This is a genomic window from Streptosporangium sp. NPDC050855 (genome assembly GCF_044456585.1).
In the GTDB taxonomy this organism is placed as follows: domain Bacteria; phylum Actinomycetota; class Actinomycetes; order Streptosporangiales; family Streptosporangiaceae; genus Streptosporangium; species Streptosporangium longisporum.
The window spans coordinates 170,811-228,006 of record NZ_JBITFY010000015.1; the positions used below are offsets into that span (position 1 = coordinate 170,811).

Genomic DNA, 57,196 nt, shown 5'->3' on the forward strand with positions numbered 1-57,196 from the left:
GTCGAGCTGCGCTCGGGCATGGACGGCGTCACCGGCGACATCAGGCACCTGGTGTACGGCCTGCGTCCCCCGGCCCTGGACGAGCTCGGCCTGGGCGGGGCGGTGGCGGAGATGGCCGGTCCCGGCGTGGTGCTGGAGACCAGGGGCGAGCTGTCGGGTCTGCCCGCGGCCACCGAGGTGGCCGCGTACCGCATCGCCCAGGAGGCGCTGGCCAACGCCCGCAGGCATTCCGGTGCCCGGACCGTGCGGGTCCTGCTGGAGCGGGGCGAGGGCGGGCTGAGCGTCCGGGTGCGCGACGACGGGATCGGCGTCCCGGCCGGGCGGCGCTCGGGGGCGGGGCTGGCGTCGATGCGCGAGCGCGCCGCCGAGCTGGGCGGCAGCTGCGTGATCACGACCCCGCCGGGCGGCGGGACCGTGGTCGAAGCGGTACTGCCGGTGAACTTGAATGTGGAGATCTGACCATCCATGATTTCCTACGGCCTGCGAACGATGGTGAGTATTGCCCTATGACACCGGCCCGGCTCCTCCTACCCTTACGCCTGCAATGCTGACTTTTCGCGCTCTCGGACCGTTCCAGGCCCGTCACGGTGACACGGTGATCGACCTCGGCGGCCAGCGCCAGATGGCGGTGCTGGCCCGGCTCCTCGTGGCCGGTGGCCGCGCCGTCCCCGTGTCCGTACTGATCGACGAGCTCTGGCCGGGCGAGCCGCCCGCGCAGGCCCTTTCGACCATCCAGGGGTACGTGTCGCGGCTGCGGCGCGCCCTGGAGCCCGGCCGGGCGCCGCGGGAGGAGGCGGAGGTGCTGGTCTCCGCCCCGCCCGGGTACGCGCTGCGCGCCTCCTTCGACCAGGTGGACGCCTGGCGCTTCGAGCGCGCGGTCAAGACCGGCGGCGAGCCCGCGGTGGTCTGGGAGCGGCTGGACGCCGCGCTCGCGCTCTGGCGCGGCCCGGCCCTGGCCGAGTTCTCCGACCTGTCGTGGGCGGTGACCGAGGCGGGACGGCTGGAGGAGCTGCGCCTGATCGCGGTGGAGCGCCGCGCCGACGCGGGGCTGCTGCTGGGGCACTCCGGCGCGCTGGTGCCCGACCTGGAGGCGCACGCCTCGGCCCACCCGCTGCGGGAGGAGGCCTGGCGGCTGCTCGCGCTGGCCCTGTACCGCAACGGCAGGCAGGGGGACGCGCTGGGCGCGCTGCGGCGGGCCAGGACGCTGCTGCGCGAGGAGCTCGGCCTCGACCTGGGCGCCACCCTGCAGCGCCTGGAGTCGGACATGCTGGCGCAGGCCGTCCACCTCGACCCTCCGTCCGGGACGACCGGCCGCGCCGCGGGCCCGGGGAGCGCGGGCCCGGGTCCCGCGGGCACCGGGAACGCCGGGAACGCCGGGAACGCCGGGAACACGGCCGCGCGGGCGGCGCGGCCCCCGTCGTCCCCCGGGACGTCCTCCGGGGCGTCCCCGGACGCGTCCTCGCGGGAGCCCGCCACGGCCCCGCCGGAGCTGCGCGTCGTGGTCGTCGACGACCAGGCCCTGGTCCGCACCGGCCTGCGCGTGGTGCTGGACAGCGAGCCCGGTTTCCGGATCGTCGGGGAGGCCGAGAACGGCGAGCAGGCGATCGCGGTCGTCCGGGAGACCCGCCCCGACCTGGTGCTGATGGACATCCAGATGCCCAGGCTGGACGGGCTGACCGCGGCGCGGCGGATCCTGGCCGACGAGGCGCCGCCGAAGGTGGTCATGATGACCACCTTCGGCACGGACGACAACCTCTACGCGGCGCTGCGCGCGGGGGTGAGCGGCTTCGTGCTCAAGACCTCGGCCCCCGAGCAGCTCATCACCGCGATGCGGGCCGCGCAGGCCGGGGACGCGCTGATCGACCCCGCCGTGACCACCCGCCTGATCGCGGCCTTCGCCGGGCGCACCGACCCGTCCGCGCCACCCGGCCTGGCCGGTCTGGGCGACACCGAGCTGGACCTGCTGAAGCTGGTGGCCCGCGGGCTGACCAACCGGCAGATCGCGGTGACGCTGGCGGTGCCCGAGGCGACGGTCTCGGCGTCGGTGGTCAAGCTCCTGGACCACCTGGGCCTGTTCGACCGGGCCCAGCTCGTCGTCACGGCCTACGAGTCCGGGCTGGTCAACCCCGGTGACGTGGTCAGATAGCGATGGGCACGCGGATCCACGAGCGCGGCCGCCTGCTCGCCGGCGTCGGCGGCGTGCCCAGGAGGACGGTCGACGACGCCGTCGTGGCCGGGCCGTACCCGGCCGGGTCCGCCGTGCCGCTCTCGCGCGGGCTGTCCGGCTCGTGGCTGCGGATCGCGGTGTTCGCGATGGCCGCGCTGTCGGTGGCGTTCTCGGTGACCTCGCTCGTGCTGTACGCGTCCCTGCCGCCCCTGTGGCAGCCGGAGGTGCCCGTCCGGGCCGACCTGGCGGCGGGGCTGACGTTCCCGGTGGTGGGCGCCTTCCTGCTGGCGCACCGGTCGCGCCCGGCCACGGCCTGGCTGATGTGCGTGGGCGGGCTGATGTGCTCGGTCACGGTGATCTGCGAGTCGGCGATGTTCACCGTCGCGGCCGCGGGCGACATGGACGTCGCCGGTTACCTGCGCTGGGGGATGAACGTGGGAAGGGGCGTCGGCGGGGTCACGCTGGGGGTCCTGCTCCCGCTCTACTCCCCCGACGGCCGGCTGCCCTCGCCGCGCTGGCGGCCGATGGTGGTGGCCGCGGTGACGGTGACGGTGGCCGACATCGCGGCCAACATCGTCCGCGCCGCGCCCGACCCGGCGACCTACCCCTGGCCGCGGGTCGTCCCGAACGCGCTCGCGCTGGAGGCGCTGGCCCCCTACGACGCGACGATCCGCCGGATCACCGGCACGCTGACCATCGTCTTCGTGGTCCTGGCGCTGGTGCCCCTGCTGGTGCGTTTCCGGCGGGCCGACCCGACGCTGCGCCGCCAGATCGCCTGGCCGCTGTTCGCGTTCACCGTCTACATCGTCTTCCTGGTCGGCGGGGCGGACTGGTGGCCGGCCACCGCGATCTGGACCGGCCTGATCCCGGTCGCCATCGCCTTCTCCGTGCTCAAGTACCGGCTGTACGGGATCGACACCGTGGTCAGCCGCGCCTTCGTGGCGGCCGGGCTGATCGCCGTGATCAGCGTCATCTACGGGGCGGGCACCATCGCGGGACTGGCACTGTCGGGCTACGACCGGGCCGGTGGCCTGGTCGCGGCCCTGTTCGCCGGGGTGATCTTCCATCCGCTCCGGCACCGGCTGCGGCGCCTGATCGACAGGCTCATGTACGGCACGCACGGCGACCCCCGGGCGCTCGCCGCCCGGCTGGCCAGGGAGGTCCGCGACAGCGAGCCCGCCAACGCCCTCGCCTCCGTCGCCTCGGTGGTCAAGGACGGGCTGAGCGTCACCGGCGTCGCCGTCGAGGTCTACGAGCCCGGTGCCCGGAAGGTGCAGATCGGCCTGCTGGGCCCCGCGCCGCGCAGGGTGCCGCTGATCTGGCACGGCGAGCCGGTAGGGCGGCTGCTGCTGGGGGCGCCGGGACCGCGCAGGTTCGCCGCGGCGTACAACGGGCGCCTGGTGGCGGCGGCCACCCCGTACGTCGCCGACGTGGTGCACGCCGTGCGGATGACCGCCGACCTGCAGCGCTCCCGCGAGCGCATCCTCACCGCCCGCGAGGAGGAGCGCCGCAGGCTGCGCAGGGACCTGCACGACGGGCTCGGTCACGCGCTGACCGACATGGCGATGTCGATCAACATGGCCAGGATCAGCCTGCGGACCGCCCCGGCCTCGGCCGACCGGCTCCTGCTGGAGCTGCGCGGCGGCATGGACGCCGTCAGCCAGGAGATCAGGGACCTGGTGTACGGCCTGCGCCCGCCCACCCTGGACGAGCTGGGCCTGGCCGGGGCGGTGCGGGCCCTGGCGCAGGAGGGGGGCCCGCGGATCACCGTGGAGGCCGAGGGCGACCTGTCGGACCTGCCGGCCGCGGCCGAGGTGGCCGCCTACCGCATCGCTCAGGAGGCGCTCACCAACGTCCGCAAGCACGCCGGGGCCGGTCACGCGGTCGTCTCCCTGCGGCGCGCGGAGTCGCTGACGGTACGCGTCCGGGACGACGGGGCGGGCCTGCCCGAGGGGCCGCGTTCGGGGATCGGGCTGCTGTCCATGCGCGAGCGCGCGGCCGAGCTCGGCGGGACCTGCGTGATCGAGACCGCCCCCGGCGGCGGCACGCTGGTCGAGGCCGTCCTGCCCCTGTCGGCCGTACCGGCCGTGACCGGCCACCGCCTGACCTCACGGTCATAGGCGCTCCTTAGGATGGGCGGGTGGCTCAACTCCGCATCGCCCTGGCCCAGACCAATCCCGTCGTCGGTGACCTGGCCGCCAACACGGACCGGCTCGTCGAGTGGACCCGGCGCGCCGCCGACCGCGGCGCCCACCTGGTGGTCTTCCCCGAGATGTTCCTGACCGGCTACCCCGTCGAGGACCTGGTGCTGCGCACCTCGTTCGTGGAGGCGTCCGTCGCCGCGGTCGAGGAGGCGGCGCGACGGCTGCAGGAGGCCGGGCTCGGTGAGATCCCGGTGGTCGCCGGGTACGTCGACCGCGCGCGGCTCGCCCCCCGCGTCGGCCAGCCCAAGGGATCCCCGCTGGACGCCGCCGCGCTGCTGTACCGGGGCCGGGTGGTGACCAGGACCGCCAAGCACCACCTGCCCAACTACGGCGTCTTCGACGAGTACCGCTACTTCGTCCGCGGCGACCGGCTGCCGATCTTCCGGCTGCACGGCGTGGACGTGGCGATCGCGGTCTGCGAGGACCTCTGGCAGGAGGGCGGCCCGGTCGCGGTGGTCGCCAGGGCCGGAGCCGGGCTGCTGGTGGTGCCGAACGCCTCCCCGTACGAGAAGGAGAAGGACGACGTCCGGCTGGCGCTGGTGGCCAGGCGCGCCCGCGAGGCGGGCTGCGCGCTGGCCTACGTCAACCAGGTCGGCGGCCAGGACGAGCTGGTCTTCGACGGCGACTCGCTGGTCGTCTCCGCCTCCGGCGAGCCGATCGCGCGCGCGACGCGTTTCCGCGAGGAGCTGCTGGTGACGGACCTGGAGCTGCCCGAGGGCGAGGGCGGTCCCGGCACGTTCCCGGTGGACGCCGCCGACGGCACCGAGATCACGGTGGAACGGCTGGAGCTGTCGGGGCGCCCCCTGGAGGCGTACGAGCCGGAGCCGCCCCCGGTCGCCGAGCCGCTCGACGACACCGCCGAGGTCTACTCGGCGCTGGTCCTCGCGGTCCGCGACTACGTCGCCAAGAACGGCTTCCGCTCGGTCGTCCTCGGCCTGTCCGGCGGGATCGACTCGGCGCTGACCGCCACGATCGCCTCCGACGCCATCGGGCCCGACCGGGTGCACGCGGTGCTGATGCCCTCGCGCTACTCCTCGGACCACTCGCTGAGCGACGCGCTGGAACTGGTCGCCCGGCAGGGGATCAACGCCCGTACGGTGCCGATCGCCGACATCGTCAGCGGCTTCGAGAAGGAGGTCGAGCTGTCCGGGATCGCGGCGGAGAACCTCCAGGCCCGGGTCCGCGGCATGATCCTGATGGGACTGTCCAACGAGCACGGCCACCTCGTCCTGACCACCGGCAACAAGAGCGAGCTGGCCACCGGGTACTCCACCCTCTACGGCGACTCCGCGGGCGGCTTCGCGCCCATCAAGGACGTGCTCAAGACCCTCGTGTGGGACCTGTCGCGCTGGCGCAACGCCCAGGCGGGCCGCTCCGGCGAGCTCCTGCACGGGTTCGCGGTGCCGCCGATCCCGGAGAACTCGATCGAGAAGGAGCCCAGCGCGGAGCTGCGGCCCGACCAGCGCGACACCGACTCGCTGCCCGACTACGCGATCCTGGACCGGCTGCTCGGCGACTACGTCGAGAAGGACATGGGCTCCGCCGAACTGATCGCGGCCGGGCACGACCCCGAGCTGGTCACCCGGGTGATCCGCCTGGTCGACCTGGCCGAGTACAAGCGCCGGCAGTACCCCCCGGGCCCGAAGATCACCCCCAAGAACTTCGGCCGCGACCGGCGCCTGCCCATCACCAACCGCTGGCGCGAGACCACCACCTGACACGCGGCCGTTCCCGGGCCGGTACGGTCATCGGCCCGCCCGGCCCCGCGGGCGTCCGCCGGGCGCCGGATCTCCCCCGGACGCCCCCGTCCGGGGAGGGTCAGGTGCCGATGCCCGCGAGGAGGTGGTCGACGACGCGTTCGGCCAGGTCCGGTGCGGAGGCGGCCTCGCCCTGGGAGCGGGTGTACCACATGACGGTTCCCACCAGGCTCGACATCGCGAGCCCCACGTCGAGGTCGGGCCGCAGCTCCCCGGTGGCCATGCCGCGCCGCAGCAGGGCGGTGACGACCGCCTTGCGCGGCTCGATGGCCGCCTGGCTGACGCGCTCGACCAGGCGCGGGTGTCGTTCCGCCTCGTTCATCGCGATGCTCATCACGCACCGGCTGCGCGCGTCGTTCGCGTCGCGCTGGAAGACCCGCATGCAGGCGACCAGATCGTCGCGGACCGAACCCCCCGTGGGCGGCGGGAACGGCGACTTGAGGGTGGCCACCGCGTCGACGAACAGGTCCTCCTTGCTGGACCAGCGACGGTAGATGGTGGTCTTGCCGACCCCCGCCCGGGCCGCGATCGCCTCGATCGACAGCTCGAAGAGGCCGATGCCCTCCCCGATCATGTCGAGGGTGGCGTCGATGATGGCCTTCTCCGCCTTGGCGCTGCGAGGGCGGCCCGCGGAGCGGGCGGTGCCGGCTCCGTCCGCCTGGGTCTCGTCGGTGGTCGTCATCGCGGTCCCTACACTACTGCCGGTTCCTTGTCGTGGTCGATGGTCTGCGGGGCGGGGGTCTCGGAGGACCTGCCGGGCAGCCACTTGAGCACCACCAGCGCTCCGGCCAGCGCGATCGCGGCGGAGACCAGGGCGGTGACGTGCATGCCCTCGATGAAGGCGAGCTTCGCCGGTTCGATCAGCGCCGAGCCACGGGCGCCGAGTCCCTGGGCCACGCCGAGCGTGGCGGTCAGCGACTCGCCCGCGGCGTGCCTGGCCTGGTCGGGCAGCCCGCTCAGCGCCGGGGCGATCTGGTCGCGGTAGGTGGCCGAGAGCAGCGAGCCGAGCAGGGCCACGCCGAGGGCTCCGGCCACCTGGCGGACGGTGTTGCTCATCGCCGAGCCGACACCGGCCTTCTCCCGGGGGAGCGCCTCCATGATCGTGGTGGTCGCCGGGGGCATGATGTTGGCCATCGCCGCGCCCTGGACGAAGAACACGATCACCAGCGCGACGACCGGGGTGTTCTGGTCCATCAGCGCGTAGGAGGCCAGCGCGCAGGCCACGATGACCATGCTGACGGTGGCGGTCAGCCTGCCGCCGAAGCGCCTGGCCATCTGCTGGCTGAGCGGGGCGAAGATCAGCTGCGCGGCGGCGAAGGGCATCATCAGGGCGCCAGCCTGGAGCGCGCTGAAGCCCAGCACGATCTGCAGGTAGAAGACCAGGAAGAACATCGCGCCCATCATCGCGAAGAACACGATGCCGATCATGCCGACCGCGGTGGCGAAGCGGGGGTCGCGGAAGTAGCGGACGTCGAAGGCCGGGTGGTCGATGCGGCGCTCGTACCAGACGAAGGCGGCCAGCACGACGATACCCAGGACGATCGGGACCAGCACCTCGGCGCTGGCGATCGTGGCCAGCTCGCCTCCCCGGATGATGCCGTAGGTGACGGCGACCAGGCCGATGATCGACAGGATCACCCCGATCGGGTCGAGCTTCGAGGGCCGGGGGTCACGCGACTCGGGCACGACCAGGCCGATGAGCACCATGCTGACCGCGACGATCGGCAGGTTGACCAGGAAGACCGAGCCCCACCAGAAGTGCTCGATGAGCAGGCCGCCGGTGATCGGCCCGATCGCCACGGCCAGGCCCACCCCCGCGGCCCAGATGCCGATCGCCTTGCCGCGTTCCTCCGGGGGGAAGACGTTGGAGATGATGGCCAGCGTGGCCGGCATGATGGCGGCGCCGCCGATGCCCATGAACGCGCGGGCGACGATCAGCTGCATGGGGTCCTGGGCGTACGCGCTGGCCAGTGACGCCAGGCCGAAGAGCACCATGCCGATCAGGAGCATGCGCTTGCGCCCGGTCCGGTCGCCGATCACCCCGAAGGTGAACAGCAGGCCGGCGAAGACGAGCGTGTAGGAGTTGATCGCCCATTCCAGCTGGCTCTGGGTGGCGCCCAGGCCCTCCACGGGGTCGGCGATCGTCTTGAGCGCCACGTTGAGGATGGTGTTGTCGAGCACGACGGCCAGGAGGCTGAAGACCATCACCCCGAGGATCTGCCACCGTCTGGGATGACCGAGCTTGTGTTCCACTGTTGCCCCGTTTTTCGATACGCTTAAGTTTCGAAACACAACCGTATCGCTCGTCGTTTCGATACGCAACCGTACCGTTTCAATATTATCGGTCGGGACGTCAAGGAACGGCACCGTCGGACGAGGCGGGGGCCGGAACGAGGCGTGCCGCGCACGCCGGCGGACACGCGGGGTCGGTCAGGCCGAGGCCGACACCGATGGCTCCGGCGCGGCCGTGGCGGCGCGCCGCCAGAACGGCAGGGCGACGAGCACCATGATCACGCTCACCAGCCCGGCCGTGGCGAAGGCCCACCCCGGGCCGGGACCGTCGATGATCGCGCCCGCGACCGGCGACGCGCAGCCCACGCCGACGAGCAGGGCCGTGCCGTGCAGGCCCATCGCCTCGCCCCGGGCCCCGGCCGGGACCCAGCGGCTCACCGTCTCGATCGTGGAGGACAGCGCCGGGGCGCACAGCACACCGGCGGGCAGCAGGGCCAGGAGCAGCCAGTGCCAGTTCCCGCCGACCAGGCCGACCGGGATGGTGAGCACCCCCATGGCGCCGATCAGGATCAGGGGTGACAGCCCGCGGGGCAGCATGCCGTACACGAAGCCGCCCGCCAGCGAGTAGGCGCACCACACGGTGATCGCCAGGCCGATCCACGCGGTGTCGCCGCCCCGCTGCATCGTCGCCACCAGCGAGAGCTCGGTGGCGGTCAGCACGAACGTCGCCGCCATGACCGTGCCGAACAGCCCGAGCAGCGCCGGGGTGAGCCACTGGCGCCGGGGGACGCGGCCGGCGGGCTCCCTGAGCTCCTCGGCCGAGCGGACGGGCGGGTTCAGCACCAGCAGCGTCGTTCCCGAGACGGCCAGGCCGGCCCCGACGACGGCCATGGTGGGAACGCTGCCCAGCAGGCTGACCCCCGCGATGGCCAGGGCCGGGCCCGCCATGTAGGAGAGCTCCACGAGCATGGAGTCGAGGGAGAAGCCCATCCTGCGCTGCTCGACCGGGACCAGCGCGGTCAGGCACTGCCTGATCACGCTGAACACGGGGAGGGTGAACAGGCCCGCCGGGATGGCGGCGGCCAGCAGCAGCGGGAACGGCATCAGCCAGGCGGTGGACCAGAAGACGACCTGGGCGAGGGTGGTCACCGCCAGCACCGGGCGCAGGCCGTGGCTGTCGACGAACCTCCCGGCCAGCGGCGAGCCGACGGCCATCCCCACCGTGCTGGCCGCGGTCACCAGACCGGCCTGGACGTAGTTCAGGCCCAGCCCGCTGGGATCGACGACGTGCATGGTCAGCGTGATGGAGACCGCGGTCGTGGGGATCCGGGCGAGCATGCCCACCAGCAGCAACGATCGCACGCCCGGCAGTGCCAGCAGGCGGCGGTAAGGTTCGACGGCCATGATGATTACTTACCTCCTCCGGCATTGTGCCGTACGTCCCCGGTGTCCCCGCCACCGGATGACCCCCTGAGCCCGTCCCCGGCGATCTCCGCCCGCGCGGGAATCCCCAGCGTGGGCGCCCTCTGTCCGGCCCGCCGACCGGGATCGGATTACCTGGCGGATCGGGTCTGTTGAACCTGCCGGGCGCGTGCAATCATCGAACCGTCCGGGGACGCCACTGGGGCGCCTCGAGACTTCACTGGAGGTCCCACATGTCCTCTTCCGTCACCAGCCGGCCGACCTCTCTCTACGGCGGCCAGGCTGGACGCAGGGTCACCGTACGTGACATCGCCGCCGCCAAGGAGCGCGGCGAGCGCTGGCCGATGGTCACCGCGTACGACGCGATGACCGCCAGGATCTTCGACGAGGCCGGCATCCCCGTGCTGCTCGTCGGCGACTCGGCCGCCATGGTCGTGTACGGGTACGACTCGACGCTCCCCGTGTCGGTGGACGATCTCATGCCGCTGACGGCGGCCGTGGTCCGCGGTTCCTCGCGCGCGCTGGTCGTGGCCGACCTGCCGTTCGGCTCCTACCAGGCCTCCCCCCAGCAGGCCCTGGAGACGGCCACCCGGTTCATGAAGGAGGCCGGGGCGCACGCGGTCAAGCTGGAGGGCGGCCGCCGGGTGCTCCCCCAGGTCGAGGCGCTGGTCTCTGCGGGCATCCCGGTGATGGCCCACCTGGGCCTGACCCCCCAGTCGGTCAACGCTCTCGGCGGCTACCGGGTGCAGGGCCGCGGCCAGTCCGGGGACGAGCTGATGGCCGACGCCAAGGACCTGGAGTACGCCGGGGCGTTCTCGGTGGTGCTGGAGTGCGTCCCCGCGGACCTGGCCGAGCGGGTCACCTCCTCCCTGTCGATCCCGACGATCGGCATCGGCGCCGGTCCCGGCACGGACGCGCAGGTGCTCGTCTGGCAGGACCTGATGGGCCTGACCGCCACCCCGGCGAAGTTCGTCAAGAAGTACTCCGACCTGGCCGGGGAGATGGACAGGGCGGTACGCGCCTTCGCCGACGAGGTGACGGCCGGCGCCTTCCCCACCGCCGAGCACAGCTACCGCTGACGACCCGGCCGCTCCCCGGCCCCCCGCGAAAGCCGTGGAAGCCCCCGCGGGGACGCGGGGACGCTGTGGAGACGCGACGAGCCCCCCGGCCGCCCTCAGACGAGGGTGGCCGGGTCGGTGTTGGCGCCGCACACCACGACGGCCACCCGCTCCCCGGGCGCCGGGCGGTAGGCGCCGGACAGCAGTGCCGCGTAGGCCGTGGCCCCGGCGTGCTCGACGGCGAGCCGGTGGTCGCGCCACATCGCGCGCCGCGCCTCGACGATGGCCTCGTCACCGACCAGGAGGCTCTCCACCCCGGCCGTGGCGGTGATCTCGTAGGCGAGCGCGCCCGTCCTGCTCGCGCCGAGCGCGTCGGAGCCGACCCCCGAGACCCCGACGGGTACGGGCCCGCCCGCCTCCAGGGCCCGGTGCAGGGTGGGGATGAGCTCGGGCTCGACCGCGACCACCCGGGCCCGGCCGGCGAGGGCCACGGTGATCCCCGCGACGAGCCCGCCGCCGCCGACCGCGACCAGGACCGTGTCGACCCCTCCGGTCTGCTCCAGCACCTCCAGGCCGACCGTGCCCTGCCCCGCGACCACCTCGGCCTGGTCGTAGGCGTGCACGTCCAGGGCCCCGGTCTCGGCCGCGCGCTTGACCGACGCCTCGTACGCCTCCGCGTAGAAGGCTCCGACCTGCGTCACCTCGGCGCCCAGCGCGCGCAGCCCGGCCACCTTCACCGGGCTGGACACCGTCGGGACGAAGATCTCCGCCCGGACCCCGAGGCTCCGGGCCACGTACGCCACGGCCAGGCCGTGGTTGCCGCCGCTCGCCGCGATCAGGCCCGCCTCCGGGAGCGTCCCGGCAGACAGCGCCCTGTTGAAGCCTCCTCGGGCCTTGAACGACCCCGAGTGCTGGAGCGCCTCCAGCTTCATGAACAACCCGGGCGACACCTCGATCACCGGTGTACGGAGGACATGCCCGGCGATGCGCCCGGCCGCCCGTTCCACGTCCCCGATCGACACGCTCACGCGCGCTCCCCTTCCCGGCGAACGACTCCGAAGGTTCCAGGCGAACGACTTCGAAGGGCCGCCGGGTGATCGGCGGCCTCCGTGCCGCAGTCTAGGAGAAGCCCCGGCGCCGCACGCCGGTCAGGAGAGCGCCTGCTCGATGTCGGCCCAGAGGTCCTCGATGTGCTCGATGCCCACGGCCACCCGTACGGTGCCCTCGCCGATCCCGTGCCGGGCCAGCTCCTCGGCGGTCAGGGTGCGGTGGGAGGTGGTCGCGGGGTGCAGGACGAGCGTCTCGACACCGCCCAGGGACGGGGCCAGCAGGGCCAGCCGCACCGAGCTCATGAACCGCTCCCCGGCCTCGCGCCCGCCGACCAGGTCGAAGGAGAAGACCCCTCCGAAGTCGGGCAGGAGCTTGGCCGCCAGCTCGTACGAGCGGTGCGAGGGCAGGCCCGGCCAGTACACGGCCGAGACGGCGGGGTGGTCGTTCAGGCGGGTGGCCAGCTCGCGGGTGTTGGAGCAGTGGCGCTCCATCCGCAGCGACAGCGTCTGCATGCCGCGCAGGGTGAGCCAGGCGGCGAACGGGTCCGGGGTGGCGCCCAGCTTGCTCGCGAAGGCCCACACCTTGCGGTACAGCTCGTCGGAGGCGAACACGGCGATCCCGCCGAGCACGTCGGTGTGGCCGCTGAGGTACTTCGTGGTGGAGTGCACGACGATGTCGGCGCCGTGCTCGATCGGCCGGCACAGGATCGGGGAGGCGAAGGTGTTGTCGACCACGGAGATCAGGCCGGCCTCGCGGGCCGCGGCGCACATGCCGGGCAGGTCGGCGACCTGGGTCACCGGGTTGGCGATGGTCTCCAGGTAGACGAGCCTGGTCTCGGGCCGTACGGCCTCGCGCAGCGCCGCCGGGTCGTCCTCGGCGACGTAGGTGACCGTGATCCCGAACCGGCCCACCATGTCGTTGATCATCGCGGCGGTGCCGCCGTAGAGCGGCTTCTGCGCGATCAGGTGGTCGCCGGGCGCCAGCAGCCCGAACAGCACGGCGTTGATGGCGCCCATGCCGGAGCCGGTGGCCACGGCGCCGACGCCGCCCTCCAGGCCGGAGACGGCCTCCTCCAGGGAACGGACCGTCGGGTTGGACATGCGCCCGTAGACGAACGCCCCGTCCGGACGGCCCATCCCGTCGGCGAAGACGGCCGGGTCGTCGAAGATGAAGCCGGAGGTCTGGTAGAGCGGCACCGTGATGGGACGGCTGCCGTTCAGCGGCGGCTGGGGAAGGTGGACGGTGCGCGTCTCCGGACGGAAATCAGTCATGCCCCAAGGATGTACGCAAAATAGGCCCTTTGTCAGATCCAATCCGGCAAGATTGGTCCATCATGGGAGCCAATAACGACGAACTGATCGCCAGGCTCGGCCGCTGGTCGTCGGGCAGGGGCCCGCTCTACCTGCTGCTCGCGGTGCGGTTGCGCGCCCTCATCGACGACGGGGAGCTGCGTCCGGGCACCCTGCTGCCCCCCGACCGGGAGCTCGCGCGGTCGCTGGCGGTCGGCCGGGGCACCGTGGTCGCCGCGTACGACCTGCTCCAGCAGGAGGGCCGGGTGGTACGGCGCCAGGGCAGCGGCACCCGGGTCTGCGCCGCCCAGCGGCCGCTGTCCGGTCCCGGCGGCACGGCCGGCACCGCCGGCACCGCCGACACCACGGCCAACCCGCTGCTGCTGCACCTGCTGGACCCGCCCGAGAACGTCACCCTGCTCAGCTGCGCCGCCCCGGACGGCCCGCCCCCGGTGCTGGTGGAGGCGTACCTGGAGGCGGCGGCCCGGCTGGGCCGGATCCGGCACGACATCGGGTACCACCCGGCCGGGTACCCCGAGCTGCGCGAGCGGATCGCCTCCTACCACCGGGAGCGCGGCGTGCCCACCACGGCCGGGCAGATCATGGTCACCAACGGCGGCCAGCAGGCCCTGACCCTGCTGGCGAACCTGCTGCTGTCCCCGGGCGACACCGTGCTGACCGAGGCCCCGACCTACCCCGGCGCGCTGGAGTCGTTCCGGGAGGCCGCCGCCCTGTTCCGCACGGCCGCCGACGCCGAGGCGTTCGGCGCCGCGCTGGCGGACCGCCCCGCCCTGGGGTACCTCGTCCCGACCTGCCACAACCCGACCGGCGCGATCATGCCCCCGCTGGTCCGGCGCCGCCTGGCCGCCCTGGCCGCCGAGCACGACGTGCCGCTCGTCGAGGACGAGGTCCCGGCCGAGCTGTGCTTCTCCGGCGAGACCCCGCCCCCGCTGGCGTACTTCGGGGACGGGCGGCGGATCATCACGGTCGGCTCGCTCAGCAAGCTCGTCTGGGGCGGGCTGCGGATCGGCTGGATCCGCGCGGCGGCACCGGTGATCTCCCGGCTGGTGCGGCTGCGCGCCGTCCACGACCTGGGCGGCGAGATCCTCGGCCAGCTCGCGGCGGCGTCGCTGATCTCGCAGATGGACCGGCTCCGCCGGGACCGGATCGACGTCCTGCGGCGCCGCCACGACCACCTCCTCGGCGAGCTCGCCGCGAAGCTGCCCTCGTGGAGCGCGGAACCCGCCCTCGGCGGGCAGACGATCTGGGTACGGCTCCCCGGCGACGCCGGGGCCTTCGCCCAGGTCGCGCTCAGGCACGGGGTGGCGGTCCCCCAGGGACGCTCGTTCGACCCCTCGGGCGGCCACGGCGATCACCTGCGGCTGCCGTTCCTGTTCGACGAGGAGACGCTCACCGCGTCCGTCACCGCGCTGGCCGCGGCCTGGCGGGACTACGACGGCACCCGCCGTCCCGGCACCCTGCAGGCCCTCGTCGTCTGAGCGTCCGCTCCCCCGCCGACAGCCGTCCAGGAGCCCCCGGCCGGGGCCCCGGAGGGTGCCGGCCGGTCAGATGTCGGTGAGGCGCAGGCCCGCGTGGGCCTTGTAGCGGCGGTTGATCGAGATGAGGTTGGCGGTCAGCGCCTCGACCTGGTGGGCGTTGCGCAGCCGGCCGCCGTACACGCCCCGCACGCCCGGGATGCGGCCCGCCAGCCCGCGCACGATGTCCGTGGCCTCGCGGTCGTCGCCCAGCACCAGCACGTCCAGGTCGATCTCGGCGACCTCGGGGTCCAGCAGCAGGACGGCCGAGACGTGGTGGAAGGCGGCGACCACCCGGCTGTCGGGCAGGACCGCGGCGGCCTGCTGGGCGGCGCTGCCCTCCTCGACCGGCAGCGCGTACGCGCCCTGCTTGTCGAAGCCGAGCGGGTTGACGCAGTCGATGACGATCTTCCCGGCCAGCTCGGCGCGGAGGGACTCCAGCGTGGAGCGGTGCCCGTCCCAGGGAATGGCCACGATCACCACGTCGGCCTCGGCCGCCACGGCCGCGTTCTCGGCGCCGCGTACCGCGCCGCCGAGGGTGGCCGCCGCCTCCTGGGCGCGCCCGGCGCTGCGCGAGCCGATCAGCACGGTGTGGCCGGCGAGGCCGAACCGCCGGGCCAGGCCCTTGCCCTGGTCCCCGGTGCCGCCCAGGATGCCGATCGAGACGCCGCTCACGTCCGGAACATCGGTCGGGTTGTCAGTGCTCACTCGCCGCTCCTCGTCGTCCCCGGTCATCCGGAGCCGGAGCCCGTCGACCATGTTTCCAGTGTCCATCGCCTTTTCCGATCATCTCAGGATCGCGTTCCCCGGATCACCGCGGGGTCCGTACGGCACCATGGGCACATGGACGCTGGGGCGGTGACACTGCTGCGCGAGATGCTGGCCTCCACCGGCTGGATCGAGCGGACCCGCGAGCTGGGCCTGGCCCTGCGCGCGACGCGTTCGGCCGGGGGGCTGATGGTGGTGGGCACGCCCGCTGAGGAGCCCTGGCACCTGACCGCGCACCTGAGCGACGAGGCCAGGCTCTCCGGGCTGCCGCAGCTGGCCCCGACGCTGGTCCGCTGGGCGCCCGCACCGGACGCGCCGGCCCACCTGCGGATCGGGCTGGACAGGATCGAGCGGGCGCGAAGGGGCGAGACGCTGTTCGTGGTGGCCGAGGAGGCCGCCCCGGAGGCCCTGCTGGAACGGGTGAGCGACGCCCGCAGGACCGGTACGACGATCCTGGCGCTGGACGGCGGCGACGCCGAGCTGGCCGGTCTCGCCCACGACGCGCTGACGATCCCCGAGCGGGCGCCGTTCTCCTTCGACGGCGCCCAGCACCTGGTCAGCATGGCCGCGGGAGAGGTCGGCCGCCGCCCGGGACTGCGCGACCGGCTGGCCGGGCTGCTGGAGCGGGTCAGCGGCCCGCACCTCAACGACTAGGCGGGCCCGGTCCGGGCCCCCGGGTCGCACCGCACGGGTCACGGCCCCGGCCGTGCTCACCGGCCGTGCTCACCGGCGGGGCGGTCAGGACGTCCTCCAGCGGGCCCGGAGGCGTTCCGCCAGGCCCTCGGCCGCCTCCCTGAGCGCCGCGATGACCACGGCCTGCACAGGGTCGGGCTCCCCCGAGCGGGTGCGGCTGAGGCGGGTGACCGCGTCCAACTTCCTGGCTCCCACTCCGGTGATGCCGGTGACGACGACCTCGCCGTCCGGGACGTCGAGCAGGGCCAGCGACGGCACGATCGCCACCCCGTGCCCCGCCGCGACCAGGGCGAGCGTGGGCGGGAACTCCTGGATCGTGTGCACCCGGCGCGGGGTGAACCCGTGCAGGGCGGCGAGCCGCTCCAGGGCCTGGCCGCTGGCGTGGTCGAGCGGCCCGGCGACCCAGGGCACCTCCGCCAGGTCCGGCACCTCCCGGGGGACCTCCGCCCAGCCCGGCGGGGCCACGATCCGGTACTCGTCCACGTACAGGGGGTGGGAGACGATGGCCTGCCGCGCCACGACGGCCTCGTCGGCGTCCTGCTCGGTGAGGGCGAGGTCGACCCCGCCGAGGCGGAGCTCGCTCAGCGCGGGCGGCCCGTACAGCTCCCGGATGCGCGGCGTGATCCGGGGGTGGCGCTCGGCCAGATCGCCGAGCGCGGGCACCAGCAGGTGCCGGATGACCGTGGGGAAGGCGGCGATCGCCACCGGCCCGGCCAGCCGCTCGGTGAAGCGGATCAGCTCCCGTCTGGCCTCGTCCAGCTCCTCCTCGACGCGCTCGGCGTATCCGGCGAGCACCCTGCCCGCGGGGGTGAGGGCGACCCGGCGCTGGGACCTGTCGATGAGGGAGAGCCCGACCTCCCGTTCCAGGAGCGCGAGCTGCTGCGAGACCGCCGAGGCCGTCAGGTGGAGCGCCTCGGCCGCGCGCATGACGCCACCGCGCCGGGCGACCTCGTGGAGCACCCGCAGCCGCCGGGGATCGATTTCCATGTAGCTGAGCTTACGTGGATGGTAAGACAACTTTATTTGACCTTCAGTGACCGGGGCGGAAACCATGGGGGCATGAACCTCTTCCCGTCGGGCGCGTGATCCCGTGCCCCTCTTCATCGACCTGCTCGGCTGGGCCGGAGCCGCCCTGCTGCTGTACGGGTACGCCATGGTCTCGACGTCCAGGATGTCCGGCGACGGCATGCCCTACCAGGTGATCAACCTCACCGGCGCGGTCACCCTCATGATCAACTCGGCCTTTCACGCGGCCTGGCCGTCGGCGGTCCTCAACGTCGTCTGGGGTGCGATCGGCCTCGTCGCCATCGCCAGGATCGCCGGGGCCCGCACCGGACACGGGCAGGTGAGCGTCCCGTGAGCCGGCTGGTCGAGCTGAGCCACCGCATCACCGAGGGCATGATCACCTACCCCGGTGTCCCCGGCCCGCGCCTGGGCGTGCACCTGAGCCGGGAGGCCTCGCGGGAGGTCTACGCGCCGGGCACGGAGTTCCACATCGGCAGCGTCGAGCTGGTCGCCAACACCGGCACCTACCTCGACACCCCCTACCACCGCTACCCCGACGGACCCGACCTGTCGGGGGTGCCGCTGGAGTCGCTCGCCGACCTCCCGGGACTGGTCGTACGGGCCGAGGGGGCTCCCTCGGTGGGCCTCGACCGGTTCGCGGGGCTGGACGTGCGCGGCAGGGCCGTCCTGCTGCACACCGGCTGGGACCGGCACTTCGGCACCGACGCCTACTTCCACGGCCACCCCTACCTCGAACCGGAGGCGGCCAGATGGCTCGCGGAGCGGGGTCCCGCGCTCGTCGGCATCGACAGCCTCAACATCGACGACACCCCGCCCCGCGGTGAACGCCCCGCGCACACGCTGCTGCTCGCGGCGGGCATCCCCATCGTGGAGCACATGACGGGGCTGGCCGCGCTCCCCGGCAGCGGGTTCCGCCTGCACGCCGCGCCACCGCTGCTGGCCGGGATGGGGACCTTCCCCGTACGCGCGTACGCCGTCGTGGACGGCTAGCGGGCGGGCTCAGTCGTCGTCCCCGTCCCACCCCCGGTCGTTCTTCTTCCAGTCCTCGTTCCGCCGGGCCGCGGTCTGCAGCGCGCCGGCCGCGGCCTCGCGGGTCGGGTACGGCCCCATCCGGTCCTTGTTCGGGCACCCCTTGTCGGGTTCGACGGCCTGGTGCGTGAGACAGAACCACCATTGATCGCTCATGCCGCAATCCTGCCCAGCCGGAAGCACAACTAGACTGCTGGACCATGACGACACTGCTCCAGCCCGGGCGGATCTCTCCCCTCCGCAAGGTCCCCTCCCACATCCAGCGGCCGGAGTACGTCGGGAAGAAGACCCCGAAGACCGGGGAGCCCGACGTCAAGACCCCCGAGATCATCGAGCGGATGCGGGTCGCGGGCAGGCTGGCCGCCCAGGCCCTGCAGGAGGTCGGCAGGCACGTGGCCCCCGGGGTCACCACCGACGAGCTCGACCGGATCGGCCACGAGTTCCTCTGCGACCACGGCGCCTACCCCAGCACGCTCGGCTACCGGGGCTATCCCAAGTCGCTCTGCACCTCGATCAACGAGGTGATCTGCCACGGCATCCCGGACGACACCGTGCTGCGCGACGGCGACATCGTCAACGTCGACATCACCGCCTTCATCGGCGGCGTGCACGGCGACACCGACGCCACCTTCCTGGTCGGCGACGTCGACGAGGAGTCGCGCCTGCTGGTCGAGCGCACCCGGGAGGCCACCGACCGGGCGATCAAGGCCATCGCCCCGGGCCGCCGGCTCAACGTGGCCGGCCGGGTGATCGAGGCGTACGCCAAGCGGTTCGGCTACGGCGTGGTCCGCGACTTCACCGGTCACGGCATCGGCACCACGTTCCACTCGGGCCTGATCGTGCCGCACTACGACGACCCGTCGCTGGCGGTCACCCTGGAGCCGGGGATGACGTTCACCATCGAGCCCATGCTGACGCTCGGCACCATCGACTACGACGTCTGGCCCGACGGCTGGACCGCCGTCACCAAGGACCGCAGGCGGACCGCCCAGTTCGAGCACACCATCCTGGTGACCGAGACCGGCCGTGAGATCCTCACGCTTCCCTGAGCCGCAGCGCGGAACCGGCCGCGGGCCGTCGTCCACGGCCCGCCCCGGCCTCGTTCCCGGACCCTATCCCCGGCCCTGCTTCCGGAGGGGAAGCACCCCGGTGACGGTGGTCCCCTCGCCGGGGCTGCCGTTGACGCCGAGCGAGCCGCCGAGCCTGCGGACCTGGGCGCGCATGGCGACGACGCCCCGGCCCCGGGCCTCGCCGAAGAAGCCGACACCGTCGTCGCTGATCGTCATGCGCAGCCCGCCGCGCCCGTGGGTGACGGCGACGGAGACCGTACGGGCGCGGCTGTGCCGCTCGACGTTGGCGAGCGCCTCCTCCAGCACCGCCAGCACGACCTCGGCGAAGGAGGCCGGGACGTCACGGCCGGGCAGCGCCCAGATCTCGACGGCGATCCCGGTGCGCTCGGACCATTCGGTCAGGTATCCCTCAAGGGCCTGGGCCAGACTCCGGCTCCTGTCGTCGCGTACGCGCAGTTCCTCGGACACTGCTCAACCTTCCCATGCACATGGCGATCACCGGCCCCCCGACCGGATGTGACTCGGCGTGGCGCGCGACGACGAAGCGCTGCACCCGCTGCGGTGAGCACGAGCCCCTGTGGGACACCAGGCTACCGGGAGGGACACCGGGAAGGCGGTAAGGGTAGGAGGGCGTAACCGTGGGGCTACCGACCGTTGTCACGCTTGTTGAGTCTGGCCAGGTAGTCGTTGTAGTCGTCGAGCCTGCTGTCCCCGCTGCCACCGGTACGGGCCGCGGCGGCCTCGGCCCGGCGGTCGGCGTGGCGGGCCCCGCGGTCGTCGGCGCGCCACCACTGGAAGGCCAGCGCGAGCAGCACGATGAGCGTCGGGATCTCCCCGAACCCCCAGGCGATGGCCCCGCCGGCCTGCTGGTCGGCCACGGCGCTGGGCCCCCAGGTCCGGCCGAGCTGGTCGTACCACTCCGCGGCCAGCACGGTGGTCATGCTCATCAGCGCGATGCCGAAGAACGCGTGGAACGGCATGGTCACGAACAGCAGGATGAGCCGGGCCACGTGCGGCAGGCGGTGGGGGGCCGGGTCGATGCCGATGATCACCCAGAAGAACAGGGAGCCGCTGAGCAGGAAGTGCACCGTCATCGCGATGTGGCCGAGGTGCTCCTCCATGGCGGCGGCGAACAGCGGCGTGAAGTACAGCGCGTAGGTGGAGACGATGAAGATCGCCGTGGCGATCGCCGGGTGCGAGACGAACCGGACGAACCTGCTGTGCAGGATCGTGGTCAGCCACTCCCTGGGCCCGCGGTCGCCCCGGCGGGCGGCCGGGGAGAGGGCCCGCAGCGCCAGGGTCACGGGCGCGCCGAGCACCAGGAAGATCGGCACCATCATGGAGAGCGTCATGTGCTCGGCCATGTGCGCGCTGAACAGCACCTTGGCGTAGCGGGCGACACCGCTCTGGGTGGCGATCAGCAGGATCAGCACGCCGACGAACCAGGCGGCCGTACGGCCCTTGGGCCAGGGGTCGCCGCGCCGGGCGAGCCGGACGACACCGGCGAGGTAGAGCCCGGCCAGCAGGGCGACGAGCGTGCCGGAGAACAGGTCGAACCACCACAGCGTCGCCAGGTTGACGAGGGAGATCTCCGGGGGCATGGTGTAGCCGAGCAGCTCGAAGGCCCTGTCCACGGGCAGGACGGCGGGCGGTGGCGCGGTACGGGACAGCGCGACGGCCAGCCCGACGGCCGCGAACATGACGACGATCTCACCGGTGGCGAACCGGACGAACGTCCCGGACCCGCCACCGGCCAGCAGCGGCAGGGTCCGCTTCCTGTGCCACCAGCCGATGACCCCGAGCAACGCGAACGCGGCCGTCTTGGCCAGCAGCAGCAGGCCGTACGCGGAGGTGAACAGCTCCGAGGGCGAGGTGAGCCTGGCCAGGACGCTGAACAGGCCGGACAGCCCCACCCCGATGAAGCACCACAGCGCCAGGGCCGAGAAGCGGGTGGCGGCGGTCGCCAGGTGCGGCTGCCGGCGCAGCGCGTGCGCGCAGAGCACGCCGAGGCCGCCCACCCAGAGCGCCAGGACGATCAGGTGCACGGCCACGCCCGTGGTGGCCAGGTCGTGGTTGGGCGAGGAGGAGGAGTGACCGGTCAGCGCGGGCGGGAGCATGGTGACCAGGGCCAGCACGAGCAGGCCGCCGGCCGCGCCCACGGTGATCGCGCCGCGCGCGAAGAGCGCGATGGCGACCGAGAACAGCACCACCAGGGTCAGCGCGATGCCCTGGGAGACCTGGCTGGCGAAGCTGGTGAGCTCGTCGCCGGCGAGCACCTCGGCCACCGGCGCCCCGAGCGCCTCCGAGAGGCTGAACACCATGGTGGCCGCGGCGGCCCCGGCCCAGACCAGGGCCGTCCAGGAGGCGGCCCTGACGTAGGCGAGGGCGGGCCCGCCCAGCAGGCCCTTGTCGCTGGGGAGCAGGATCGCGGCGGCCAGCAGCGTGCCGACGGTGAGCAGGCCGGCCCCGTCCATCGCCAGCTTGGCCAGCGGCAGGCCCCAGCGGGTGAGGGCGCCCTGGTCGGGCAGGCCGGGGATGATCCTGGGGAACGCCGCGCCCCCGGCGATCATCGCGATCACCAGCGCGACCACGGCGGCGCCGGTGCCGGCGAGGACGAGCCGTACGGTCCCGCCGTTCCCGGACGTGGCAGTGTCGTCCGTCTTCGCCGTCTTGGCCGTCTGCGCGGCCCGCGCGGACCCGCTCACGGCCGCTTCTTGCCGCGCATGCTGAAGAACATGCCGATGCCGACGCCGGTCAGGGCGCCGACGACGATCCACATCCAGCCCGGTACGCCTCCCGAGGAGCCGGACTCCTCGGCCGCGGCGGCCGGGGTGACCGGGACCTCCGACGGGGTGGCCGGGGCGCTCGCGGTGGCGCTCTCGGTGGCGCTCTCGGTGGCGGAGCCCGGTCCGGCGCCCGCGGGCGACGACTCCGACGCCTCCGGTGCCTGGGACGGCGAGGACGGCGAGGACGGCGAGGACGCTGCCTGGCCGACGAGGGTGAAGGGGATCTCCCCCTCGATCGGGTGGCCGTCGGAGGAGACGACACGGTAGGCGATCACGTACCGGCCGGGAGGAAGGCCGGCCTTGACCTTCTGGGTCACCACGGCGCCGTCCACGGAGGGCTTGCCGTCCTGGTGGGACGTGTCCCCGGAGCGGACGACGACGTTCGGGAAGCGCACCGAGGCGCTGAAGGTCAGCTTCACCTCCTCCAGGCGCTCGACCTTCGCGTCCTTGGCCGGGCTGCTGCTCTTGAGCCGGTCGTGTGCGAGGGCGGGCGTGGCGAAGGCCGTGCCGAGAACGAGGGCGACGAGGAGCGCGAGGGCGGCCGCGACAGGGGAAGTCTTCATGACACCCCCAGGCTACCGACGCGGCACCGCGGTCTCGACTCCCCTACCCGATCCACGGCTGCGCGCGTCTCCCCTCCGTCCGGCCGTTCCCGGCCCCTCACCCACCCGTCCTTCCCGGCCGGCCGGCCGGGGACACCTCGGCGGGCCTACAGCCCGACGCTGGCCAGTGCCCGCTTGTAGGCGTCGACGCTCCGGACGGGCTCGTCGATGCGCTCCAGGACCTGTGCCGCGGTCAGCCAGGCGTGGGCGGTGTCCCGGGTGACGGGCGAGCGCTCCAGGCACTCGGCCCCGGCCCCCAGCTCCCGCGAGGCCTCCTCCTGCCTGCCCAGCTCGGCGAGGGTCTGGCCGTACAGCAGCCGGGCCTCGGCCTGCATGATCTGCGGCATGCCGTCGAGGAGGTCGCAGACGGCACGCATGCGCTCCGCGGCCGGCTCGGGCCGGGAGAGCAGCAGTTCCACCCGGGCGAGGTTCATCGCGCAGCGCATCTTGTCCATGGGGTTGGCGGAGCTCTCGGCGAGCTCGCCCTCCACCTTCAGCAGCACGTCGCGCCAGGCCTCGGCCTCCATCGGCCGGGCGGTCAGCAGCACCTGGGCGTAGTCGCCGCGCAGGCGGGCCAGCCGGCGCGGGTCGCCGTACTCGGACTGGATGGCCAGGGACCGCTCGACGTGGGCGACGGCCTCCTGGGCCTGCCCGCTCTCGACGGCGACGATCGCGGCGCCCCAGTGCGCCAGGGTGAGCGCCTGCGGGGTGCCGAGGGTCTCGGCCGCGGCCAGCAGCTCGGCCGAGAACTGGCGCGCCCGCAGCAGGTCGCCGCGGCTGACGTAGGCGACGAGGAGCTGGCCGCCCAGCCGCATCAGGCCGTCGTTCCAGGCCGGGCGGACCGCGCCGCCGAGGATCTGCTCGGGGACCTGCACCGCCCGCGCCAGGTCGCCCTTCTCGCGGTGGCAGCGGGAGAGCGCGACGGCGACCGCGACCTGACGCTCGGGGTTCATGACCACCGTGTCGTTCTCGCGCAGTCCGTCGAGCAGGACGATCGCCTCGTCCAGGTCGCCACAGGCCTCGGTCGCCAGGGCCAGGCCGTACTCGGCGTCCTGGCGGAGCTGCGGCAGACCCGCCAGGCCGCCGTCGGCGAGGAGCTCCGCGTAGCGGGTGCGGGCCTCGACGACCTCGCCGTTCTCCATGGCCAGCTTCGCGTAGCCGAGCGCGAGCTCGATCTCCTGCATCTGCTCGGCCGTGACCCCGTTCACCAGATAGGTGAGCGAGCAGTCGAGTTTCTCGGCAAGAAGCTCCAACACGGCGGGGGTCGGAGTACGCTTGCCACTCTCGATGAGAGAGACGTAGCTATCCGACAGTTCCGGGTGAGCGAGCTGCGCCTGGGAAAGACCACGTTGCCGACGGACGGTCTTGATGCGTTGACCGACTAAGTCTTGACCAGTCACGTTACCCCTTGAAAGATAGTGTTGAGCAGCAGAACCCACGACAGGAGTCTCCCCGTGCGCCGACGTCTTACCTTGTCCCTGTCTGCCCTCGCCATGCTATTTGCGGCTGCTTTTGCCGTCTCTGGCAATGCTACGACCGTGAGCGCTGATTCGTCTGCCCCTCAGAACGACACCTCCAACTATTCTTTGCCCTTGAACGCCATGGGCGAGCTGGGCTGGAATGGCCCCGACTAATCGGCGACTCAGTTCACCGGTAGGGCCGGAAGTCCGACCGGAACCGGATCCGCTTCCGCGACGGGCTTCCAGACGCTGAGTCACCACCTCCGGTGAACCCGGCGTCGTCCACCCCGGCTTCCGCACCCGGGGTCCGGTACGGATGTCCCCGAGGCCAGGTCTTCGCAGACCTGGCCTTTCGCTTGTCGCGAACACGACCGTCCGCCGCCTGGCCGATCCGGCGCTTCAGTGATCTTCTCCGGCCCTTTTCCGTTCCTCGCGGGGCATCTCGGGCCCTTTTCGTTCCCGGGGGCCGCCTCCGGCCGCTTTTCGTTCGCCGGGCGCCGCCTTCGGCGCGGCTTCGGGCCGCCGTGCCTGCCCGTGCCTGCCCGTGCCGATCGCGTCAATCGTCCCGGGAGGCCTGCGGCCCGGAGCGTCTCACTGCTCGCAGACCACGCCGTCCCCGTCCACGTCGATGTACCAGTCGTACTGCTTGTGGACGCCGCGCGTGTACGGGCCGTACCCGTCGGCGGTCGCCTGCTTGCAGGTGGCGTACCGGGGATCGCCGCCCCCGCCGGCAGGGGCGGACGACGTGGTGGTCCGGGGGGAGGGGTTCGTCGCGGGCGGGTCGGTGGCGCCCTGACCGGTCCCGCTCCGGTCGGTCCCGCCCTGATCGGTCCCGACCGGGTTGGCGGCCGGATCGGTCGCCGGATCGGTCACCGGGTTCGTGGCCGGATCGGCCGGGTTCGTGGCCGGAGTGGTGGGCGCCTGCCGGCCGGGTGACGGACCCGCGGAGGGATCGGTGGACGGGGTGAAGACCGACCCGGTCGGCTGGGGGGCCGGCGCCGACTGCGTCCCGGCGGGGCGGGAACCGATCAGCCGGACGACCATCGCGTCCGCCTGCTCCTTGGTGAAGGCCCCGGCGATGCTCAGGCTGTCGTCGGTGATCGCCTGGGCCACCCGGGGAGCGGCCACCACCTTCTCCCCCACCACGATCGCGATCTGCTGCCTGACCGGGTCGTCCTCGTTGACCGCCTCCTCGGTCAGGGCGTTGATCTGGTCGCGGAAGGCGGGGGCGAACGCGATCCTGACCGAGTAGCCGCCGCTCTTCTCCTGGACGGCCTCGATCTTGCGTACCGCGTTCACGGTGATCCCCGCGGCGACCGTGTAGCAGTTCTGCCCGAGGTCGTCGGGGTAGGTCTCCGGAACCGTGCAGGCACCGGCCTTCACCTCGGTCACCGGCGCGAAGTGGATGGGGACCGCCAGCCGGCTGGGCGGAGGGGCGCCGAGCGGCATGTCGGGGTTGCGGGTCATGAGCACCGCGATGGTGCCGAGAACGCCGGTGATCAGTACGACCACGACCAGGGCCGCCACCAGGATCACGGTGGTGGCCCGGCTCGCCCGCGGCACCACCGGGACCGCGACCGGGGGTTTGCCGCCCCCCGGCACGCCCGCCCCGGGCACGTTCGTCCCCGGCGTACCCGCCCCGGGCACACCCGCCCCTGGCACACCTGCGGCCCCGGGCACACCGGGCTCGGGGATGCCCGCAGGTCCGGGCACACCGGGCCTGGGGAGACCGGCGGGTCCGGGGGGACCTGCGGCCCCGGATGCGGGGGCGGCTCCGGGAAGACCGGCGTCGGGCGCGTCCATCCCGAAGCCGCCCACCCGCGTCGTAGCCTCTCCCGGATCGTCCGGTTCCCGGCCACCGGGTCCCGGCCGCCCGGCCCGCGTCCCGGCGTGTCCCGGGTCGCCGTATCCGGAGTGGCCGTATCCAGGGTCGCCGTGATCCGGACGGCCAGGCTCGTCATGATCCGGACGGCCCGGAGAGCCGTAATCCGGAGCACCGGACTCCGAACCGCCGTACTCCGGACGGCCCGGAGAGCCGTACTCCGGAGTGCCGGAGTCACGGCCGGGAACGTCCCGGACGCCGGAGGGCTCCTCACCGGATCCGCCGGTGCCACGGGCATGGCGTCCGGGCGACGCGCCGGGACGCGGCGGCGGCGTGAAAGCGTCATAGGTGTCGGACGTGAAGATGGCCTGAAGGCCGGGTGGGAGGGCACCGGGGAAACCGGGCACGAAGACGCCACGGGCACCCGGCGGCGTGAAGGCGTCGCGGGAACCGGGCGCGGGTTCCCGGGAGCCCTCGAACGGGTCGTCGGGACCGGCTAGAGGCCCCTGCGGTCCGGGCGGCGTCCCACCCTGCCCCGCGTGCATCCCCATCGTCACGTCCCCGCGTTCCTCACAGCCGTTCGCGTCCGTTCGCGGCGAGCCTACCGATCGGCGCGAGAAGCCGGTAACCCTCTAGGTCAGGACATGTGGCGAACGGCGGGTCATGCTCCCGGCCGGGACACGTCCGGGGTCCCCGCGGGCGGCGGAACGGGCCCCCGCGTCCCCGCCCCGCCCGACCGTCCCCCCTCGCCCCGTCGTCCCCTCGCCGGAACGTCGCCGATATGTCACCGGCACGTCACCGGCGCCTCGCCGACCTGCACGTTCGCCCCGTCCGCGCGTGATCGCCCCCTTTCGGGGAACGCACAGGGGAACGCACACCGCGGACGAGGACACGCGCCCACCCTGGAGGAGCCGTGAGAATCTCAGTTCCCCGCGAGGTCAAGAACCATGAGTACCGCGTGGCCCTGACGCCCGCCGGAGCGCACGAGTTCGCCCGGCACGGCCATCGGGTCTTCGTCGAGAAGGGCGCCGGGCTGGGATCCTCCATCCCCGACGCCGACTTCCGGAACGTGGGCGCGACCATCGTGGACTCCGCCGACGACGTGTGGGCCGAGGGGGACCTGGTCCTGAAGGTCAAGGAACCGGTCCCCGAGGAGTACCACCGGATGCGCAAGGGCCAGGTGCTCTTCACCTACCTGCACCTGGCCGCCTCCCGGGCGTGCACGCTGGCCATGCTCGAGTCCGGTGTCACCGGTGTCGCGTACGAGACCGTGCAGAGTCCCGGGGGGTTCCTGCCGCTGCTGGCCCCGATGTCGGAGGTGGCCGGGCGGCTCGCCCCGCAGGTGGGGGCGTACCACCTGATGCGCCAGGGGGGCGGGCGGGGCGTGCTGATGGGCGGGGTCCCGGGGGTGCGCGCGGCCTCCGTGGTGGTGATCGGCGCCGGGGTGTCCGGCATGAACGCCGCGGTCATCGCGCTGGGCATGCAGGCGGAGGTGCTGCTGCTGGACCGCGACATCGACCGGCTGCGCCAGGCGGACGTGATCTACAAGGGCCACTGCAAGACCGTCGCGTCCAACGCGTACGAGATCGAGCGGGCGGTGCTGGACGCGGACCTGGTGATCGGCGCGGTGCTGATACCGGGCGCGCGGGCGCCCAAGCTGGTGAGCAACGAGCTGGTCTCCCGGATGAAGCCGGGCTCGGTGCTGGTGGACATCTCCATCGACCAGGGCGGCTGCTTCGAGGACTCCCGCCCCACCACCCACGACGACCCGACGTACCGGGTGCACGGGTCGGTGTTCTACTGCGTGGCCAACATGCCGGGCGCGGTGCCGCACACCTCGACCCACGCGCTGACCAACGTGACCGTCCCCTACGCGCTGGCGATCGCCGACCGGGGCTGGCGGGAGGCCCTGCGCGCCGATCCGGCGCTGGGGGCGGGCCTGAACACCCACGAGGGGCACCTGACCAACCAGCCCGTGGCCGAGGCCCACGGGCTGGAGGCGGTGCTCACGGAGGACGTGCTGCGCGGCTAGGGTCCCTCCCGCCCGCGCCACCGGCGAAGGGCGCCGCGGACGGGAACGGAACCGGTCTCAGGGGCCGACGGGGTCCCGGCGCGCGCGCCACTTGTCGAGCAGGAGCGGGATCTCCTCATGGCAGAAGGCCATGAAGTCCCGCATCTCCGCCAGGGTGCGGCCGGGACGGGTGTCGGGGCCGCCGATCGCCACCAGGCCCTCCTCGATGGCCTCCACGACCAGCTGAAGGCGGTTGCCCTTGGTGAGGGTCGCCTCCCACCACGTGTCGTCGCTGATGCCGTAGAGATCGCGCCGCGACCCCGGCACCGGCACCCGGTGGATCATGCCGATGGTCGTCAGATGGCGTACGGCACCCGAGATGGCGCCGGAGCTGGCGTCGAGCCGCTCGGACAGGTCGGCCGCGCTGAGCGCGTCCTCCTCGGCGGTCATCACGGTCAGCAGCACCCTGGCGGCCATGGGCGGGAAGTTCCACTCGGCCATCTGGCGGCTCATCCGCTCCACGAACTGACGCACGGCTTCTTCGTCTCTCATCGGTCCTCCTCGGTCGGGCGTCAGGGGTTCGCACGAACTACTTTCATTTATCTCTGAAACTTCTGTATGTTCTGAAGAGTGAACAACATCATCTCCGTGTCCGGCCTGACGAAGCGCTTCGGCCGGACGCGCGCGCTGGACGGCCTGGACCTCGACGTCCGGGCAGGCCAGGTGCACGGCTTCCTGGGCCCGAACGGGGCGGGCAAGTCGACCACCATTCGCATCCTGCTCGGCCTGTTGCGGGCCGACGCAGGCACGGTCCGCCTGCTGGGCGGCGACCCCTGGAAGGACGCCGTCGAGCTCCACCGCCGTCTGGCGTACGTGCCGGGCGACGTCACCCTATGGCCCAACCTGTCCGGTGGCGAGGTCATCGACCTGCTCGGCCGGTTGCGCGGCGGCCTCGACAGGGCGCGCAAGAAGGACCTGATCGAGCGCTTCGAGCTGGACCCGCGCAAGAAGGGGCGCGCCTACTCCAAGGGCAACCGGCAGAAGGTCGCCCTGGTCGCCGCGCTCGCCTCGGACGTGGAGCTCCTGCTGCTGGACGAGCCCACCTCCGGGCTGGACCCGCTGATGGAGGCGGTCTTCACCGACTACATCGGCGAGGTCCGCGCGCAGGGACGCACGGTGCTGCTGTCCAGCCACATCCTGGCCGAGGTGGAGAAGCTCTGCGACCGGGTGAGCATCGTCCGCGACGGCCGCACGGTCGAGACCGGCACCCTGGGCGAGCTGCGCCACCTGACCCGCACCTCCGTCACCGCCGAGCTGGCCGCCCCGCCCGGCGGCCTCACCGGCCTCACCGGCCTCACCGGCGTCCACGGGCTCCGCGTCAGCGGCGACCGGGTGACCTTCGAGGTCGACGCCGACGGCCTGGACGAGGCGCTGCGGCAGCTGTCGGCCCTCGGGGTGCGCTCGCTCACCAGCCGCCCGCCGACGCTGGAGGAGCTCTTCCTGCGTCACTACCAGGCCGAGCCGGTCCGATGACCGGCACCTGGTCCCTGGTCCGGCTGATCCTGCGCCGCGACAGGTTCCTCCTCCCGCCGTGGGTGCTGGTGATCGCCGTGCTGCCGATCGTCCAGACCTCCGGCATCGCGGAGCTGTACACCGACGAGGCCGCCCTGCGCCGGTTCGCCGCCTCGATGGGCTCCGCCCCGGCCTTCTCCGCCCTGTACGGGCCGGTCCTGCACTGGAACGCCGCCGCCATGGGCGTGTGGCGGGCGGGCTTCACCCCGGTCGTGCTGGCGCTGGCCGTGATCCTGACCGTGGTGAGGCACACCCGGGCGGAGGAGGAGACGGGCCGCCGCGAGCTGCTGGGCGCCACCGTGCTGGGACGCCGGGCCGCCCTGTCGGCGGCGCTGATCGTGGCCGGGACGGCCTGCCTGGCCGTCGGGCTGATCGTCACCCTCTCCTTCGGCGCCCACCCCGCCCCGGGCGCGCTCGCCACGGGGCTGGGCTACGCCTGCGTCGGCATGGTGTTCGCGGCGGTGGCCGCCGTGGCCGCGCAGCTCACCGAGAGCGCGGGCGGCGCCAGGGCGATCGCGATCTCGGTGCTCGGCCTGGCGTTCGCCCTGCGGATGGCGGGCGACACCGGCGGCACCGGCTGGCTGTCGTGGTCCTCCCCCATCGCCTGGGGTCAGCGGATGCGCCCGTTCGCGGGGGAGGAATGGTGGCCGCTGGGCCTGTTCGCCGCGCTGGTGATCACGCTCTGCGCGCTCTCCTACGCGCTGGCCGGGCGCAGGGACCTCGGGGCGGGCCTGCTGCCTCCCCGCCTGGGACCCGCCGACGCCGCCCCCGGTCTCGCCACCCCCCTGGCGCTGGCCTGGCGCCTGCACCGGGGATCGCTGGCCGGCTGGAGCGCGGCCGTCGCCTTCGGCGGCGCCGTGGTGGGCGCCACGGCCCAGGCCGCCTCCGGCGCGCTCGGGCAGAACAGGCAGGCGCTGGAGATGCTGGCCAGGCTCGGCGGCGGCGCCGGGGTGGGCCAGGCCCTCATCGCGAGCGTGGTGAGCGTCCTGGGCATCGCCGTCTCGGGCTACGCGATCCAGGCCGCGTCGCGGATGCGTACCGAGGAGACGCTCATGCGGGCCGAGCCGCTGCTGTGCGCCGCGGTGAGCAGGCGGAGGTGGACGGCGAGCCACCTGGTGTTCGCGTTCGGAGGCCCGGTCGTGGTCCTGGCCGTCCTGGGGCTGTCGGCCGGGATCGCCTACGGGGTCGCCACCGGCGATCCGGGCGCCCACGTGTCCGAGGTGCTGGGGGCCGCGCTGGTCCAGCTGCCCGCGGTGTGGACGCTGAGCGCGCTGGTGGTGGCCCTGTTCGGGCTGCTGCCCAGGCTGCTCCCCCTGGCCTGGGCGGTGCTGGCGGCGTTCCTGGTGTTCGGGCAGGTCGGCGCACTGCTGGACCTGCCGGGGGCGCTCGTGGGCCTGTCCCCCTTCAGCCACCTGCCCCGCCTGCCCGGCGGGGAGGTGACGGCGACGCCGTTGATCACGCTGGTGGCGATCGCGGCGGCGCTGACGGTCGCCGGCCTGTACGGCTTCCGCCGCCGCGACATCGGCTGACGGCCCCCGCGTTCCCCGGGCCCGCACCGGATCAGGGCACGGGCCGGAGCGAGGGTCCGAGCACGGGCCCGAACACGGGCCCGAGCGCGGGTCCGGCCCCGGATCCAGGCGCGGATCCGGGGCCGGGCGGGCCTGCGCCGGTCAGGGAGCCGGGCTGGCGCTGGGCGCGGGGGTCGCCTCACCGGTGGCCGCCGGGCTCTGGCCGGGCGTCGCGGTCGGTGCGGACGACGGGGCGGTCGCCGGGATGGGCGCCTCGGCGGTGGTGGTGCCCACGCCCCCGCTGCAGGACGCGCCGAGCTCGGGGGTGTCCGGCCCGTTCTTGTACTTGGTGATGAACTTGGGCAGGCGCGGGTCGTCGGCCCCGTTCAGCTTGAGCTGCTTGTTCCAGGAGCTGGCCACCACCTTGGCGGGCAGGCCCGGGTAGGGGCTGAGCAGCATGTAGTCCTTGGATGCCAGCTCCCTGAGGGTGTCCACCTCGGCCTTGGGCAGGTCGGGCCGGTAGGTGATCCACACGGCGCCGTGCTCCATGGAGTGGACGGCGTTCTCGTTGTTGATCGGCTGGTCGTAGATGCCGCAGTTCTGCCAGGCCGAGCTGTGCTCCCCGCCCATCGGCGGGGTCTCCTTGTACGAGACCTTGCTCTCGACGTGGAGGCTGCCCGGATACTTGGCGCTCGTGACCGCGTCCAGCGACGTCCTCGAACGCTCGTTGATCAGGTAGAAGGCGACGATCCCGACGAGCAGAACGATGACGAGACCGCCGCCACCCCACATCAGGAGCGAGGTCCTGCGTTCCTTGCGCTTCTGCTCCTCACGCATCCGGTTGAGGTGCTCGCGCCTCGCCTGCGCCTTTTCCTTGGTCATCGACCCTCCAGCCGGCAAACAACTTTTGTCACCCTATGCCCTAGTGGCGTATGTGGAGAATAAGGGTCTGACAACGTGCGACACAGCAGTGATTCCTGACAGTGGGTACGCTGAGGAGATAATGGAAACCGCGGTTCACGATGGTGCAAAGCCCAAGCGACGGCCGGCGCTCGGCGCGCTGCTCGGCTGCCTGCTGGTGGCGGCCGTCCTGCTGCTCGTCATGGGGAGAACGGCCACCCCGACCGACGCCTCACCGGAGGCGGGTTTCGCCCGCGACATGTCCGTCCACCACGCCCAGGCCGTCGAGATGTCCTTCATCGCCAGGGACGGGAGCAGGGACGAGGCGCTGCGGCGGCTGGCGTACGACATCATCGTCACGCAGACGGCACAGCGCGGGATCTTCACCGGCTGGCTGCAGCAGTGGGGGCTCAACCAGTCGGGCGAGCGGCCCGCCATGGCGTGGATGGCCGGCCACGGCGGCCACGGCGGCACCGGTGGCGGCGGTGGTGGCGGTGGCGGCGCTGTAACGCCGGGCGCCCCGGCCACGATGCCCGGTATGGCCTCGCAGGACGAGCTCACGAGGCTCCGCGCGGCCACCGGAAAGGACCAGGAGGTGCTCTTCCTGCAGCTCATGATCCGCCACCACGAGGGCGGCGTGCAGATGGGCCGGGGCCTGCTGAAACTGTCCGACCGCGACGAGGTGGCCACCATGGCACGGCACATCGTCAACGGTCAGACAGGCGAGATCGAGTTGATGACCGACATGTTGCGGCAGCGCGGCGCCCAGCGCCTGCCTTCCATCCTTTAGTGGCGTCGGCGCGTCCGTGTGCGGCCGGTTCCCGGCCAGGGCAGCATGGAGCCAACCTGGCCGGAGGAATGAGAATGGTGAACGACGAGCCGGAGAACCGGCTGGAGGTGAGCATCTCCGCCGAGGTGGAAATGGGGCAGTACGCCAACTTCGCCTCTGTGTGGCACACCCAGGATGGCTTCGTCCTGGACTTCGCGGTGATCACCCGGCCGCCCCAGCTGGCCAACGACCCCTCCTCCGGAGAGCACTTCGTGAGCGTGCCGACCCGGATCGTCAGCCGGATCCGCATCCCCCCGAGCCAGGTGTTCGAGCTGATGAAGGCCCTCGAACAGCAGCTCACCGCCTACGAGCACGAGACCGGCCACAAGAACTGAGCGCCCGGCCCGGGTCCGGGCCGGGCGCCCGGGTGATGCCCTGAGGCGGAAGGCGGCCCCGGCCGCGCGGGCTCACGCCGGGGAGAGGCGCATCTCCTCCGCCACGGCGGCGGCGAACGCGTCCACGTCGGCCTCGGTGGTGTCGAACGCGGTCATCCAGCGGACCTCGCCGGTGGCCTCGTTCCAGGTGTAGAAGCGGAAACGCTTCTGCAGGCGCTCGGTCACGTCCCCGGGCAGGATCGCGAAGACCGCGTTGGCCTGCACCGGGCGCGGGATCCGCACGCCGGGCACGTCCCGCACGGCCTCGGCCAGCCGGAGCGCCATGGCGTTGGCGTTGCGGGCGTTGCGCAGCCACAGGTCGCCCGCGAGCAGGGCCTCGAACTGCACCGAGACGAACCGCATCTTGGAGGCGAGCTGCATGGCGCTCTTGCGCAGGTAGCGCAGGCCCCGGACGGCGCCGGGATCGAGCACCACCACGGCCTCGCCGAACATCAAACCCGCCTTGGTGCCGCCGAAGGAGAGCACGTCCACCCCCGCGTCGGTGGTGAACGCGCGCAGCGGCACGCCGAGCGCGGCCGCGGCGTTGGTGGCGCGGGCGCCGTCGAGGTGGACGACCATGCCCAGGCCGTGGGCGTGGTCGCAGATCGCCCTGATCTCCTCGGGCGTGTAGAGCGTGCCCAGCTCGGTGGTCTGGGTGATCGACACGACCTTGGGCTGGGCCCGGTGCTCGTCCCCGAATCCCCACGCCTGCCTGTCGATCAGCTCCGGGGTGAGCCTGCCGTCCGGGGTGGCGACCGGCAGCAGCTTCAGCCCGGCCGACCGCTCGGGGGCACCGCCCTCGTCGGTGTGGATGTGCGCCGACTCCGCACAGATCACCGCCTCCCAGTGGGCGGTCATCGAGCGGAGCGCGACCACGTTGGCGCCGGTGCCGTTGAACATCGGCCAGACCTCGGCGGCCGGGCCGAAGTGCCCGCGGAAGACGTCCTGCAGCGCGGCGGTGTAGACGTCGTCGCCGTAGGCGGTCTGGTGGCCCCCGTTGGCGAGCGCGATCGCCTGGAGGATCTCCGGGTGGACCCCGGCGTAGTTGTCGCTGGCGAAGCCCTTCACCAGCGGGTCGTGCCTGCGGACGGCGTCCGTCATGGGCTCTCCTTCCCTCAGCCGGTGCCCGGCCCGGCGGTGAGGTCGATCCGGGTGCCGTTGGCGTCGGTCTCCCACAGCCGCTCGACCGCCTCGGCGAGGTCGTCGACGTCGGTGAATCCGGGGAAGGTCCGCTCCGGGCTCGCCTCGCGCATGCCCTCGTGCACGAGCGCCTTGACCACCAGGATGTTCGCGGTGGCGCCGGTGCCCTCCAGGGCGTCGGCGAAGGCCAGGGTCCACGCCTCGGAGGCGGCCTTGGCCGTGCCGTACGCCGCGTTGCCCTGGGTGGGCCGCTCGGCGGCCTTGGCCGAGACGATGGCGAACCGGCCGCGCTCGGCCGCCTTGAGCAGAGGTTCGAAGGCCAGCGTGACGTGCTGGAGGGTACGGATCAGCAGGTCGTGCAGGAGCGCCCAGTCCTCCAGGGACGTCTCGGCGAAGGTCTTCGACCCTCGCCAGCCGCCGACCAGGTGCACGATCCCGTCCACGTGGCCGTGCTCGGCCGCCACGTCCCGCGCCAGATCGGCGACGGCGTCGGCGTCGAGCAGGTCGACCGCGAGCAGGCCGTCGGCGCCGCTCTTGTCGACGCCGATCACCGTGTGACCCTGCCCGGTGAACCTGCGCGTGACGGCCCGGCCCGCGGGACCGCCCGCGCCGGTGACAAGGATGATCATGCTCGGATGCCCTTCGTGGAGTCGACGACATCGCCGAGCTTACGGCGCAGGGCCTCGTAGAACATGCTGAGGGGGAACTCGTCGGGCAGCACCGCGTCCACCGCGGTCTTCGGGAACCCCTCGGCGGGCAGCGCGGCCGCGCCACGCGCCCAGACCGAGGCCGGGTGCGGCTCGACGTAGGCGGCGACGAGCTGGTGGGCGGCCAGCCAGTGGGCGAGCTTGGAGCGGTCGATGCCGTCCCGGTAGAGCTTCTCCACCTCGGCCCGCAGGTCGGCGACGCCCCCGGCGAGCCGGTCCCAGTCGACGCTGAGGCGGTTGTCGGTCCACCGCACCACGTCGTTGCGGTGCAGGTACGCGAAGAGCAGCTGCCCGCCCAGGCCGTCGTAGTTGCGGACCCGGCCGCCGGTGATCGGGAAGCGGAACAGCCGGTCGAACAGGATCGCCAGCTGCACGTAGCGGGCGTGCGGCACGTTCTCGCGCTCCAGCCTCACGGCCTCGCCGAACGCGGTCAGGTCGCAGCGGAGCTCCTCCAGGGAGTACAGCCAGTACGGCATGCGCTGCTTGATCATGAACGGGTCGAACGGCAGGTCGCCGTGGCTGTGGGTGCGGTCGTGGATCAGGTCCCAGAGCACGAAGGTGTCCTGGGCCAGCTCCTGCGAGGCGATCAGCCTGGCCGCGTCCGGCGGCAGGTCCAGCTTGAGGGTGGCCGCGGCGGCACCGCTCACCGCGCGGAAGCGGGCGGCCTCGCGGTCGGCGAAGATCCCGCCCCAGGTGAAGCGGGCCGGGGTCTCACGGACGGCGACGGTCTCGGGGAAGAGCACCGCCGAGTTCGTGTCGTAGCCGGAGGTGAAGTCCTCGAAGGCGATCGGCACGAACATCGGGTTGTCGTAGCGGGTCCGCTCCAGCTCGGCCAGCCAGTCCGGCCAGATCGTGCGGATCCACACCGCCTCCAGGTGCCGGAACGTGGTGCCGTTCTGGGTGTACATGGGGAAGACCACCAGGTGCTCCAGGCCGTCGACCCGCTGGGTGTCGGGGTGGAACGCCTCCAGCGCGTCGAGGAAGTCGGGCACCCCGAGGCCCGCCTCGGCCCACTTGCGCAGGTCGGCGACCACCGCGGCCAGGTAGGCGGCGTCGTGCGGGAAGCGCGGCGCGAGCCGCTCGACGTGCCCGGCGATCTCGGCGACCAGGACGACGGCCCGCTCCCGGTCGCGTTCGACCGAGCCGTCCTTGGCCTGCAGCGGCCGGAGCGCCTCCACGGCCTCCTTCAGCGCCCGGAACTCGGCCCGGCCCGCCTGCCCGCCCCGCGACCGGCCCGCGGACGAGGGCGTCCGCGCGGCCCAGGTGATCAGGTTGCCCCAGAGGGCGGCGTGGTCGTGGTCGCCGAGCGAGTCGTCGCCGAACAGGTCGGAGTCGCCCAGGACCACGACCCGGCCCTGGCCGTGCCGCAGCGCCACCGCCAGCGGGCGTCCGGCCGGGGTCGCGGCCGGAGAGGTACGGAACAGCACGGTCGCGTCCTGGGGGGCGGTGAGCGTCCCGGCGCGGTAGAAGCAGGCGCGCCGGGCCCCGGCGAGCAGGTCCTGCCCGGCGGCGACCCCCTCCCCGGGGACGCCCATGACCCAGGAGGCCACGCCGTTGTGGGCGTTCCCGGGATCGTGGGCCAGGGTGTTCTCGACGCCCACCCCGAATCGCGCGAGCAGCTCGGTGAGGTTGCTGCCGTACTTCTCCTGCTCGTACTCGGCCATCACGACCAGCCCGCCGCCCGCGCGCACGTACTCCTCGACGGCGTCCAGCTCGTCGGCGGGCAGGACGGGGTCACCGCCGGTGGTGCGCTCCCAGCGTTCGGTGGAGGGGTGCGCGATCACGAGCACGTCCTGCCCGGCCAGCAGGTCCGGGGTCAGGGGACCGCCGGTGTGCGCGGCCACGGTGTGCCCCAGCGCGCGCAGCACCCCGGCGGCACGGACGTAGCCGCTGTCGTCGGGATGGCCAGGATTCATCGTCTCGGCCACGTCCCGCCGGATGGTCCACGACTCGCCGTGTGCCTCGTCGAACAGTACCCGCGGTAGCGCCGTCACGATAAATCCTCCTTCTCATCGAGCGTAATGCCGGAAAATATACACAGTACCGTCCTGTTTCAATAGTTCTGTGCTGGTTGGCGGGGTGGAGTGGCACGCCCGCGGACGGGGTCCGCGGCGGAGACCGCTTTCCCCACGGGCCCCGAACCCCCGGGGGCTCATGGGCTCCCGGGCCTTCTGGCGCTTGAGCCTTCTGGCTCTCGGGCCTTCGGGCTCTCGGGCTCTCGGGCTTTCGGGCTCCCGGGCTCCCGGGCTCCCGGAGCGATGAGTCCCCGGACCGGCGGGCCGATCAGCCGGGGGCACGGACCACACGAAGGTCCGCTCCCTGGCGGGTACCTACCTCCGAGGGATGAGTGCCAGGAGCTGGATCGCCGCCAGCGCGTACTGGGCGGCGTCGTTGGTGGAGACGTACGGAGCCTCGTCGACGGGCATGAGGACGCTCGCGTCCCGGACGTGGGTGAGCCGCCAGTCGCGCCGGGCCTGGAGGGGGTTGACGTTGAGCTGGTCGCCCTCGCCGACGTCGAAGGCGTGCCAGGCCACGTCGGCCAGACCCCGGTCCCCGGTACGGACGGCGGCGTAGGCGGCCAGGCGGCTGTGCGCCTGGATCAGCGAGACACCCCTGAGCTCCGGGTCGGTGAGATAGCGGCGGCAGTACTCCAGCCACGCCTCCTCGAAACCGGCCACCCCCAGGTCGAGGTCGATCAGTTCCGCGCAGACCTCCGGCAGCCCGAAGACGGCCGACAGGTGGGAGAGGCTGATCTCGTCCGTCATCCGGCGGAGACGGCCGTCACGCAGCTCCGCCTCCCCGGCCAGGAAGCCGTGCGGCAGGGTCGCCAGATCGGCCATCGTGCCCAGCAGCCTGTCGCGCGCGCCGGCGTCGCGGTGGCGCTCCCACCGGGTGAGCCACATCGCCGCGAGCGCGCCCCAGTCGGTGCCCAGGCCGATCCTCGGTTCGGGGACGGCGCGATACTTCCGCAGGGGGTCGAGTGCGGCGACCGCGTCCTCGGACAGTTCGTCCATGAGGTCGCCGGTGCGCTCGTCGGCGGTCAGGTAGTAGAACATGCGCCGGTAGATCGCGCTGGAGATGCGCAGCTGCTTGCAGGAGCAGCCCCAGTGCTGCACGTTGTGCCGGGAGCCCAGGCCCTTCCAGGGGCCCAGGTGGTAGACGTCCACCTCGCCGGTGTGGCGGGTCATCGCCTCGGCGAAGCGGAACACGTCGGCACGGCCGGTGCGCAGGAACTGGTACCACAGCCACAGGTCGGGTGACAGCTCGGAGTTGTCCCACGCGTAGCCGCCGACGTCGTAGCGCCAGGTGTGCCGGTCGGCGTCGTAGGTGTGCATGACGTCGCCGTAGTCCCAGAACCCGTACCAGCGGCGTTGCTCCTGCTGCGCGAGGTAGTGGTCGAAGAGGAAGTCCAGCCGCTCCTCGATCGGCCCGTCGCCGGAGCGCGGGGCCCACGTGCCGAAGACGCCCGCCTCCTTGATCCGCCCGGGGGAGGCGACCAGCAGCCCCGGGGTGAGACCGGCGGCGCGCTCGGCCAGCTCCTCGTTCGGCGGGGTGGCCTCGAACAGGCAGAGCGACAGTTCGTGGGTGCGGGCGATGCCGTACGGCGTGCCGTACCCGGGCTCGTGGTCCTCGTAGGTGATCTCCAGGCCCTCCAGCTGCTCCGTGTGGCTCTCCTGGCCCAGGCCGTCGTGCCAGAAGCGCAGGTCCATGGGCCGGGAGCCGGGAGAGTGGAGCCAGACGGTCGCGGTCGCCAGGCCGGTGGCGGCGCCGCGGACGTCGAGCCGGGTGGGATGGAGCTTCCAGAAGTCACGCAGGCCGAAGCCGAGACCGCCGCTGACACCGCCCACATAGCCGTACCCCTGGGAGCGGGTACCGGAGGGGATCGTCACCCAGCCGCGCCCCGGCCTGGTGCGCTTGCGCAGCAGGAAGCCGTCCGCGCTGTTCTGGTCGAGCGTGTAGTCGCTCCAGGTGGGAATCAGGTGCAGGTGGCCGGCCAGCGCCGACGGATCGGCCGCCCGCCCTTCGACCTGCGCCCGCCGCACGGCCGCGCCGGGGTCGCGGCGCAGGCCGGTCAGGCCGCGCACGGCCTCGGTCAGGAACCCGGTCAGGAACCCGGTCACCGATCCCGCCTCGCCGACCCCCCTGGACGGCCCCGCCAGCCGGACGTGCCGGTCGTGCGGCTCGTCGCGCATGATCACGTCGGCGCGCAGGCCGAGGCCGCGCAGGAAGTCGCGCTCCGGGTCACCGTCCCAGACGAAGCTGTGGACCAGGCGGACCTCGGGAGAGCCCGCGTAGAAGTACAGGCGCACGGTGAACGGCAACCGGCCGGCGTGCCCGCCCTCGACCCTGACCACCGCGCGGACCGGGCCGTCCTGCTCGACGGTGACCCGCTCGACGGTGGCGGTCACCTCGTCGTCGTGGACGCTGACCAGGCGGACGTTCCTGACGATCTCGCGGGAACCGTGCCGTCGCGAGCCCTCCGGCTCCGTGTACGAGATGGACTCGATGAGCCCGCCGCCGAGTCGCCAGGTGACCGGGCCCGAGCGGATCGTCCGGCCGGTCACGGTGACCGGATGCTCGGGCAGGGAGGTGACGGCCTGCGGGCAGAGCTCATAGGCGTCGGAGGGGTCGCTCTGCGGGCCGATGGCGTGGGCGGACCACTTGACCGAGCCGTCCGGCCAGGTGGCGGTGACCCAGCTCTGCACGGGAGTGCCGTCGCGCAGGGCGAAACCGGTCCCCGCGGCCACGGTGCCGCGCGGCCAGGGAACTCCCCAGGTGACCCCCTGCCTGCGTGGCCCGTCGAGCCAGCGTACTTCGGTCACTCCTTCACCGAACCGATCATGACGCCCTTGGCGAAGTGCTTCTGCAGGAACGGGTAGACCAGCAGGATCGGCAGGGTCGCGACGACCACGACGGCGAACTTGATGCCCTGCTCGGGGAAGAGCACCGAGTCGAAGGCCGAGACCGAACTCTCGGCGTCGACGCCGGTGAGCATCCGGACCAGTACCTGGAGCGTCCACTTCTCGTTGTCGTTGATGTAGAGCAGGGGCGACATGTAGTCGTTCCATATGCCGACCGCGTAGAAGAGCGAGAAGGTGGCGATGATCGGCTTGGACAGGGGCAGCACGATCCGCCAGAAGACCCCCAGCTCGTTGCAGCCGTCGATGCGGGCGGCCTCTTCGAGTGCCTCCGGCAGTTCCTGGAAGAAGCTCTTGACGATGATCAGGTAGAAGGGGTTGATCGCCAGAGGCAGGATCAGTGCCCAGTAGCTGTCGAGCATGCCGAGGTCCCGCACCACCAGGTAGGTGGGGATCATGCCGCCGCTGAACACGATGGTGAAGATGACCAGGTTCAGGATCAGGGTCCGGCCGGGAAGTGCCCGTTTGGACAGCGGGTAGGCCATGGTGAGCGTCAACATGACCTGTATCAGCGTGCCGACCGCCGTCACGCAGATGGTGGTGACCATCGCCCTGAGGAAGACGGGGGTGCTGAAGATGTAGTCGTAGGTGCCGGTGATGAAGGTGTCCGGCCACAGGAAGAACGGCCTGGTGGCGATCTCCGCCTCGGTGGCGAAGGACCCGGCCAGCACGTACATCAGCGGCAGGACGGTCACCAGCGCCAGGCCGACGAGGAACGCGATGTTGAACGCGTCGAAGAGCCGGCTGCCCCAGGAGCCGTGGTTGCTCACCGTGGCGGGGGTCTCCGCCGGCTTCTTCGCGGTCAGGTTGTGCGCCATGCACCCCTCCTTCAGAACAGGCCCCGCTGGCCGAGGCGCTTGGCCAGCCAGTTGCAGCCGAAGATGAGCACCAGTCCGGCGACGCCCTTGAACAGGCCGACCGCGGTGGCGTAGCTGTAGCCGCCCTGTGTGATGCCGACGTAGTAGACGAAGGTGTCGAAGACGTCGGCGACGTCCGCGTTGAGCGAGTTCCGCAGCAGCCAGAACTGCTCGAAGCTCTGGTCGAGCAGGTTTCCGGAGGTGAGGATGGCCATGATGACGATGGTGGGCCGGATGGCGGGCAGGGTGATGTGCCAGAACTGGCTCCAGCGCCCGGCGCCGTCCATGCGGGCGGCCTCGTACAGGTCGGGGTTGACCCCGGCCAGCGCGGCCAGGTAGATGATCGTGCCCCAGCCGGTGGTCTTCCAGACCGTCTGCAGCATGATGATCGGCCGGAACCACGCCTCCTGGGCGACGTAGTCGACCTTCTGCCCGCCCGTGACCGAATGGATCCATTCGGCGATCACGCCGTAGTCGACGGAGAAGAGCAGGTACGTCAGCGACGCGACGATGGTCCAGGCCAGGAAGTGCGGAATGTAGATGAGCGACTGGACCGCGCGTTTGAGCCAGCGCACCCGCAGTTCGTTGAGCAGGAGCGCGACGATGATCGGCGCCGGGAAGGCGATCAGGATCATCAGCAGCGCGATGATCATCGTGTTGCTCATCAGGCGGCCGAAGTCGGGCCCGGTGAACAGATCCTCGAAGTGCTTGAGCCCCACCCATTCGCTGCCTTCGACGCCGAGGAACGGCACGAAGTCCTTGAACGCGATGGACAGGCCGTACATCGGCCAGTACCTGAAGACGGCGAAGTAGACCAGGCCGGGCAGCAGCATGAGGAAGAGCCAGCGGTGGCGCCCGAACACGGACAGGCGTGAGAACAACCTGCCGCGTGGCCCTGCGGGCTCGTCGGTGGCCACCTTGGCGGGCACCGGTGCCAGGTCGGTGGCCATGGTGGCCTCCTTTCTCGCGTGCTCCGCGAGGGACCCGGTGGGGGTCCCTCGCGGAGCACGGCGTGTCAGGGCGTCAGCCCTTGTTGATCAGTTCCAGGAGCTCGGCCATGATCTGGGTGCCGCCGCTGTCGTACCAGCGCTTGATCTCGGCCTTGAACTGCTCCTCGGTGAGCTCACCCGCGAGGAACTTGATCCGCGCGTCGGTGGGGATCGGGTTCAGCGTGGCGCCCTTGTCCACCGCGGTCTTGGAGATGTAGGGCAGGGTCGGGTCGTGCTGCGCCGTCTGCAGGTCGAGTTCGGACAGGGTCTTCTTCTCCTCCTCGATGGCCTGCTCCTCGGGGGTGGCGCGCTTCCACGCGTACGCCTTGTCGCTCGAGAAGCCGACGCTGGCGCTGGTGCCGAGCTGGATGAAGGCCTTCTCGACGTCGTTGTTGATGGTCTGGACGGCGGGGTCCTGGTCGTTGATCTTGACCGCGTACTCGCCGTCGACCTTGAAGTTCTTTCCCTCGATGCCGTTGTTCAGGAGGGTCGCGCCTTCCTTGGAGGCCAGCTTGTCCATCATCGCGAGCACCTCGTCGAGCTGCGCCTCGGTCCTGACGGTCTGCTTGGAGATGGCGACGACGTCGTTGTAGCCGGTGAAGGGCAGCGAGAACTTCTGGCCGTCGGGGCGCTTGAGGTTGCCCGCCATCGCGACCTTGGTCTGGTAGTCGCTCGTGTCCGCCTGCTTGAACAGCTGGAACAGCTCGTCGGCGCGGACGTTGACGTCGATGATGATGCCGCCCTTGCCCTGGACGAACGGGTCGTTCCACTTGACGGTGTCGAGCGTGGCCCAGTCGGGGTTGGTCAGGCCCTCGTCGATGAACCTCTTGATGTACTTCTGCGCCTCCCAGAACTCGGGAGCGTCGAACTCCGGCACCAGCTTTCCGTCGCGCACCGCGTGGCCGTTCGGGGCGCCGAACCAGACGTCGATCGCGTTGTACGGGCTGGAGGCGCTGAAGGTGGGAGCCGGCCACTTCGGCAGGATCAGGCCGTAGGTGTCCTTCTTGCCGTTGCCGTCGGGGTCCTTCTCGGTGAAGGCCTTGGCGATCTCGTAGAGGTCGTCGGTGGTCTCCGGCTCCTTCAGGTCCAGCTTGTCCAGCCAGTCCTTGCGCAGCAGGATCGCCGAGCGAAGCAGCGGACGGATCCGGTAGACGCCGTAGTTCTTGCCGTTGGTGGAGGCGTTGGCCAGGATCCGGGGGTCCTGGGGCAGGTTCGGGTATTTCTTGATCTTGTCCGTGAGATCCCAGAAGGCCCCGGCCTCGGCCGCCTTGGCGAACGCGGCGTCCTTGGGGTTGACGACCAGGAGGTCGGGCAGCTTGTCCGAGGCCAGGGTGACATTGGTCTTCGAGGGGTAGTCCGCGTTCGGCACCCAGGTGATGTTGAGCTTCTTGCCGGCGAGCTTCTCCACGGCCTTGTGCATCTCGCCGTTGGGGTCCGGTGCGGTACCGAAGAGCTTGACCATGAGGTTCAGCCCGTCGGGCGCGGCCTGGCCCCCTTCGTTCTCGCTGCCGCACGCGGCCGTGCCGAGCAGAGTTGTTAGCGCAAACACGCCGGCCAGCAGCCGGCGGGGGGTGGTGTTCATCAGTTGCCTTTCGCGAGCAGGAGCGCCTCGTTCTCGGCGAAGAAGCGCAAGGCCAGCCAGGTGTTCAGCTGGATCCAGCCGCCCACGGCGAGCGTGGGAAGCAGGAGGGGCAGGAGTGACACCGCGTAGGCCGTCACCACCAGGGCGAACAGCAGCACGATCGAGGACGCGGGCCGGGCGAGCGCGAACAGCGACGCCTTGGGGAGATAGTCGCGTGGCCGCAGGTCGAAATGGACGTACATGGGGAGCAGGTACGCCGCGATCATCGCCAGGAGCAGCAGGGCGACCAGGGAGGCCGCGCCGTACAGGGTCGTGGTGGACAGTACGGCCGCCGCCAGGAGAATCGGAAGTACCAGTAGCGAGCCCCGCGCGAACTCCCGCCGGTAGGCGGTGGCGAACGCGCGCAGGGGCGGGAAACCCTCGCCCATCGCGTGTCTGCGGGCGAGGGTGTAGGCGGCCACCGTCGCCGGGCCGATGCCCAGCACGACGCCGCCGGCCAGGGTGAACAGCAGCCACAGCGCGTTGAGGCGGATGGCCCACCACACCTCGTCGAAGGCCGGGTAGAGGCGCATCATGGCGAGGTCACCTTCGGATCGGCGTACTCGCCGATCGGCGGAGCCGTCCGGCGAAAGCCGACCTTCCCGCCGGGCGGCGGGTCCGGCCCCTGGGCGACGAGGTGGAAGCCGTGGCTCCTGCGCGGGTCGCAGGTGTGCGAAAGGTGATCCTGTCGGCGGCCACCGCGTCCACCTCGGCACCGCAGCCGAACCGGTCCGTCTCCCGGTGCGGGCGGAGCGTCAGGTCGACGGTCTTCGGTACGACGGGCGTGATCCAGGCTCGTTCCGGCCATCGCTCGGGGTTCCGGGCGCCGCCGTAGACGATCACATGTTCTCCTGGCTGTTGTCAGCTCTCTGCGTTAGGGGGGATTAAAACGTTCTTCTTCTGGCGGCACAAGACCCCATTTCAGGAAACGGTGTTCAGGGACCCTCACCCCGATGTGCGGGCACCCTGGGCGCCGGATCATGGAGATCCGGAGACCAGGGGGTTCTGCATGGTCACGAAGGCTTCCTCGGCCGCGTTCACAGCCGACGCGGTCGCTTTGGTACCCGTCGGACCCGACCCGGACGTACGCGCCGGTGGCCGAGGACCTGAGCTCCGCCGCTTCGCTCACCGGCCTTTCACAGCTCGCGTACGGCGATTCCGGGATAGTCGAGCACGAGGCCGGACTCGTCGTAGGCCAGGCGGCACGCGAAGCCGAAGGCGGGCGAGGCGTAGTCGTAGCACCGGCGGGAGCCCTCGTCGGCGACGCGGAGGTAGTCCTGCTCCAGCCGCTCGACGGCGAGGTCGGCGGCGCGCACGTAGGCGGCCGGGGCCTTCGCAGCGGCCCCGGGCCCGAGACCCGGCCGGTGCACGGGAAAGGCGTTGGTCATCACCGAGGACTCCAGGCCGACGTCCAGGCAACCGTCCAGATGCGGCGCCGGTCCCGCCCGTCGCGCTCCGCCCTGCGTGAACGGCGTGGCCGCTCTCGCCCGGCCGCCCCTACGCTCGCGGCATGGAGATCGTCCGTCTGCTGCCCGAGCTTCACCAGCTGCGCTTCGAGGTCGGCCACGCCTACCTGTGGGCCGACCCCGGGGCGCTGACGTTGATCGACACCGGCGTGGTCGGCTCCGGGCCCGCGATCGCCGAGGCGGTCCGGAGCCTGGGCCGCGATCCCGGTGAGCTCCGCACCGTGGTGCTGACCCACTTCCACGAGGACCACACCGGCTCGGCCGCCGAGGTCTCCGGCTGGGGGGACGTCACGGTGATGGCGCACCGCCTCGAGGCCCCGATCGTCCGCGGGGAGGTCCCCGGGCCGCCGCCCGTCTTCACCGACGCCCCGGACTGGGAGCGCGACCTGTACGAGAACATGGCGAAGCCGCCCCCGGCGCCGCCCTCGCGGGTGGACCGCGAGCTGGAGGACGGGGACGTGATCGACTTCGGCGGCGGTGCGCGGGTGGTCCTCGCGGACGGCCACACCGACGGCAGCGTCGCCGTGTACCTGCCGGGCCGTCGCGTCCTGTTCACCGGCGACGCCGTCGCGAGCATGGACGGCACCCCGATCCTGGGCGTGTTCAACCTCGACCGTCCCCGCGCCGTCGAGACCTTCCGCAGGCTCGCAGCCCTGGACGCGGACACGGTCTGCTTCGGCCACGGGGACCCGCTCACCGGCGGGCCGGGCGAGGCGTCGGACGCCCTGCGCGCCGCGGCCGGCCGGCTTCCGGCCCGCGGTCGGTAGGGTCGCGGGATGGAGGAGAGCCGGATCGCAGACCACGACCGTCCCGCGCAGGCCCGCGAGGCCGGGACCCACGAGACGCCGCCCGGCGCGGGAGAGGCCGGTGAGGCACGGATCCGGGAGGCCGTGGCCGCGCGGCTGCCCGGCTACCGGGTCGGCACCGTCACCCCCCTGGGCCAGGGCCAGGACAACACCGCGTACGAGGTCAACGGGGAGCTGATCGTGCGCTTCGCCCGCGAGCCCGATCCGGCGCGCCGGGCCGCGCTGGTGGAGCGCGAGGCCCGGCTCCTGGCCGTGGTCGCGGCCGTCTCCCCGCTGCCCGTTCCCGAGCCGCGGTTCACGGTGCCCGAGCAGGGCTGCATGGCCTACCCCACGCTCGCGGGCGTGCCGATGCTCGGCCTGCCCGCCCCGCAGCGGGCGACGTACGCCGGGCCGGTGGCCACCGCGCTCGGCGGGCTGCTGGCTGCCCTGCACGCCGTCCCGGCCGAGCGGGTGGACGGCCTGGTGGAGGCGGACGGCACGGCGCCGTCGGAGTGGCTGGAGGAGGCCGCGGAGATCTACCCTGCGGTCGCCGGGGAGATCCCGGCCGCCTGCCACGACGCGGTACGGGCGTTCCTGGACGCCCCTCCCCCGGACGGCGGGTACCGGCCGGTCCTCTCCCACAACGACCTGGGCATCGAGCACGTCCTCGTCGACTCCGGCGACGGATCGGTGACCGGCGTCATCGACTGGAGCGACGCCGCGCTCGTCGATCCGGCCTACGACTTCGGCCTGCTGTACCGCGACCTCGGCCCCGGCGCGCTGGAGGCCGCCCTGCGGGCCTACGGCCCCTTGGGCACCTCACTGCACGAGCGCGCCGTCTTCTACGGCAGGTGCCGCGTGTTCGAGGACCTGGCGTACGGGATCGAGACGGGCCGGGACCTCTACGTCGCCAAGTGCCTCGTCGCGACGGAGTGGCTCTTCCCCGGGTAGGCGGCGCTCTCCCGGAGCGGCACGGCGACCGGCGCGGGAGGGGAGCGTGCCGATGACCGTCGCCTTCGACGGTCATCGGCGGGCGGTTCAGATCAGGCCGAGGGAGAGCATCGCGTCGGCGACGTCCTTGAAGCCGGCGATGTTGGCACCGGCCACGTAGTTGCCCGGCATGCCGTACTCGTCGGCGGTGCGCAGGCAGCGACCGTGGATTTCCTTCATGATCTCGTGGAGGCGCCCCTCGGAGAACTCGAAGGTCCACGAGTCGCGGCTGGCGTTCTGCTGCATCTCCAGCGCGCTGGTGGCCACGCCGCCCGCGTTGGCGGCCTTGCCGGGGCCGAAGGCGACACCCGCCTCCTGGAAGATCCGTACGCCCTCAGGCGTGGTGGGCATGTTGGCGCCCTCACCGATCGCGACGCACCCGCCGCGCACCAGGGACTCGGCGTCCCTGCCGGTGATCTCGTTCTGGGTGGCCGACGGCATCGCCACCTCGCACGGCACCTCCCACACGCTCCGCCCCTCCACGAAGGACACGTTGCCGCCGCGACGCCTGGCGTAGGCGTCCATCCGGAGGCGCTCGACCTGCTTGACCTGCTTGAGCAGGTCGAGGTCGACGCCCTTCTCGTCGACGACGTACCCCGAGGAGTCGGAGCAGGCGATCACGGTGCCGCCGAGCTGCTGCACCTTCTCGATCGCGTAGACGGCGACGTTGCCCGAGCCGGAGACGACGACGCGCTTGCCCTCGAAGGAGGTGCCGCGCGCCTTCAGCATCTCGTCGACGAAGAACGCGCAGCCGTACCCGGTCGCCTCGGTGCGGACCTGGGCACCGCCGTAGCCGATCCCCTTGCCGGTGATCACGCCGGACTCGTACCGGTTGGTGATGCGCTTGTACTGGCCGAACAGGTAGCCGACCTCGCGCTGGCCGACACCGATGTCCCCGGCGGGGACGTCGGTGTACTCGCCGATGTGCCGGTAGAGCTCGGTCATGAAGCTCTGGCAGAAGCGCATCACCTCACGCTGGGAGCGGCCCTTGGGGTCGAAGTCCGAGCCGCCCTTGCCCCCGCCGATCGGCAGGCCGGTCAGGCTGTTCTTGAATATCTGCTCGAAGCCGAGGAACTTGACGATGCCCAGGTAGACCGAGGGGTGGAAGCGCAGCCCGCCCTTGTAGGGCCCGAGCGCGCTGTTGAACTCGACCCTGAAGCCACGGTTGATGTGCACCTCGCCCTGGTCGTCCTCCCAGGGCACCCGGAAGATGATCTGCCGTTCCGGCTCGCAGATCCGCTCGATGATCTTGGATTCGGCGTACTCGGGGTGCTTGCCGAGGACCGGCCCGATGCTCTCCAGCACCTCGCGGACGGCTTGGTGGAACTCGATCTCACCGGGGTTGCGGCGCAGGACGCTGTCGTAGATCGAGTCCAGTCTTTCGTGCAACATCACTCGTCTTTCCGGTCGTCGGTTCACGCACTCGTGGCTCCAGACCCTATGAGGCGCGCATCTCACACCTTCACCCGGGCCACAGTGAGATCTTCTTACCCCGCCAGAGGGACCCCGGATCAGTCCCGCGGCGGACGACCCGGCGCGGGGACCTCCCCTACCGTCCTGGATGGCAGGCCCTCGCGGCCCCGCGCAGACAGGGAGGGCCCCGTGTTCACCGACCCCATCCGGCTCCCCGGGCACCTCCGGTCCCGGCGCGTCGTCCCCGGCGTGCCACCTACCCGACCGACTCGACCGACCCGACCGAGCTGCCCGGCCGGACCACGCCCGACTCGTACGCGAACACCACCGCCTGAGCCCGGTCGCGCAGGTGGAGCTTCATCAGCACCCGCGCCACGTGGGTCTTGACCGTGGCCTCGCCGACGAAGAGCTCGGCGGCGATCTCGGCGTTGGTCAGGCCGCGGGCCAGCGAGCGCAGCACCTCCAGCTCGCGCGGGGTGAGCTCGGCGAGCTGCGGCGGAGGCGCGGGGTCGTGCCGGCCGGCGAAGGAGGCGATGACGCGGGTGGTGACGGCCGGGTCCAGCAGGGCGTCGCCCGCGACGACCACGCGGATCGCCTCCACCAGTTGCTCGGGCGGCGACACCTTGAGCAGGAACCCGCTGGTCCCGGCGCGCAGCGCGGCGTAGAGGTTCTCGTCGGTGTCGAAGGTGGTCAGCATGACCACCTTGGGCGGGTCCTGCTGGCCCAGCAGTTCCCTGGCGGCGGTGAGGCCGTCCATGCGGGGCATCGAGATGTCCATCAGCACGATGTCCGGCCTGGTCCTGCGGGCCACGGCGAGCGCCTCGATCCCGTCGGGGGCCTCGCCCACCACCTCCAGGCCGGGCTCGCTCTCCACGACCAGCTTCAGACCGGCGCGGACCATCGCCTGGTCGTCGGCGATGACGACGCGGATGTTCACTTCTTCTCCTTGGCCGACGACTGGGCACCTCGTTCCCGGGACGCGCGGTCAACGACCCGTACGGCCGTGCGCGGGCGCCGGACGGGAGGGGAGAACCCCCATGCGGGGAGACTAAAGCCTGGTGGCCGTCTTGCCCATAGGACAAAACACCCGGACAAGCCGGTCACAAGTGGGACGCAAGTCGCCCTCTCGAAATACCAGGAAAGGGACACGCCGGACGAGCCCGGAAGGCCGGGAGAGACGCGCCGGGCGGCCTCAGAAGGCCGGGAAGGAGACGCTGCGCACGAACCGGTTGGCGGTCGCGTCGTCACAGGTGCCGGACGCGCAGAAATAGATCAGCAGTGCCGCCTCGTCCGGCCGGTCGACCACCCAGCCGGTGAAGTCGAGCCGGCCTCCGCGCTGCGGGTCGGCGATCGTCCCCTGCAGCCGTGAGGCCGTCTTGCCGCCCACGCTCACCTGGACGACCTGGGAGAAGACGCTGACGGTGCCCGGGAGCGAGGACTGCAGGGTCTCCTGCAGCCGCTCGGCGCCGCTGCGCGGGTCGAGGGTGTCGAGTGTCTGCGCGTACAGGCCGGTGGCCTCCTGGGGGGCGGCCTTGATGATCTCGTTCGCGGCGGCCCAGTCCGCGGTGACGGGCGTGGCGAACAGCGCCCGGAACCGGTCGGACCGGGGTGAGGCCATCACGAACACGTCCGCGTGCGGCTCCAGGGTCCAGTCGTCGGGATGCTGGAACGCCACCGGCACCGCGGACGAGCCCCGGTACTGCGCCCAGGCGTCGCCGCCGCGCAGGAACGACGCGAGCAGCGCCACCAGCACGACGATCGCGGTGATCGCCACGCTCGCGCCGATCAGGATGCCCTTGCGGCCGGAGGCTCCGGTGCCGGGGCCGCGTCCCGGAGCGGTCGGCGCCGGCGCGGGGGGCGCCTGGGTGAGCCGGTACGGCTGGTCGGCGCCGCTGATCGCGTCACGCAGCTCCGCGACGAACCGGCCGCAGGTCTCGTAGCGCTGCTCGGGGGACTTGGCCAGGGCCCGCGTCATGACCTCGTCCACCTGGGGCGGCAGCTCGGGGCGGAGCGTGGTGAGCGGCGTGGGGGTCTCGGCGAGGTGCGCCCACAGCAGGGCGATCTCGTTGTCACGCTGGAAGGGCAGCCGTCCGGACAGGGCCTCGTAGACCACGCAGGCCAGTCCGTACTGGTCGCAGCGGCCGTCGATGTGCTCCTTGTTGATCTGCTCGGGCGACATGTAGCGGGGGGTGCCGATGAACTGGTTGGTCTGGGTCAGCCCGGAGATCGAGGTGCGGTGCTTGGTGATGCCGAAGTCGGTGAGGTAGGCGTGGTCGCCCTCGGTGTGCGCGGCGATCAGGATGTTGGCGGGCTTGACGTCGCGGTGCACCAGGTCGTGGGCGTGCGCGGTGTCGAGCGCGGCGGCCACCTGGGCGAAGATCCGGTTGACCTGGCCGACCGGCATCGGCCCGCGGTCGTAGAAGAGCTTGCGCAGGTCGGGGCCGTCGACGTAGCGCATGGCGATGTAGAGGGTGCCGTCGTCGGCGCTGTCGGCCTCGTAGACCGGGATGATGTTGGGGTGGTCGATGCTGGCGACCGTGCGCGACTCCAGCACGAAGCGCTGGCGGAACCTCTCGTCCTCGCCGAGCAGCGGGTTGAGGATCTTCAGCGCCACCCGGCGGTTGAGCCTGGGGTCGATGGCGAGGTAGACCACGGCCATGCCGCCCTTGCCGATGATGTCCTCGATCTGGTAGCCGGCCACTTCCCGGCCGATCAGTGCCCTGTCGTTCACCGGCGTCACGTCTTGGTCGGCTGGCCGCAGTAGCCGCAGAAGCTGTGGGCCGGGCCCAGTCGCATCCCGCAGCCGGTGCAGTACTTCTGCTGCACCGTGGCGTCGGCCGGTTTGACGTCGGGACCGGTCTGGGCGCCGGGGTCGCGCGCCACCAGCACCGGCCCGGGAGCGGTCGAGGAGAGTTTGGGCAGGGCCGGGAAGGAGCGGCTGACCACCCTGGTGGAGTCGGCCTGGTCGTCGAGGACCTGCCGGGGCGGGACGGACGGCGGATCGAGCAGGGGAGGACGGGTGTCGGCGGCCGTGCCGGGCCCGGTCGCGGGTCCGGTGTCGGGCCCGGTGTCGGCGGGTCTGCGGCGCCAGAGCAGGAAGGCGGTGGTCAGCACGGCCAGCACCAGCAGGCCGCCACCGGCGACGAACGGCCACAGGGGCGCGCCCCGGGGCGTGTCGGTGGAGGTGGCCGCCGTGCGGGTCGCCTGGTCCTCGGCGGTGCCGCGCTTGGCCTGGGAGGTCTTCAGGTGGGCGGCGGCCACGGTGTGGCCGGGGTAGAGGTCCAGCACCCGCTGGAAGGCGGGGACGGCGTCGCCGTAGTAGTGGGTGTGGAAGCGGGTCAGCGCCTGCTCGAAGGCGGCGTCGATGGGCCCGCGCCCGGGGGTGACGTTCGCCTCGGCCAGGGCCTTGGTGACCTCCCGGATGCCGATCATGCGGGCCTCGGTGCCGCCGCCGACGAGCAGGCCGACGACCTCGCCCTTCTTGTCCTCGATGACCGGGCCGCCGAGCAGCCCCTTGTCGATGAGGGCGCCCAGTTTCCTGGGCTCGTCGACCTTGTTCTCCGGGTCCTTGAACTGCCGGCCGCCCTCACCGGCGCCTCCTGCCCGCAGGTGGGCGATGTCGACGGTCTCGGGCAGGTTCGCGGCGGGCCGTCCGGTGAACCCGGCGACCGCCACCGGCGAGCCCTCCTTGGAGGGCACCGTGGCGGCGAGCGGGGCGGTGGGCAGGCCCGCGCTGCCGTCGGCGCGCCCGACGGGCGAGAGCACCGCGGGGCTGTCGGGCGTGTCACCGGCGCGGACGATCTCGGCCTTGAAGCCCTTCTCGTCGGCCGGGGAGATGTTGGGGAAGACCGTGATCTCGGTGGTGACGTCGACGATGCAGGTGGCGGTGGACCGCTTGGGCGGGTAGCACTCCTGCAGGTGGTGGTCGAGCCTGTCGTCCTTGAGCCTGTGCCGCTCGAAGTCCGCGGGGATCTTGACCTTGTGGTGCTCGGCGAAGATCTTGTTGGCGGCGTGGATGCGCACGTCACGATCGGTCGTGACCACCCGGGTGAGCGTGACGATGCCGCCCTCGGGGTTGACCACGGTGCCGGTGCCGCTGCCGATGGGCACCCTGTAGGAACGCTCCACGTGAACCAGCTCGCCGATGTGGTCGAGCAGCGTGATGTCGACGTTCGCGGTGGCCTCGATCCGGACCACCGCCGGGGTCACCAGGTCGGTGATCCCGCTGGGATGCTCGTGGGCCAGCGCGGGGGCCGTCCCGGCGATCGCCAGACAGAGCCCTCCGACCATCGCCAGCGTCGAACCTGACCGCCGCATCTCCGCTCCCTACCGGGCATGAAACAAGGGTCGTCAATCGGGATGAACATGTGGACCGCCCGGAGGCGGGTTGCCTGTCGTCGTTCTCGCCCCGGCCCGCCGGGAGTCACGGGACGGTCATCCCTTTACGGCCTTCACCATCCTGTTCACGGCCTTTCACCAACCCGCGCCCCATCGCGGGCGGTTACGCAAAGTCTAATCCTCGTGGGCCCCGTGGGCGACAACGGACGGATACCGGAATCCGGCCGAAAGCCCGGTCGCGCCGGGCCTTCCGGCTCCCTCATAGGACGTTGATTTATATTTCTCCAATAGCAGACAAAAGAGACATGAATGCATATATCCAGCTATAGGTGCGGCTCAATACCACGATCACCCCGGACGGTACGGCGACGCGGAGCGGTCCGGTCGTCGGATACGGCGGCGAGCCGGGCGACAGGACGGCCCCGCGTCTAGGGGGCCGCGACCCGGAAGCCGAAAGACCGCGTTCACCGGGAGGCGGACCCGTTCGACCACAGGTGGGCGCCTTCGCGGACGGCGGTGTGGACGGCCCGGGCGATGCGGGCGCCCCAGGTCGAGCGCGGGCCGCCGAACGGTTCCTGCGGGCCGTGCTCGGGGACGGCCACGCAGACGGCGTCGGAGGCGGTGCCGGTGCCGGAGAAACCGGCCTCCAGCAGCGCCTGGGTCTTGGCCTCGGTCACCGTCATGACCGCGTTGACCAGGGCCGCGTCGCTCATCGCGACCGGTACGGCCACGATGATGTTGACCGTGCCCGGCAGGCGTACCGGGACCGGGCCGGGGCCGGGGCCGGGGCCGGGAAGGAGCATCGGGGTCGGCGCGGGCTCATGCAGGAGCATCGGGGCCAGTTCGGGGTCGGGCACGCCCTCGGGGGCGGCGGCCCAGGTGGGGACGCGCAGGCCGACGGTCGCCACGGCCTCCACTCCCCCGTCGGCCGCCCGGGTGAACCGGTCGACCGACGCCGCGGTGAGCATGCCGACGCCGGGTCCGGCCGGGGCCAGCTCCAGCAGGTGCTCCACCGGGTCCATCCGGGCGTACCCGGCGATGACCTGCGCGTTGAGCGCCCAGGCGGCCGGACCGATGCCGCCACCGAGCACGGCCGAGGAGATCGCCCGCCACCCGGGGCCGAACTCCCACAGCAGGCAGGCCAGCCGGGCGCCGTCCTCGTGGCGGTGGCTCAGGAGCGGCGCCGCTCTCACGGGCGCTCCAGGTGGCCCAGAATCGCGGCTTTCACGGGCGGCTCCAGGTGACCCAGGATCGGCGTGGCTCTCACGGGCGCTCCAGGTGGACCTCGGGCCTGCCGGCCGTGCCGGTCCCGACGCGGACGCGGGCCTCGAAGTGCTCGGCGATCAGCTCCTCGGTCAGCACCTCGGCGGGAGCACCGGAGGCGGCCACCCGGCCGGCCGAGAGCAGCATCATCGCGTCAGCGTACTGGCCGGCGAGGCTCAGGTCGTGCAGGGTCGTGACGACGGTCAGCCCGTCGGCCAGCCGCAGGCGGTCCACCAGCTCCAGCACCTGCTGCTGGTGTCCCAGGTCCAGGGCCGTGGTGGGCTCGTCGAGCAGCAGCACCGGGGCCTGCTGGGCCAGCGCCCTGGCGAGCACGACGCGCTGGCGCTCGCCACCGGACAGCCGGCCGAGCGGGCGGGAGGCCAGCCCCGACAGGTCCAGCCGCTCCAGCACCGACGCGGTCACCTCCCGGTCGCGCCGCCCCTCGCGTCCCAGGTAGGGGATGTACGGGGTGCGGCCGAGCAGGGCGTAGTCGAACACGGTCATGTCGACCGGCAGCGCCGGGGTCTGCGGGGCGTAGGCGAGCAGCCGGGCGCGGTCCCTGTGCCGCAGGCTGCGGACGGGGGCGTCGTCGATGAGCACGTCGCCGCCGTACGGCAGCACCCCGGCCAGGGCGCGCAGCAGCGTGGACTTGCCCGCTCCGTTGGCCCCGATGACGGCCAGCCAGCCGCCGTCGCGGACGTCGAGGCCGACCTCGGAGAGCACGGGCCGCCCGTCCAGCACGACCGCCAGGTCCCGTACCGTCAGGCGGCTCATCGCGTCCCCGCCCGGCACGTCGTCCGAAGCGACGTCCGGTGCGTCGTCCGACGCGTAGTCCGACAAGGCGTCCGACAAGGCGTCCGACAAGGCGTCCGACAAGGCGTCCGACGAGGCGTCCGGTGCGGCGCGGAAGGTGTCACGTCTCCATCCTCCGGGTCATCCTCAGCACGGCCACGAAGAACGGCGCGCCGACGAAGGCGGTCACCACGCCGATGGGCAGCTCGGCCGGGGCGAGCACGGTCCGGGCGAGCAGGTCGGCCAGGACCAGGAAGGCGGCCCCGCCGATCAGCGAGATCGGCAGCACGATCCGGTACGACGTCCCGGTCAGGCGGCGGACCGCGTGCGGCACCACGATGCCGACGAAGCCGATCAGCCCGCTGACCGCCACGGCCGCGGCGGTGGCCAGGGAGGCCGCGAGCAGCACGATGAACCGGACGCGGGTGGCGTTCAGGCCCAGGGTGACGGCCTCGTCGTCACCGACCGAGAGCACGTCGAGCAGCCTGCCGTGCAGCAGCATGATCAGCACCGAGATCGCGGCGTACGGGGCGACCAGCGTGATCTGTCCCCAGCCGCCGCCGAGGTCGCCGAGGATCCAGGCGTAGATGCGCTGGAGCTCCTCGACCCGCAGCTGCTGCAGGAACGTCTGGACGGCGGTGAGGAAGGAGGTGACCGCCACCCCGGCGAGGACCAGGGTGGCGGTGCCGCCGCCCCGGCCCGCCACGCTGCCCAGCCCGTAGGCGAGCAGCACGCCGCCGACGGCCCCGGCGAAGGCGGCCAGGGGGATGCCGACGGCCATGTCGTCGCCCCGGCTGAAGACGATCGCCGCGGTGGTCGTCAGCCCGGCGCCCGCCGCTGCTCCGAGCAGGTAGGGGTCGGCCAGCGGGTTGCGGAAGACGCCCTGGTAACCGGCCCCGGCGATGGCCAGCAGGCCGCCGACGAGCGCGGCGAGCACGATCCGCGGCAGCCGGATCTCCGACAGCAGGCCCAGCTCGACCGGGGCGAGTCCCGAGTCGGCCGAGACCAGCGGCAGCCAGTCGAGAAGCTGGAGCAGCACGCTGCGCGGCGCGATGTCCGCCGCGCCGGCCAGCAGCCCGGCGAACATGCTCGCCAGGAGCAGACCGGCGGCGGCGAGCGTGACCGCCGGGCTCAGCCGGGCCGCCTGCCTCGCCCGCACCCCGGCCTGACGGTCCGCGTCCGCGCCGTGGATCCCGGGGGAAGGGAAGAGATCGGTCACTTAGCGGCTCACCGGCCGGCCGAGGCCTTCTGGACGGCGTCGCCGACCTGCCTGGCCAGGTCCACGACGCGCGGCCCCCAGCGGGAGGCGACGTCGTCGTCGAGCGGGACGACCCGGTCGTTCTCGATCGCCGACAGCTTGGACCAGCCCGGCCGCTTGGCGAGGGTGTCCTTGGACTGGCCGCAGCACTTGGTGTCGGCCAGGAAGATCAGGTCGGGGTCGGCCTGGGCCACGAACTCGGCCGAGAGCTTGGGGTAGCCTCCGGCCGCCTCGGGGGCCTTGTCGGCGATGTTGGTCAGGCCGAAGAGCCCGTAGATCTGGCCGATGAAGGTGGAGGAGGTGGCCGCGTAGGGGGTGACGTCCAGCTCGTGGTAGTAGGTGAGCTTCGTGTCCTTGGGCGCGGCTGCGGCGATCTCGTCGAGCTGCTTGCGCATCCCGGCGACGAGCTCGGCGGCCCGGTCCACGTTGCCGGTGGCGGCGCCGAGGTCGGTGATCTGGTCGTAGGCCTCGTCGAGCTCGGTGGCGGCGGGCTCCAGCAGTACGGGGACGCCGACCTTGCCCAGTGCGGCCACCAGGCTGTCGGTGTCGTTGGAGATCACCACCAGGTCGGGCTTCTTGGCGACGATGGCCTCGACGTTCGGCTTGAAGCTCGACAGGTCGCTCTTGGGGGCGTCGGCGGGGTGGTTGGACTGGTCGTCCACGGCGATCACCTGCGGGCCCGCGCCGATGGCGAACAGGCCCTCGGTGGCGGTGGGCGAGAGCGAGACGATCCGCTCGGGCCTGCGCGCCACGGCGACGGCGCCGTTGCCCGCCTGGACGGTGACGGGGAAACCCGCCGCCGAGGGGGTGGAGGCCGCGGAGGCGGAGGTGGTCGCGGCCGGGGAGGCTGCGGGAGAGCTCTGGCCGCACCCGGCCAGGGTCAGTGCGGCGAGCAGGGCACCGGCGAGGGCGCTGCGTACGGGCCTCACACGAGGTCCTTTCAGTTGCCGGAACCGAGAGACCCGGGAAGGACGGGTCACCCTTTTCCACGAGGGTCGACGACGTCGACGCGGCGGAGGCGACCTGGCTCGACCCCCGGAAGGGCCATGACAGTTGCGGGACAGCGCCGGGCTCACACCGGACTTCGCTCAGCTACGCGTCGGACGAACGCTATCAATCCCCTCGGAGGGCCGGGTGTCCCGGTGTGCCGGTACCGTGCCCTCCCGCGTCCCGGCCGGGTCTCAGCCGAGCTGCTCCTCGGCGGCGGCGATGATCTCCTGCAGGCGCAGGCCGTGCGCGGCGTCCAGGGGGTGCCCGCCGCGCCGTACGGTCAGCGCGAACTCGGCGAGCATCAGCGAGAAGACGTCGGAGCCGAGCCGGGTGTCGTCGAGGGACTCGCGGCCCAGCCGGCCGTAGATCTCCACCTGGGAGGGCGGGACCTCGCCCGGAACGCTCATGCACAGAGACGCCTCGCTGACCGCGCCGGTCTCGTGCTCCAGCAGCAGCCCGACCCAGCCCAGCGGGTTGCCGTGCGCGCGGACCCCGACGACCCTG

The 57,196-nt window shown here is 72.2% G+C and carries 50 protein-coding genes (2 of these 50 only partly in view); 17 read left to right on the forward strand and 33 right to left on the reverse strand.

Features of this window, described 5'->3' with window-relative positions; all coding sequences use genetic code 11:
• The 4 genes from ACIBCT_RS28005 to ACIBCT_RS28020 form a co-directional block, all read left to right on the forward strand.
• On the forward strand, positions 1 to 459 hold the end of the coding sequence (locus ACIBCT_RS28005) for a sensor histidine kinase (protein ID WP_399193504.1). 834 nt of this gene lie to the left of the window's left edge; only the last 459 of its 1,293 coding nucleotides appear in the window; its start codon lies off the left edge, out of view; it ends in the stop codon at positions 457 to 459.
• A gap of 85 nt (positions 460 to 544) precedes the next feature.
• A complete protein-coding gene (locus ACIBCT_RS28010) occupies positions 545 to 2,146 on the forward strand; it encodes a BTAD domain-containing putative transcriptional regulator (RefSeq protein ID WP_399193506.1) in 1,602 nt (533 codons plus the stop codon).
• Between the two features lie 2 nt (positions 2,147 to 2,148).
• Positions 2,149 to 4,287 carry a sensor histidine kinase gene (locus ACIBCT_RS28015; RefSeq protein WP_399193508.1) on the forward strand — a complete coding sequence of 713 codons (2,139 nt, stop codon included), beginning with the start codon at positions 2,149 to 2,151 and terminating at the stop codon, positions 4,285 to 4,287.
• 20 nt (positions 4,288 to 4,307) lie between these two features.
• Complete coding sequence (locus tag ACIBCT_RS28020; protein ID WP_399193510.1) at positions 4,308 to 6,089, forward strand: NAD+ synthase; 1,782 nt, start codon at positions 4,308 to 4,310, stop codon at positions 6,087 to 6,089.
• A gap of 100 nt (positions 6,090 to 6,189) precedes the next feature.
• Here ACIBCT_RS28020 and ACIBCT_RS28025 read toward each other — a convergent pair whose 3' ends face one another.
• From ACIBCT_RS28025 to ACIBCT_RS28035, 3 genes are all read right to left on the reverse strand, one after another.
• Complete coding sequence (locus ACIBCT_RS28025) at positions 6,190 to 6,810, reverse strand: TetR/AcrR family transcriptional regulator (RefSeq protein WP_399193512.1); 621 nt, start codon at positions 6,808 to 6,810, stop codon at positions 6,190 to 6,192.
• An 8-nt stretch (positions 6,811 to 6,818) separates the two neighbouring features.
• A complete protein-coding gene (locus ACIBCT_RS28030; RefSeq protein ID WP_399193514.1) occupies positions 6,819 to 8,333 on the reverse strand; it encodes an MFS transporter in 1,515 nt (504 codons plus the stop codon).
• 225 nt (positions 8,334 to 8,558) lie between these two features.
• Complete coding sequence (locus ACIBCT_RS28035) at positions 8,559 to 9,764, reverse strand: MFS transporter (RefSeq protein WP_399193516.1); 1,206 nt, start codon at positions 9,762 to 9,764, stop codon at positions 8,559 to 8,561.
• A 251-nt stretch (positions 9,765 to 10,015) separates the two neighbouring features.
• Here ACIBCT_RS28035 and panB point away from each other — a divergent pair, with 251 nt between their 5' ends.
• Positions 10,016 to 10,861 carry a 3-methyl-2-oxobutanoate hydroxymethyltransferase gene (gene panB, locus ACIBCT_RS28040; RefSeq protein ID WP_399193518.1) on the forward strand — a complete coding sequence of 282 codons (846 nt, stop codon included), beginning with the start codon at positions 10,016 to 10,018 and terminating at the stop codon, positions 10,859 to 10,861.
• A gap of 95 nt (positions 10,862 to 10,956) precedes the next feature.
• Here panB and ACIBCT_RS28045 read toward each other — a convergent pair whose 3' ends face one another.
• Both ACIBCT_RS28045 and ACIBCT_RS28050 read right to left on the reverse strand, forming a co-directional pair.
• A complete protein-coding gene (locus ACIBCT_RS28045; RefSeq protein WP_399193520.1) occupies positions 10,957 to 11,868 on the reverse strand; it encodes a threonine/serine dehydratase in 912 nt (303 codons plus the stop codon).
• Between the two features lie 120 nt (positions 11,869 to 11,988).
• Complete coding sequence (locus ACIBCT_RS28050) at positions 11,989 to 13,161, reverse strand: trans-sulfuration enzyme family protein (RefSeq protein WP_399193522.1); 1,173 nt, start codon at positions 13,159 to 13,161, stop codon at positions 11,989 to 11,991.
• Between the two features lie 62 nt (positions 13,162 to 13,223).
• Between ACIBCT_RS28050 and ACIBCT_RS28055 the strand changes: the two genes are divergently transcribed.
• Entirely contained in the window at positions 13,224 to 14,678 is a 1,455-nt protein-coding gene (locus ACIBCT_RS28055) for a PLP-dependent aminotransferase family protein (protein WP_399193524.1), read from the forward strand.
• A 66-nt stretch (positions 14,679 to 14,744) separates the two neighbouring features.
• Here ACIBCT_RS28055 and npdG read toward each other — a convergent pair whose 3' ends face one another.
• Entirely contained in the window at positions 14,745 to 15,422 is a 678-nt protein-coding gene (gene npdG, locus ACIBCT_RS28060; protein ID WP_399193526.1) for an NADPH-dependent F420 reductase, read from the reverse strand.
• A gap of 135 nt (positions 15,423 to 15,557) precedes the next feature.
• On the opposite strand from npdG, the gene ACIBCT_RS28065 reads away from it, so the two are divergent.
• Positions 15,558 to 16,136, forward strand: a complete 579-nt coding sequence (locus tag ACIBCT_RS28065) for a hypothetical protein (protein WP_399193528.1) — start codon at positions 15,558 to 15,560, stop codon at positions 16,134 to 16,136.
• Positions 16,137 to 16,220: 84 nt separating this feature from the next.
• On the opposite strand, the gene ACIBCT_RS28070 is transcribed toward ACIBCT_RS28065, so the two are convergent.
• Positions 16,221 to 17,162, reverse strand: coding sequence for a LysR family transcriptional regulator (locus ACIBCT_RS28070; RefSeq protein ID WP_399193530.1), 942 nt, complete (start codon positions 17,160 to 17,162; stop codon positions 16,221 to 16,223).
• Positions 17,163 to 17,265: 103 nt separating this feature from the next.
• Between ACIBCT_RS28070 and ACIBCT_RS28075 the strand changes: the two genes are divergently transcribed.
• A complete protein-coding gene (locus ACIBCT_RS28075) occupies positions 17,266 to 17,535 on the forward strand; it encodes a hypothetical protein (RefSeq protein WP_399193532.1) in 270 nt (89 codons plus the stop codon).
• A complete protein-coding gene (locus tag ACIBCT_RS28080; protein WP_399193534.1) occupies positions 17,532 to 18,191 on the forward strand; it encodes a cyclase family protein in 660 nt (219 codons plus the stop codon). The genes ACIBCT_RS28075 and ACIBCT_RS28080 overlap by 4 nt, the downstream gene beginning before the upstream one ends.
• A 9-nt stretch (positions 18,192 to 18,200) precedes the next feature.
• Here the strand turns inward: ACIBCT_RS28080 and ACIBCT_RS28085 are convergent, their stop codons facing one another.
• Positions 18,201 to 18,386, reverse strand: coding sequence for a hypothetical protein (locus ACIBCT_RS28085; RefSeq protein WP_344886632.1), 186 nt, complete (start codon positions 18,384 to 18,386; stop codon positions 18,201 to 18,203).
• 44 nt (positions 18,387 to 18,430) lie between these two features.
• On the opposite strand from ACIBCT_RS28085, the gene map reads away from it, so the two are divergent.
• On the forward strand, positions 18,431 to 19,279 hold the full coding sequence (gene map, locus ACIBCT_RS28090) for a type I methionyl aminopeptidase (protein ID WP_399193536.1): 849 nt from the start codon (positions 18,431 to 18,433) through the stop codon (positions 19,277 to 19,279).
• 63 nt (positions 19,280 to 19,342) lie between these two features.
• On the opposite strand, the gene ACIBCT_RS28095 is transcribed toward map, so the two are convergent.
• The 5 genes from ACIBCT_RS28095 to ACIBCT_RS28115 form a co-directional block, all read right to left on the reverse strand.
• Positions 19,343 to 19,768, reverse strand: a complete 426-nt coding sequence (locus ACIBCT_RS28095; RefSeq protein ID WP_399193538.1) for a sensor histidine kinase — start codon at positions 19,766 to 19,768, stop codon at positions 19,343 to 19,345.
• Between the two features lie 176 nt (positions 19,769 to 19,944).
• Positions 19,945 to 22,005 carry a cytochrome c oxidase assembly protein gene (locus ACIBCT_RS28100; RefSeq protein ID WP_399193540.1) on the reverse strand — a complete coding sequence of 687 codons (2,061 nt, stop codon included), beginning with the start codon at positions 22,003 to 22,005 and terminating at the stop codon, positions 19,945 to 19,947.
• Positions 22,002 to 22,649 (reverse strand): copper resistance protein CopC, encoded by a 648-nt coding sequence (locus tag ACIBCT_RS28105; RefSeq protein ID WP_399193542.1) that lies wholly within the window; start codon positions 22,647 to 22,649, stop codon positions 22,002 to 22,004. Before ACIBCT_RS28105 ends, ACIBCT_RS28100 begins: the two co-directional genes overlap by 4 nt.
• 146 nt (positions 22,650 to 22,795) lie before the next feature.
• Positions 22,796 to 24,127: a helix-turn-helix domain-containing protein gene (locus ACIBCT_RS28110; protein ID WP_399193544.1), complete on the reverse strand. Its 1,332-nt coding sequence runs from the start codon at positions 24,125 to 24,127 to the stop codon at positions 22,796 to 22,798.
• Between the two features lie 612 nt (positions 24,128 to 24,739).
• Positions 24,740 to 25,795, reverse strand: coding sequence for an excalibur calcium-binding domain-containing protein (locus tag ACIBCT_RS28115; protein WP_399193546.1), 1,056 nt, complete (start codon positions 25,793 to 25,795; stop codon positions 24,740 to 24,742).
• 1,088 nt (positions 25,796 to 26,883) lie between these two features.
• Here ACIBCT_RS28115 and ald point away from each other — a divergent pair.
• A complete protein-coding gene (gene ald / locus ACIBCT_RS28120) occupies positions 26,884 to 28,002 on the forward strand; it encodes an alanine dehydrogenase (protein WP_399193548.1) in 1,119 nt (372 codons plus the stop codon).
• Between the two features lie 57 nt (positions 28,003 to 28,059).
• Here the strand turns inward: ald and ACIBCT_RS28125 are convergent, their stop codons facing one another.
• A complete protein-coding gene (locus tag ACIBCT_RS28125; RefSeq protein ID WP_399193550.1) occupies positions 28,060 to 28,533 on the reverse strand; it encodes a GbsR/MarR family transcriptional regulator in 474 nt (157 codons plus the stop codon).
• Between the two features lie 78 nt (positions 28,534 to 28,611).
• On the opposite strand from ACIBCT_RS28125, the gene ACIBCT_RS28130 reads away from it, so the two are divergent.
• Together ACIBCT_RS28130 and ACIBCT_RS28135 are read left to right on the forward strand one after the other, a co-directional pair.
• A complete protein-coding gene (locus tag ACIBCT_RS28130; protein ID WP_399193552.1) occupies positions 28,612 to 29,514 on the forward strand; it encodes an ATP-binding cassette domain-containing protein in 903 nt (300 codons plus the stop codon).
• Entirely contained in the window at positions 29,511 to 31,082 is a 1,572-nt protein-coding gene (locus ACIBCT_RS28135) for an ABC transporter permease (protein ID WP_399193554.1), read from the forward strand. Before ACIBCT_RS28130 ends, ACIBCT_RS28135 begins: the two co-directional genes overlap by 4 nt.
• 141 nt (positions 31,083 to 31,223) lie before the next feature.
• On the opposite strand, the gene ACIBCT_RS28140 is transcribed toward ACIBCT_RS28135, so the two are convergent.
• Positions 31,224 to 31,943 (reverse strand): DUF3105 domain-containing protein, encoded by a 720-nt coding sequence (locus tag ACIBCT_RS28140; RefSeq protein WP_399193556.1) that lies wholly within the window; start codon positions 31,941 to 31,943, stop codon positions 31,224 to 31,226.
• Positions 31,944 to 32,064: 121 nt separating this feature from the next.
• Between ACIBCT_RS28140 and ACIBCT_RS28145 the strand changes: the two genes are divergently transcribed.
• Positions 32,065 to 32,751 carry a DUF305 domain-containing protein gene (locus ACIBCT_RS28145; RefSeq protein WP_399193558.1) on the forward strand — a complete coding sequence of 229 codons (687 nt, stop codon included), beginning with the start codon at positions 32,065 to 32,067 and terminating at the stop codon, positions 32,749 to 32,751.
• Between the two features lie 74 nt (positions 32,752 to 32,825).
• Entirely contained in the window at positions 32,826 to 33,125 is a 300-nt protein-coding gene (locus ACIBCT_RS28150) for a DUF3467 domain-containing protein (protein WP_344886609.1), read from the forward strand.
• A gap of 72 nt (positions 33,126 to 33,197) precedes the next feature.
• Here the strand turns inward: ACIBCT_RS28150 and ACIBCT_RS28155 are convergent, their stop codons facing one another.
• The 9 genes from ACIBCT_RS28155 to ACIBCT_RS28195 form a co-directional block, all read right to left on the reverse strand.
• On the reverse strand, positions 33,198 to 34,265 hold the full coding sequence (locus ACIBCT_RS28155) for a threonine aldolase family protein (protein ID WP_399193560.1): 1,068 nt from the start codon (positions 34,263 to 34,265) through the stop codon (positions 33,198 to 33,200).
• A gap of 14 nt (positions 34,266 to 34,279) precedes the next feature.
• Positions 34,280 to 34,933, reverse strand: a complete 654-nt coding sequence (locus ACIBCT_RS28160) for an SDR family NAD(P)-dependent oxidoreductase (protein WP_399193562.1) — start codon at positions 34,931 to 34,933, stop codon at positions 34,280 to 34,282.
• Positions 34,930 to 37,005 (reverse strand): DUF6421 family protein, encoded by a 2,076-nt coding sequence (locus ACIBCT_RS28165; protein WP_399193564.1) that lies wholly within the window; start codon positions 37,003 to 37,005, stop codon positions 34,930 to 34,932. The genes ACIBCT_RS28160 and ACIBCT_RS28165 overlap by 4 nt, the downstream gene beginning before the upstream one ends.
• Positions 37,006 to 37,341: 336 nt before the next feature.
• A complete protein-coding gene (locus ACIBCT_RS28170; RefSeq protein WP_399193566.1) occupies positions 37,342 to 39,834 on the reverse strand; it encodes a Tat pathway signal sequence domain protein in 2,493 nt (830 codons plus the stop codon).
• Positions 39,831 to 40,748 (reverse strand): carbohydrate ABC transporter permease, encoded by a 918-nt coding sequence (locus tag ACIBCT_RS28175; protein ID WP_399193567.1) that lies wholly within the window; start codon positions 40,746 to 40,748, stop codon positions 39,831 to 39,833. The genes ACIBCT_RS28170 and ACIBCT_RS28175 overlap by 4 nt, the downstream gene beginning before the upstream one ends.
• An 11-nt stretch (positions 40,749 to 40,759) precedes the next feature.
• Positions 40,760 to 41,737 (reverse strand): ABC transporter permease, encoded by a 978-nt coding sequence (locus ACIBCT_RS28180; RefSeq protein WP_399193568.1) that lies wholly within the window; start codon positions 41,735 to 41,737, stop codon positions 40,760 to 40,762.
• Between the two features lie 73 nt (positions 41,738 to 41,810).
• Positions 41,811 to 43,358, reverse strand: a complete 1,548-nt coding sequence (locus ACIBCT_RS28185) for an extracellular solute-binding protein (protein WP_399193570.1) — start codon at positions 43,356 to 43,358, stop codon at positions 41,811 to 41,813.
• Positions 43,358 to 43,933 carry a YesL family protein gene (locus ACIBCT_RS28190; protein ID WP_399193572.1) on the reverse strand — a complete coding sequence of 192 codons (576 nt, stop codon included), beginning with the start codon at positions 43,931 to 43,933 and terminating at the stop codon, positions 43,358 to 43,360. Before ACIBCT_RS28190 ends, ACIBCT_RS28185 begins: the two co-directional genes overlap by 1 nt.
• Positions 43,934 to 44,533: 600 nt before the next feature.
• A complete protein-coding gene (locus tag ACIBCT_RS28195; RefSeq protein ID WP_399193642.1) occupies positions 44,534 to 44,824 on the reverse strand; it encodes a putative glycolipid-binding domain-containing protein in 291 nt (96 codons plus the stop codon).
• An 83-nt stretch (positions 44,825 to 44,907) separates the two neighbouring features.
• Between ACIBCT_RS28195 and ACIBCT_RS28200 the strand changes: the two genes are divergently transcribed.
• Both ACIBCT_RS28200 and ACIBCT_RS28205 read left to right on the forward strand, forming a co-directional pair.
• Complete coding sequence (locus ACIBCT_RS28200) at positions 44,908 to 45,630, forward strand: MBL fold metallo-hydrolase (protein WP_399193574.1); 723 nt, start codon at positions 44,908 to 44,910, stop codon at positions 45,628 to 45,630.
• Between the two features lie 9 nt (positions 45,631 to 45,639).
• A complete protein-coding gene (locus ACIBCT_RS28205) occupies positions 45,640 to 46,599 on the forward strand; it encodes a phosphotransferase family protein (RefSeq protein ID WP_399193576.1) in 960 nt (319 codons plus the stop codon).
• Between the two features lie 87 nt (positions 46,600 to 46,686).
• Here ACIBCT_RS28205 and gdhA read toward each other — a convergent pair whose 3' ends face one another.
• From gdhA to ACIBCT_RS28250, 9 genes are all read right to left on the reverse strand, one after another.
• Entirely contained in the window at positions 46,687 to 48,030 is a 1,344-nt protein-coding gene (gene gdhA, locus ACIBCT_RS28210) for an NADP-specific glutamate dehydrogenase (protein WP_399193578.1), read from the reverse strand.
• A 277-nt stretch (positions 48,031 to 48,307) separates the two neighbouring features.
• The gene (locus ACIBCT_RS28215; protein ID WP_399193580.1) at positions 48,308 to 48,988 is read right to left on the reverse strand and encodes a response regulator; all 681 of its coding nucleotides are present in this window, start codon (positions 48,986 to 48,988) and stop codon (positions 48,308 to 48,310) included.
• A gap of 255 nt (positions 48,989 to 49,243) precedes the next feature.
• Positions 49,244 to 50,782: a serine/threonine-protein kinase gene (locus ACIBCT_RS28220; protein WP_399193582.1), complete on the reverse strand. Its 1,539-nt coding sequence runs from the start codon at positions 50,780 to 50,782 to the stop codon at positions 49,244 to 49,246.
• Positions 50,783 to 50,787: 5 nt separating this feature from the next.
• Entirely contained in the window at positions 50,788 to 52,368 is a 1,581-nt protein-coding gene (locus tag ACIBCT_RS28225; RefSeq protein ID WP_399193584.1) for a hypothetical protein, read from the reverse strand.
• 485 nt (positions 52,369 to 52,853) lie between these two features.
• Complete coding sequence (locus ACIBCT_RS28230) at positions 52,854 to 53,582, reverse strand: adenosylcobinamide amidohydrolase (protein ID WP_399193586.1); 729 nt, start codon at positions 53,580 to 53,582, stop codon at positions 52,854 to 52,856.
• A gap of 70 nt (positions 53,583 to 53,652) precedes the next feature.
• The gene (locus tag ACIBCT_RS28235) at positions 53,653 to 54,426 is read right to left on the reverse strand and encodes an ABC transporter ATP-binding protein (RefSeq protein WP_399193588.1); all 774 of its coding nucleotides are present in this window, start codon (positions 54,424 to 54,426) and stop codon (positions 53,653 to 53,655) included.
• Between the two features lie 139 nt (positions 54,427 to 54,565).
• Positions 54,566 to 55,579 carry a FecCD family ABC transporter permease gene (locus ACIBCT_RS28240; RefSeq protein ID WP_399193644.1) on the reverse strand — a complete coding sequence of 338 codons (1,014 nt, stop codon included), beginning with the start codon at positions 55,577 to 55,579 and terminating at the stop codon, positions 54,566 to 54,568.
• 92 nt (positions 55,580 to 55,671) lie between these two features.
• On the reverse strand, positions 55,672 to 56,631 hold the full coding sequence (locus ACIBCT_RS28245; protein WP_399193590.1) for an ABC transporter substrate-binding protein: 960 nt from the start codon (positions 56,629 to 56,631) through the stop codon (positions 55,672 to 55,674).
• Positions 56,632 to 56,883: 252 nt separating this feature from the next.
• Positions 56,884 to 57,196 carry the 3' portion of a Gfo/Idh/MocA family protein gene (locus tag ACIBCT_RS28250; protein WP_399193592.1) on the reverse strand. 539 nt of this gene lie beyond the right edge of the window, so the window shows 313 of its 852 coding nt (coding positions 540-852); the start codon falls outside the window, past its right edge — the gene reads right to left on this strand; it ends in the stop codon at positions 56,884 to 56,886.

Bases quoted from the DNA above. Each gene is read 5' to 3' on its own strand.
- ACIBCT_RS28185 (WP_399193570.1), bottom strand. From the start codon at position 43,358: ATGAACACCACCCCCCGCCGGCTGCTGGCCGGCGTGTTTGCGCTAACA.
- ACIBCT_RS28225 (WP_399193584.1), bottom strand. From the start codon at position 52,368: ATGCGGCGGTCAGGTTCGACGCTGGCGATGGTCGGAGGGCTCTGTCTG.
- ACIBCT_RS28145 (WP_399193558.1), top strand. From the start codon at position 32,065: ATGGAAACCGCGGTTCACGATGGTGCAAAGCCCAAGCGACGGCCGGCG.
- ACIBCT_RS28135 (WP_399193554.1), top strand. From the start codon at position 29,511: ATGACCGGCACCTGGTCCCTGGTCCGGCTGATCCTGCGCCGCGACAGG.
- map (WP_399193536.1), top strand. From the start codon at position 18,431: ATGACGACACTGCTCCAGCCCGGGCGGATCTCTCCCCTCCGCAAGGTC.
- ACIBCT_RS28155 (WP_399193560.1), bottom strand. From the start codon at position 34,265: ATGACGGACGCCGTCCGCAGGCACGACCCGCTGGTGAAGGGCTTCGCC.
- ACIBCT_RS28070 (WP_399193530.1), bottom strand. From the start codon at position 17,162: ATGGAAATCGATCCCCGGCGGCTGCGGGTGCTCCACGAGGTCGCCCGG.
- ACIBCT_RS28010 (WP_399193506.1), top strand. From the start codon at position 545: ATGCTGACTTTTCGCGCTCTCGGACCGTTCCAGGCCCGTCACGGTGAC.
- ACIBCT_RS28065 (WP_399193528.1), top strand. From the start codon at position 15,558: ATGGACGCTGGGGCGGTGACACTGCTGCGCGAGATGCTGGCCTCCACC.
- ACIBCT_RS28025 (WP_399193512.1), bottom strand. From the start codon at position 6,810: ATGACGACCACCGACGAGACCCAGGCGGACGGAGCCGGCACCGCCCGC.
- ACIBCT_RS28125 (WP_399193550.1), bottom strand. From the start codon at position 28,533: ATGAGAGACGAAGAAGCCGTGCGTCAGTTCGTGGAGCGGATGAGCCGC.
- ACIBCT_RS28055 (WP_399193524.1), top strand. From the start codon at position 13,224: ATGGGAGCCAATAACGACGAACTGATCGCCAGGCTCGGCCGCTGGTCG.
- ACIBCT_RS28015 (WP_399193508.1), top strand. From the start codon at position 2,149: ATGGGCACGCGGATCCACGAGCGCGGCCGCCTGCTCGCCGGCGTCGGC.
- ACIBCT_RS28035 (WP_399193516.1), bottom strand. From the start codon at position 9,764: ATGGCCGTCGAACCTTACCGCCGCCTGCTGGCACTGCCGGGCGTGCGA.
- ACIBCT_RS28190 (WP_399193572.1), bottom strand. From the start codon at position 43,933: ATGATGCGCCTCTACCCGGCCTTCGACGAGGTGTGGTGGGCCATCCGC.
- ACIBCT_RS28150 (WP_344886609.1), top strand. From the start codon at position 32,826: ATGGTGAACGACGAGCCGGAGAACCGGCTGGAGGTGAGCATCTCCGCC.
- ACIBCT_RS28140 (WP_399193556.1), bottom strand. From the start codon at position 31,943: ATGACCAAGGAAAAGGCGCAGGCGAGGCGCGAGCACCTCAACCGGATG.
- ACIBCT_RS28200 (WP_399193574.1), top strand. From the start codon at position 44,908: ATGGAGATCGTCCGTCTGCTGCCCGAGCTTCACCAGCTGCGCTTCGAG.
- ACIBCT_RS28105 (WP_399193542.1), bottom strand. From the start codon at position 22,649: ATGAAGACTTCCCCTGTCGCGGCCGCCCTCGCGCTCCTCGTCGCCCTC.
- ACIBCT_RS28235 (WP_399193588.1), bottom strand. From the start codon at position 54,426: ATGAGCCGCCTGACGGTACGGGACCTGGCGGTCGTGCTGGACGGGCGG.
- ACIBCT_RS28085 (WP_344886632.1), bottom strand. From the start codon at position 18,386: ATGAGCGATCAATGGTGGTTCTGTCTCACGCACCAGGCCGTCGAACCC.
- ACIBCT_RS28050 (WP_399193522.1), bottom strand. From the start codon at position 13,161: ATGACTGATTTCCGTCCGGAGACGCGCACCGTCCACCTTCCCCAGCCG.
- ACIBCT_RS28205 (WP_399193576.1), top strand. From the start codon at position 45,640: ATGGAGGAGAGCCGGATCGCAGACCACGACCGTCCCGCGCAGGCCCGC.
- panB (WP_399193518.1), top strand. From the start codon at position 10,016: ATGTCCTCTTCCGTCACCAGCCGGCCGACCTCTCTCTACGGCGGCCAG.
- ACIBCT_RS28175 (WP_399193567.1), bottom strand. From the start codon at position 40,748: ATGGCGCACAACCTGACCGCGAAGAAGCCGGCGGAGACCCCCGCCACG.
- ACIBCT_RS28180 (WP_399193568.1), bottom strand. From the start codon at position 41,737: ATGGCCACCGACCTGGCACCGGTGCCCGCCAAGGTGGCCACCGACGAG.
- gdhA (WP_399193578.1), bottom strand. From the start codon at position 48,030: ATGTTGCACGAAAGACTGGACTCGATCTACGACAGCGTCCTGCGCCGC.
- ACIBCT_RS28160 (WP_399193562.1), bottom strand. From the start codon at position 34,933: ATGATCATCCTTGTCACCGGCGCGGGCGGTCCCGCGGGCCGGGCCGTC.
- ACIBCT_RS28030 (WP_399193514.1), bottom strand. From the start codon at position 8,333: ATGGTCTTCAGCCTCCTGGCCGTCGTGCTCGACAACACCATCCTCAAC.